This window comes from Microvirga splendida (assembly GCF_016427565.1).
Lineage (GTDB): Bacteria > Pseudomonadota > Alphaproteobacteria > Rhizobiales > Beijerinckiaceae > Microvirga > Microvirga splendida.
Genome location: NZ_JAELXT010000030.1, coordinates 1 through 53,566 on the forward strand (window position 1 = coordinate 1; position 53,566 = coordinate 53,566).

Consider the following 53,566-nt stretch of genomic DNA (forward strand, 5'->3'; position numbering starts at 1 on the left):
TCTTCTTGCCCATCTGCAGTCCTCCTTCGGCTCAAAAGCCATACTTCAGGGAGGATCACTTTTCAGGAGGCAGACCACATGGCTTTGACCCCCGACCAATGACCAATCTGCATGCTGGACGAAGGAAAGGCGGCACGCGTGAGAAGTCATCTCGACAGGGCAGCCAGATGCCGGAACATATATTGACGTGCTTCGTCATCCATCTCAGCCTTGAAGCTGTGCATCTCCTTCAGCGCGACAGCGACCTGAGCGGCCGGGCGGGCGCTGATCTCATCGAAGAGGTGTTTGAGGTTCGGGAAGTCCCCCCAGGCGTTCTCACCCAGGATGAACGGCACCATGCGCGCCCATCCCCACAGGGCCATGTCTACGATCGTGTAAGTCTCTCCCACCATGTAACGCCGCCCGGACAAATGCGCATTGATGATGCCGTAATGCCGCTGGGCTTCGTACAGATAACGACTGACGGCATAGTCCTTGGGCTCAGGCGCAAAATGCTTGAAATGCACCGCTTGGCCTGAGAACGGGCCGACGCCCGTTGCAATGAACATCAGCCAAGAGAGAAGCTCACCGCGCGCAACTGGTGTGCTGTCGGGCAGGAACTGTCCGACCTTCTCCGCAAGATAGAGCAGGATTGCATTCGAGTCGAAGACCCTTGCGCCGGTATCCTGGTCGATGATCACAGGCACCTTGCCATTTGGATTGATGGCCAGAAAGTCCGGCTGGTGCTGCTCACCCTTACGTGTATCCACGGGCTTGAGTTCATACGGGAGGCTCATTTCCTCCAGGCACAGAGCAACTTTCATTGGGTTCGGGGCAAGGTTGTAGTAGAACGTGATCAAAGGAGAGCTCCAGCCGAAGGGAATGACGTTGGGTAGTTTCTGACGGACGCCGCTGCGCCTGCCGTGCAATCGAAGCGCGACTCGTCAGGGGCCACCAAGCAAGCCTTAAAGAGGTGAGAGGATGTGGATCACTCGGTCTGCAACCATGTCAGCCGTCCGCTCAGTATAGGCCTGCATGTGTGGGGCAACTGCGTGCGCTTTAAGCGCTTCAGGGCTCGCCCATTTTTCGACCACAACAAAGGTGTCCGGCCCAAGTTCAGTTTGGGCAGGTCCAAATGCTGGAGAATCGACAACCGGAACGTACTCGATACAGCCCTCTTCGGCATGCACGGCCGGCATGTTCGCCCGGAACTCCCGAAGCACGGTGTCGCGCATACCAGGCTTTGCAGTGATATAGGCCAGAACGTGCAGCATGAATGATCTCCTCAAAGCCGATTTTTAGACATAGCTCCGCGACCCCGCAAGCTCGTCACCGTGAATGCAGGACCTATGACGCACGTGATAAGTCCATTTCTCAAGGTATTCTAATTTGTCCTAGGACCCAGGCGCCTCAGCCGCATCTCGAGTCACTGATGGGAGAGCGAACCAATACCGCCGAGGGGAGCCCACTGGGGCCACCGGGATTCGGGCCCCCAGCGCCACTGGGCATGTGGGGTTAAGCCGAGCTTGCTTCCCTGATCCGAAACATTGATGCCAATTGACAACTTATAAGCAGCGCTCTGGCCCGCCCAGTCGTCTCGCTGGTACCGAATTTCTCGTTTACAATGGGGGCAGCGTGACGCGAGAATTTTTCGGAAAGGCCGTGGGCTTTCTGCGAGATCGGGAAGAGCCGTTTGAGCCTCGGCATATGCGTCTGCATAGCCATGCATCGCTTGGACCACCTCGATTTCAAGAGGTCTGCGCTGGGGCCCTTCAGCCCTGTAGGCCAGCAGAACCCTTTTTCGGCAGGTGCGATGCCAGCACTGATCCTCACGAAGAACAAGTGGAATAATCCCATGCCGGCCATTTCCACGCCACTGAAGCTGCCCGTTCAGTGCACCGGCGACGAAGGCAGAGATGCTGAGCGACAGGCGGTCGACTTGCACGTGCGCGCCTGGTTGGCCGTCCTGATCATTCCAGGTTGTGGTTTTGAACGCCGGCAGATGCGGGTCAGGCCTAAGCCAATAATGATGCAAGGCCGCAGGCTCATGAGCGACCAGCCAGAGGGCGCGAATGCCCGAAGCCGCATAGCGCTCTTGCCGCTGGCGGTAGGCTTCCTCTCCCTGGAGCTGAACCTGAGCTTCGATGGCGACGGTCCAGGGTCTTCCAGGCCGGCGGCACAGGACATCGGCCCGCCAGTCCTGACCACCCGGTGTTGTTCCACATTGCTCTGGCAGAGCATCCCAACCCGCGGCTCGAGCTCCAATCAGGCTCTGTGCCTTGATGTAGAGATGAACGTTGCTTTCCTTTGCTCCCTCGGGAGTTTGCCCAGGAGGGTGAGCGAAGAAACGTGTTCCAAGACGCGATGTCTTGGGAATGGCCCGCCCTTTCCCGTGCGGCATCCATGCATCGCGATTGGGCGCTGATCGCAATCGTTCCCATGCATCATCGGTCATCAATGGAGCAATGAGCGGTTCGCCTGAGTGGGTATATGCAAGTAGCGGCATGGTCTGGGTTATCTTGCCTCAAGACGTATGTATGGTGTTGGGCTCCAATACCTCGAAGGTCCCATGACAAAGGAAATCTGGGCTGTCGATCAGCGGGCAGCTAGCCATTCCCGCAGTTTCGTCCAGCGCCTCTTCATCTGCCCACCTCTGACCGCAATTCCTACAGCTTTCTTCTGGCCCACAAGCACGACCAACTGCTTGCCGCGGGTGACGCCTGTATAGAGCAGGTTGCGGGCCAGCATCGTGAAATGCTGTGTCACCACTGGGATGATTACGGCGGGGTACTCCGACCCCTGGGACTTGTGGATGGTGGTGGCGTAGGCCGGCACCAGCGTATCGAGCTCACCAAAAGGGTACGACACTTCGCGGCCATCGAATGAGGCGATCAACGCCCCTTCCTCATCATCGAGCCGGACTACTGTCCCAAGATCACCATTGAACACCTCCCGGTCGTAGTCGTTTTGGGTTTCCATCACCCGGTCGCCGGGTGAGAAGCGCCAGCCGAACCGCTCCACCTTCGCAGGAGGATTGGGGTTAAGCACTTCCTGGAGCTGGATGTTGAGATTGCGGGCTCCAAGCACGCCCCGGTTCATGGGGCAGAGCACCTGTATGTCCTTCATGGGATCGAGCCCGAACCGGCGGGGCATGCGCTCCTTGATCATCTGAATGATCTTCGGCACGCCTTCCTCGGGGTCATTGATTTCCACAAAGTAGAAGTCGCTCTCCTCCCCAGCCTTTGGCGGCTCGGGCATCCGGCCCTTGTTGATGCGATGAGCATTCACCACAATCCGGCTTTCTGCCGCCTGCCGGAATACCTCGGTCAGGTGCGCAACGGGGATACGCTCCGAGCCGATGATATCGGCCAGCACCTGCCCCGAGCCGACCGACGGCAACTGATCCACGTCGCCCACCAGCAGCAGGCCTGTCTGAGCCGGGATGGCCTTGGTGAGGGCGTTCATCAGCGGCACATCCACCATGGAGGTCTCATCCACCACGAGAAGATCGCAATCGAGCGGGTTCTCCTCATTGCGTGAGAAGCCACCGTGCTTGGGATCGATCTCCAGGAGCCGGTGGATGGTCTTGGCTTCCAGCCCGGTCTGCTCTGTCATACGCTTGGCTGCTCGTCCCGTGGGAGCCGCCAACGCAACCCGAACGCCTTTGGCAACGAGCAGACGCAAGATCGAGTCGAGCAGAGTTGTCTTGCCGACACCAGGCCCTCCCGTCACTACGCAGACCTTGGAGGCAAGAACCAGCTTCAAAGCTTCCCGCTGTGAGGCCGCCAGAGTCTTACCTGTACGGTCTTCCACCCACGGAATGGCTTTGCCAAGATCGATCTCCGGCCAGGGTGCTGAACCGGACACTCGCTCAATCAACCGAGCGGCGATTGCCTGCTCGGCCAAATACAGCCCTTTGAGGAATAGGCAGGTCTCCTCCCCGATGGTGTCCGAGACGATCTCGCCTTTGGACAGCTCCTCGACGATGGCTGTGCGGATCAGGGCCTCATCGACTTCGAGTAGCTGCTCGGCTAGCCGGGTGAGAGCATCGACCGGTAATGCGCAATGGCCCTCGTCCGTTGCTGTTTGGAGCGCAAATGAGATGCCGGCCCGGATCCGCTGTGGTGCGGTCTTCTCCATACCGAGCTTGGCCGCGATCGCATCCGCTGTTCTGAAGCCGATCCCACGCACGTCCTTCGCAAGCCGGTATGGGTCCTCCGTCATGACCTGAATGGCCTCATAGCCGTAGGTCTTAAAGATGCGTACGGCTCGTGCCGTGCCGACCCCGTGGGCAAGCAAGAAGATCATGATCTCCCGCACGGCCTTTTGCTCAGCCCAACCCGCTACGATGCGGGAGGCCCTCATCGGCCCTATCCCAGGTACCTCCGTCAGACGTTCAGGGGTAGCCTCAATGATCTCGAAGGTGTCTACCCCGAACGCATCAACAATGCGCTTGGCCATAGCTGGCCCGATGCCGCGCATCTGTCCGGAGGCAAGATACTTCTCGATCCCCTCGGCGCCAGTCGGCGGGGTAGTCTTGAGCACCTCAGCCTTGAACTGCAAACCGTGGGTGCGATCGCTGATCCAGACGCCACTTGCAGTTATCCACTCCCCGGCAGAAACCGCAGGCGTATGGCCTACGACTGTCACAAGGTCACGCTTGCCACGTGTGTGGATCTTCAGGACCGCAAAGCCACTCTCAGCATTGTGGAAGGTCACACGCTCGACTGAACCCGCGAGAGTTTCGAGGACTGGCCTTTGATCGACTTGTGGTGGGCGAGTCATCTCGTTCATAGCGCCTGCCAAGGAAAGGTCCCTGGATTCTCCGACTGTATCGCTGGATGGCACCACTGACGAGGAGCTCTCCTGGTGCGGCCTCAAATGTTCTTGGTTTGTTTCAAGGCTTTTTTGCGGCAATTCGGGTGGGCACACCCTTGAGCAGAGCCAAACGTGGCTTCGATTGCGGTGGTAGCTAAGCAAACGCCAGACCTGAGCATTTACTGGGTTCTGCCCACTTTCCACATCCGAGATGGGCAGTTAACGATGGGCTGACGAGGCGGTACTCAGGGCTGGCTGCTGTTTGGCAGGTCGAGATGGGCAAGGGACCTGGTACTGGCAAGCAACCTTCAGCCGTCTCCGGCTCCGAACTCCTGCGCCGGATTGGGCAAGATATCCGCTCAATTTACCCGGACGTGATCAGACCGCCTCTTCCACAGCGTATTCAAGCAACTCTGGCGCTCATCGAAGAGGACCAGAGGCTTGATGAACAGTTGCCCCGTCCACTGCCGCATTGAGGAACGGTGGCGCTGTCCGCAAGGCCACTTGGCCCGTGGTCCCGCCCGACTCCAAGGCTCGATGAGCTTCAGCCATTTCCGCCAGTGCCAAGAATCGTAGTGTGAGTGCTTGCACGGTCCCTGCCTCTAACCAAGCCGTAAGGTTGCTTACAGTGATGTGCAGCAGGTCAGTACGCGCGAACAAAAATGTCAGGTTGAACGCTCAAACCTCTGCGCGGCCGCTGCGGCCATCTACTATGGTCGCCGGTTTAAGGCACCGATGATTGGTCCCATAGGCATGAGCGTATCCATCCTCCCCAATGACGGAACATAAAGGCTGGAGATGCTTCCATCTAAGAACAGAGCATTTGTACACCCTAGCTCGTCCCGGAACAAACGAGCGAAGGTGCTGAACGTAACCGGATCTTCCGAAATCGCAAACACGACCGTGTCTTGGCCCTTCACTCCAACGCCGTTGCGGATCTTGCGGGAGGTGCTTTGTTCCGAAAACTGAGGGTGAATTTGGCCGTTGATGACGAGCATTGGGCCCGACTGCGTCGCAAAATCCGGCCTGATCTTCCGCTTCAGATAGGTTCCTGTCTCAAGCACGCCTGCCTGACGGTCTTTGACATAAAAGATGCCGTTAGGTTTGAGGTGAAAGTTCCCGGGCCCGTTCCTTGTGTTAGCCGCCTTCAGTTCCTTTCCGTTCTCAACGTAAAGTCCCACAGGCGAACGATCCTCATGATACATGCCCGCATTCATTGCGAAAGCAAGGCGCGAACCCTCCGGTGTCCCTCTCAACCGATCAAACGAGCCAAGTACCTCCCCGTCCGGCCCGCGCCAGAACATCCTCACTTCGTATTTCCGGAGACTGACTGTGCAAACCACGAAGGTGCCATCATCATATTGGTGTGGCCGACACGGATTAGTATTGGGCTGAGCCGCTGCACGTCCGGGAAGCAGTGCAAGAGACATAAGGACTGTAAACAGGATGATGGCCGTCCGTGAGAAAGACCGGCTCCACATGAAGATGACGGATTTCATGTGTAGCTTAGGCCCCATCCGTGTCCGAGGTATCTCTCCCGCAGGTGGATGCGGAAGACCTCCGCAGCCAGTGGCTCGCCGGTCGCGCTGACGAGAAGCTCATCGGTGGTCATCAGGCTTCCCTTGGCATGAACATTGGCTCGCAGCCATGTCCGAAGCGGAGCAAAATCACCCTTCGACAGTCCCGGAAGGATATCCGCATCAGCGTGGCAGGCGGCCCGGAAGAGCTGGGCCGCAGCCATGGCACCGAGTGTATAGGTTGGGAAGTAACCCCACGCACCGCCAGGCCAGTGGATATCCTGCAAGCATCCCAGGCTGTCATTAGGAACTGTAAGACCTAGAAGCTTTGCGACCTCGTCATTGAACGCTGAGGGCAAGTCATGGATCTGAAGATCGCCGGCAATCAGCGCCTTCTCGAGTTTGTAGCGAACGAGGATGTGGGCCGGATAGGTGATCTCATCGGCATCGACGCGGATGAAGCCCGGCTCCACCTTGGTTAGGATCCGGTGGAGGTTCTCTGGGCTCCAGGCCGGCCCCTCACCTTGGAAGGCTTTTTGTACAAGGGGGGCGAGATAGGTGACGAACTCCCGGCTCCGGCAGGCCTGCGTCTCGATGAGCAGCGATTGGCTTTCGTGCATGCTCATGCCGCGCGCGAGCCCGACTGGCTGACGACGCCACTCCTTGGGGCGGCCCTGCTCATAAAGTGCGTGACCAGTTTCATGAAGCACGCCCATGAGTGCGCTCATGAAGTTGCCCTCGCTGTAGCGGGTGGTGATCCGGACGTCGCCTGTGGATCCGCCGCAGAACGGATGCAGACTTGCATCCAGCCGTCCCCGTTTGAAATCAAACCCCACCGCCTGCATCAGCTGCTTGCCGATGCGTCGTTGATCATCGACAGAGAAGGGGCCCTCGAGCGGCTGGACGGCAGGACGACCCTTCTGGCGCTCCTGGGCCTCCTGGATCAGGTCTGGTAGTTCGGCGCTGAGCTCGGAGAAGAGAGGGTCAATGGTGGCCTGGCGCAGACCAGGGTCGTAGCGGTCGAGGAGCGCATCGTAGGGGGATAGCCCGAATGCCTCCCCTTTGGCTTGGCCGATCTGCCGCTGGAATGAGAGGACCTGCGACAGGTGCGGGAGGAGCAGGGCGAAATTGCTGGTCTGCCGGGCTTCGCGCCAAACCAGTTCCGCTCGGGAAACGGCTCTGGAGTTGGCCTCGACGAGGTCGGCGGGAACCGCGGCAGCATGGAGATAGATGCGGCGCATCTCACGCACGTTGGCGCGCGGCCACTCGTCCAGATGGCCGCTGTCCTGATCCGCCTGATCGAGGAGGTCGCCTGTGTCAGGTGCGGTGAGGAGTTCATGGGCCATGCCCTTGAGCGTTGCAAGCTGGTCGGAGCGACTGTCGGCGGCGCCCTCCGGCATCAGGGTTTCGGCATCCCATTGCAGAATGCCGATTGCGTCCTCAATCGAGCTGATGCGCGCGAAACGTTCCTCCAGCGAGCGGTAGACCTGCATTTTGGTGTGAACTCCATCTTTGGCGCTGATCCTCCCGGCTTTGCGGTAGCTAAGTGACCCCGCAGTTAGCCGGAGAAGCACCGGGGCTGTTACCGAGTTGCAAGAAATGTTGTTCTGGAATGCCCTTAGCCCGGGTGCTTGTGGATCGGATCGACCCAATATACCTCCTCCGGCCGCTCGACCGGATCCACGTCGGTAATGTTCACGACGACGGCCTCGTTATCGCTGCGCACGAGAACGCATTCGAGAGGTTCGTCTGGACTGGCGTTGATCTCCTGATGGGGCACGAAGGGCGGCACATAGATGAAGTCTCCAGGGTTGGCCTCTGCGACGAACTCCAACCGCTCACCCCAGCGCATGCGAGCTTTGCCTCGTACGACATAGATCACGCTCTCCAACTCACCGTGGTGGTGCACTCCGGTCTTGGCATTGGGCTGAATCGACACCGTGCCGGCCCAGATCTTCTGTGCTCCCACTCGCGCATGATTGATCGCAGCCTGCCGAAACATACCCGGTGTCTGAGCGGTGTTCGGGTCCAGGCGGTCACCCTTGATCACTTGAACTCCGTGGTGCTTCCAGTGGTCGTGCTGATGATAGGAGTTATTTTGGTCCTCGTCCTTCATGGCGGCCTCCGAGACGATCGTTTCCATCCTTGTTCTGGACCAGACCCCACCGCAGCAGCAATGGGGTGGCTCGACGAGTGAACCCTGGACCCCCATTTAAATGGGATGGCCGCTCCAGTGTTCCCCTCCAGCCGCTCGTTGCGTGAGCGGGTTGGCGCGTTGCGTCATCTGCCATCTCTGTTCCGTCTGGTTTGGCAGGCCAGCCCTGCTCTTACGGTGGGAAGTCTCAGTCTGCGACTGGCCCGTTCAGTCCTGCCTGTTATGATACTTTATGTCGGAAAGCTCATCATCGATGAAGTGGTGGGCCAGACACAGCTTGCCTCACCAGGAGGAGGCCTTAGCAATTGGATCGAGAGCGGACGACTTGATTTTGTTGGTGGGCTACTGGTTTTGGAACTGGCGCTCGCAGTCCTTGCTGATCTCTTGGGGCGAGCCAGCTCCCTTGTCGACAGCCTCCTGTCCGAGCGCTACAGCAACTTCGCCAGTGTGCGTCTGATGGAGCACGCGGCGACGCTGGACCTCGAGCAGTTCGAGAGCAGTGATCAGCAGGACCGATTGGAGCGTGCTCGCCGTCAGGTTACGGGACGAACCACTCTCCTGACTCAGATACTCGGGCAGGCACAGGATGTGCTCACTGTCCTTTCTCTTGCTGCCGGCCTGCTTGCCTATGCACCGTGGCTTATAGTCCTGATTGTCCTTGCGCTCCTGCCGGCCTTTGTCGGTGAGGTGCATTTCAATGCGCAGGGCTATCGCCTCAACTACTTCCGCACCCCGGAACGACGTCAGCTCGATTATATCCGTTACCTGGGTTCGAGTGTCGAGACGGCAAAGGAGATTAAGCTCTTTGATCTCAACTCCTTTTTGGTCCATCGCTTTAGAAGCTTTGCTGATCACATGTACGCGGACAATCGGCGCCTCGCGATCCGCCGGGCCGCATGGGGTACGTTCTTTGCCGCACTCGCGTCCTGCGCCTATTATCTGGCCTACGCTCTGATCGTGTGGAGAACAGTTCGGGGCGAGTTCAGCATCGGTGACTTAACGTTTCTATCCGGCTCCTTTCTGCGGCTACGGGGGCTGCTTGAGGGTTTGCTTCTGGGGTTTTCGCAGATCGCCGGGCAGGCGCTGTACCTGGAGGATTTGTTCTCATTCTTCGATGTCCGTCCAAGCATCACGTCACCGCCCGTTCCTCGATCATTCCCGCACCCGCTGGAGTCGGGGATCGTTTTTGAGAATGTGGGCCTCCGCTATCCAGATTCAGATCGCTGGGCGGTCCGTCACCTGAACTTGACCCTGACAGCCGGCGAGGTTGTAGCGTTGGTTGGGGAGAACGGAGCCGGCAAGACTACGCTCGTAAAGCTCCTTGCCCGGCTCTATGATCCGACAGAGGGACGGATCCTTCTCGATGGAAATGACCTGCGTGAGTATGATCTGGCCGATCTGCGACGCCACATTGGTGTGATCTTCCAGGACTTCGTACGGTTTCACTTCACAGCCGGCGAGAACATCGGAGCAGGCCGCATCGAGGCCACCGATGATCGCAGCCGGATTCAACAGGCGGCCGAGCGCAGTCTGGCCGATCGCATCATTCAACGCTTGCCTCGGGGCTATGACCAGCCGCTTGGCAAGCGATTCCGTGATGGGACGGATCTCTCCGGCGGCGAATGGCAGAAGATCGCCATCGCCCGCGCCTACATGAGGGATGCCGAGGTGCTCATTCTAGACGAGCCAACTGCAGCTCTCGACGCACGCTCGGAATACGAGGTCTTCCAGCGGTTCCGTGACCTGAGTTTGGGAAAGACCGCCATTCTAATCTCGCACCGGTTCTCAACGGTGCGCATGGCCGATCGGATCCTAGTTCTCGAGAACGGGCAGGTTGTGGAGGCGGGCTCACACGAACAGCTTGTTGCATCCGGGGGGCGCTACGCCGAGTTGTTTGAGCTGCAGGCCTCCGGCTATCGGTGAGGGCACCCTGAAACCAGGGCATATGCCTTGTCGCGACAATAGGAGCAGATTGTCTACAGGCTCGCGGTCTCGGCTATCCACCCGCGGAGCCTGTCCTGTCGATAGACCCAACCTCATTTGGGTCAGGGACCCCTTCCCAGAAACTGTTGAACATGCGGCTTGGGTCATCCTGAAGCAGAGCTCGATGAATTAGCGCTTTCTCCCATCTGCCGCGATGCGCTAAGCTGGATGTCACATCTCTACCCAACAGGAGCCCGCATGAAGAAGGCGCGCAAGCTCTATGAAAGCTCAAGTGGTGACCGCTGGTACCTGATCCGAGACCCTTCAGGGGCGTTGTTCATCCGTCACGAAGCCAATGTGGCTTCCGGAGGACAGGTGGAGCATAAGGATATCGCAGCATTTCTGGGGCAGGGCGCAGGTCCTGAACAGCAGGAACTGCTGCGTCTGATCGGAACCCTTGTCGAGGAACACGACGCCCACGGGTGACCCAATTTAGGAAAGCGGCGGCCCTACAAGCTCAATGCCGAACTGCCGGCAGGCACGGGCAAGTGCCTCAGCCTGCTCGGGCGTGAGTGGACCAGACAGATCGGGCAGCCCCTGCCGGTCAGCAGGACGGCCAAGGGCGCGGATGAAGTTCTCGAATTCACCTCGGGTGATCGTGAGCATGCGAGCCTCAGCCGACTCGACTCGGTAGGTGTGAGGAATGCCCTTGGGAGTCAGTAGTGTCTCCCCAGCGCTAGCCTGGCGCTCTTGATCCCCGACCCGGTAGCGCACCTCACCTTCAAGCACGTGGAAGATCTCGTCCTCGTTATGGTGGACGTGCAGTGGCGGGGAGTCCCCTTGCGAGGCATGGTGCTCAAGAACTGAGATGCCGTCCGAACTGTCTTGCGACGAAATGCGGATAGTGACGCGGGCGTTGAGAAACCAGAGGTTTCGATGATCCATGGCAGCGCGGTTCATGCCTGTGCTCTCCCTGCAGCACCTTGAAAAGCCGAGCGTACCGGCGCTTTGACGAAGAACAAGGGAGATTCTGGCGATTAGGCTGCACGCTGCTTTCGGTACGAGTTCTTGACGGCAACCTTGCCATCCCGGAACGTGAACACATCGCAGCCCTGGACCTCCACAAGGGCACCGTCAATCCCAGTAGCCGTGAACACCCATTCGGAGACGCCCCTATCTCCTGCGATGAAGTGTCTGGGTTCGTTCCACCGAGCATCCGGGAAGGTGGAGAAGACCTCTTCAATTCCTCGGCGGACTTCGGCCTGACCTGTATAGATGGTCCCCTTCACGTCAGGACCACGGCTGGCCTCGAACACACAGTCCTCCGTCATCATTGACAGGATTACATCCGTGTCATGCCGGTTCCAAGCGGCCGCAAACTCGTCGAGGAGGGATAGGGAAACAGCGTCTGCCATCAGATCTCCTCTCCTGGCTGGTGAGGCGCACCGGATCAGTAGACGATGCTGCGGTCGCACTCCATGACCAGGCGCACCAGCATCGGAGGGCCAGCCTTCTCGTGGGGAACTCCGTGGAGATCCGCATCGCTGATGCCCCGCGCGGCGCAGGACCCAGCCGAGAGATAGAGCCGGCCACCTCCGGCGATCACCTTATCGAAATGCTCCCGAAGGGCACCCGTACCAAGCCCTACGAGGGTGGTGCGCGTTGGTTCGCGCATGAGTTGGACTGCATCGCCTGCCAGGAACACGTGAACCTGATGCTCCGCCTCGACCGCCGCTGCCGCGACGAAGAAGGCGAGGGCACTCTTGGTGGGGTTTTCAGGTCCGCAGGTGACATGGACGAGAAGGCTGGACATAAATGCCTCCGGTGAACGTAGAGAACAGGACTATGACCGTCATTAGGCTGTGCGCCAACCGGGGGGTCCTACTATTTGGGAGGAGGAAAGCAGGAGTCGCGAACCTGCCCTAGCCGCTCTGAACCTTTCTAAGAAAGCACCTGCTCAACCCAAGCTGGGACGGCCTCGCTGGCGGGTCCATACCGCCGGTCATCGAACTGTCTGGCATTGTCAGAGGGCTCCAGATTGATCTCACAGGTGCGGATGCCGTGCCCCCGTGCCTCCGACACGAACCCTGCTGCCGGATAGACGGAGCCTGAGGTGCCGATAGCAACGAACAGGTCTGCCTCAAGGAGGGCATCATAGATCCCGTCTATTTCCAGCGGCATCTCGCCGAACCAAACTACGTGAGGTCTCAATCCTCCCGAACGGCGGCAAGACGGGCAGGGGGCTTCGACGCTCAAATCCTCTTGCCATGGCATCGTCTCGCCGCAGGCTGTGCAACGGGCCTTGAGCAGTTCGCCGTGCATATGGAAGACCCGCTGCGATCCAGCCCGCTCGTGGAGATCGTCGATGTTCTGCGTACACAGAAACAGGCTGCCGCCGCGCTCTGCCAGACCGGATTCCAGGCGGGCCAGCGCCCGGTGAGCGGCATTGGGCTCTGCTGACAGGAGGTTCTGCCGGCGCATGTTATAGAAGGCATGCACCTCGTCCGGATTGTGAGCGAATGCCTCTGGTGTCGCGAGCTTCATCGGATCAAAGCGCGACCAGAGCCCATCTTTGTCCCGGAAAGTTCCCAAGCCACTCTCGGCGGAGATGCCAGCGCCAGTTAGGATAAAAATCTTAATAACCTCTCTAATCGGTGTCAACATGATTGAGGTCGATCATTGGACGCCTCAAGTTAGACACGGCGCCCAGCATCGGTCGTATGTGATGCTCGTAGCTTATATTCAGAAGACCGCGGTGTTAGCCTCCGCGAATGTCCGGGAAGTAGCAGGCTGGTTCACTTTCCACTATTTTCTGTTGACTTTCTTCTGCAGGGTTGAGACCCCAAGTCTCCGAATAGGCGCGTTTGACCTCGGTTTAGATCTTGAGCGCGCCCCACCGCCAAAGTGGCGCGTCATGTACTGCGAAGTTTGGCGTTAAGATCGTGACTATATGCCGCAATCGGGGCTTTTCAACTATTGGAGTTGTGTCGCCTTTCCGACAGATAAGTGATACGCACTCGGTTTTACTTTTTCTTTATTGAGCGAAAGCGCGCAGGGGGCAGGAATGGTTGTAAAAACGCTAACGCTTGTCCGCGACTGCTCAATGCAGGCAGGCTATCCGACCAGCAATGTTGTTCGAGCGATCCCGACGGCTCTGATTTCTGATAGTCCTCTCCTTCGCTCGGAACTCCAACACATCTTACAACGTTTGTCGGTCACGCCACCTTCCTGATTGAGACGCCGCAAGGGGTGCGGATTGCCACCGACTACAGCGACGGCACACGTCCATCCGTCACCCCTGACATGGCCACCATGAACAAGGCGTACTCGACTCACTTCAGCTATCGTCCGGATCCAGGGATCACACTTGTCCTTAGGGGCTGGAACCCGGCCGGAGGGCCAGCCTACCACGACCTGACCGCGCAGGATGTGCGCATCCGGAACGTCTCGACCAAGATTCGCAGCTATGGGGGAGCGACGGAGTACAACGGCAGTTCCATCTTCGTGTTTGAGACCGCCCAGTTGTGCATCGCCCATCTCGATCACCTGCACCACACCCTCTCGCCCGAGCATCTCAGGAAGCTCGGGCGCGTCGATGCTCTGCTGGTGCCGGTGGATGGCGGCTACACGCTGGAGACCTTTGACATGATGGAGGTGCTGCGGGCGATCAATGCCCCGCTGATGATCCCGATGCACTTCTTCGGGACATCAATCCTCAACCGCTTTCTCGCCTCTGGCCGGGAGCACTTCCCTGTGGAGTTCAGCGACAGCGCGCCCGTCACCCTCTCGCGCGCCGCACTGCCGAGGAGCCCGAAGATCTTAGTCCTGCCGGGGCACTGAGTGGTGGTCGAGCACGTTGACTTGGGCTCTTTGACTTTTAATCAGAGGGTCCTGGGTTCGAGTCCCAGCGCGCTCACCACTTCAAACCCTTAACCGGCAAGGGTTTCATGGCTTTCATGCTCCTGCAGTTCCCCGCCCTTATTTCCTCTGGGTAACGCTACGGGTAACAGCAGACAAAATTCGATCAGTCTGCGCTAGCCACACCTCGCTTTGCGCCGGACAGCAAAATGTCTGCAACTGCGTGATAAGCTGACATTCATACGGCCACGCTCTAAGGCCGTTCCTGACCCATAGTGGAACTTGGATACGGGTTCGGGCGGCCTGCCTCGAAACAATAGCTTACCCCGCAAGCAGCATCCTTTCCGAGCGTTAAATCAGTGACTTGGTCGGCTCCTCAGGGGAGATGGGGGTTCCTGGTTGGGAAGACCCTCAACGAACCTATTGAAGAAGGCGAGGCTGATCGCTCTGACTCGCAGAATCTCCCACAATGAACAGCCTAAGGGCGTAAAGAATGACTTGATCGTCTCGTCTGCTTTTGGCCTATGATGTCGCTACCCTTGGACGCCGCATCTGTTCATGCTTCGAACCTTTTTCATATGTCTTGCTGCATTGCTCGCTCACACAGTCCTCATCGGGTCTGCGGTCGCGGCTGAAAAGGTGCGCGTTCTCACGTCTTTCCCACCGCAGTTTCTCGAGCCATTCCAGAGAGCCTTCACAAAGCGCCATCCCGCGATTCTCATTGAGTTCGTGCAGCGCAAGACGACGACGGCGCTGGCAGACATCGTTGGCGACAGGCACAAAGCGGACATATTCTGGGCGTCGGCGCCGGATGCCTTCGAGATTCTGAAGAGGGCAGGCCGGCTGACGGGGCTGAAGCCGCGCCCTACCGGCGCTCCGGACCTTATCGCCGGCTATCCGGTAAACGATCCGGACCTGATGTATCTCGGCTTCGCCTTGTCGGGCTACGGGTTCGTGTACAATCCCGACTATCTCAAGGAGCGGGAACTGCCCGTGCCAAAGGGCTGGAGCGATCTCGCGGCGCCCATCTATGCCGGGCACATCGGCATCAGCTCCCCCTCTCGGTCGGGCACGATGCACCTCATGGTCGAGGCCATTCTCCAAGTCTACGGGTGGGACCGCGGGTGGGGCATCTGGTCTGAGATTGGCGGCAATCTCGCGACCGTCACGGCGCGAAGCTTTGGCGTTTCGGCGGGTGTTGCCCGAGGGCGTTTCGGGGTCGGGCCCTCAATCGACTTTCTAGCAAAGCCCGAAGGCATGCCCGAGGGGGCGACCACGCGCTTTGCCCTCCCCGAAGAGACGCTGTTCGTACCCGCCAGCATCGCAATCCTGACCGATGCGGCCAATCGAGAGGGCGCCGAACGCTTCATCGATTTCGTATTGTCGCCAGACGGGCAGGCTCTTCTGCTGGACCCTGCGGTCGCGCGGCTGCCGATCTCTCCCTCCGTCTATCCGACCGACGGGTCGAAGGGTGGCAACCCCTTCCAACATGACAGTTTGTTTGCCAGGGGGCTGTTCGATGCGGGGCTCTCGGCCGCCCGCTACGAGCTGGTCAACATCATCTTCGATGAGATGATCACTTTTCGCAGATCGGACCTGGGGCGCATGTGGCGATCCGTGCGCGCGATGGAAGCGGCCCTGTCGGAGCGCTCCGATACAGATCTGGCAAAGCTGGTGAGCGATGCGCGCGGCGCCCTGAAACGGCCGCCCCTGAATGGCACGGAGGCCATGGAGCTGGAGCGCTGGAAGGACCTCGTTCGGGTACGGCGTGGGCTTCCCACACCCGAGCCCCAGGCCCGGCTCGAAGCCCACATCAAAGCCCGGATCGATGAGAACATGCGACGGGCGGCGCAAGCGTTGACTGATGCAGCCGCAAGATTGGGCGCGGCCGAATGGGACGCTCAGGGCCCAGAGGCCTCAAGGCCATGATGATCCGGCGGATGCGCCTCGGGATCGGTGGACGCCTCATCATCGCCTTCCTCGGAGTAGGCGGGCTCGCGGTCGGCGCATGCATCGTGGGCTGGCTGTCCTATGCCCGCCTTAGCGAAGAGCTGAATTCCGTGGCGACAGCTCACCTTCCGGCTCTCGCGTTCTCCGCCCGCCTGGCGGAAGCAGGCGCGAACGTGATCGCCAGCACGCCCGATCTTGCGGTCGCGGAGCGCCGCGAAGCCTATGACAGAATTCGCAAGACGCTCGTCGAACGTGTGTCCGTGCTCCGCTCCGTCCTCAACGAGCGGAACGACGAGCATTCACTCTCGCCTGATCTTCTCGTCGTGACAAATGGCATTGAGGCTAACCTCAATGCCATCGACCGGGTGGCCGACCGGCGCTTTCCCCTGCATGAACGCGCGCGTGCGATCAGTGAGGAATTGCGATGGCTGCAGGCCGATCTGATTGAAGAGATCGAGCCGCTCATCGACGACGCTCGCTTCAACATGGAATCGGCTATCGGCAGGGTCGCACCTGGCGAGGCGGCCGAGGCCGGACGAAAGACTCTGTTGGAGGAGAGCCGCAAGAGCGAGTCCCTCTTGACCATCAATGCCTACGCCAACCTAATCGTGGGGCTGCTGGGCCGGCTTGGAACCGTGCCAACGGTCGAGGACCTTCGGGAGACGAGCAACTTCCTCGGCGAGATGACGGATCAGTTTGACCTGGAAACCAAGGCGCTCGCCAGCTGGACGGATACGATCACCATCGGCCAGATCGCGAGACGCCTCCTGGCCGTCTCCGATCCGGCATCCGGGCTCGCTGCCGTGAAGCGGGCGGAACTCGAAGCCATCGCTGATGGGCAGACGCTCCTTGCCGAGAACAGACGCCTTGTCACCCAACTCGGTATGCTTGTGTCTCAGGAGGTCAATCGTACGGAAGCGATAGCTCGAAGGGCGGCGGAGCGTTCCGCCGATGCCATCGCGATCGGGCGCAATCTCCTTCTGGCGATCGCCGTCACGTCATTGGCCATCACGATCGCGATCGGCTGGTTCTATGTCCGAAGGAACCTCGTTGTGCGTCTCCAGGGGCTGACTTTGGCGGCGACGACCATTGCGAGTGGCCCCACGATGCCGGTCCTGCCGCCTCCAACCGATGACGAACTCGGCGATCTTGCCAAGGCGCTTGCCGTCTTCAGGCAAACCCGGGACGACTTGGTCCAGGCCGCCAAGCTCGCTGCGCTCGGCCAGATGTCTGCAGGCATCAGCCATGAGCTCAATCAACCTCTCGCGGCAATCCGCTCGCACGCATACAACGGCGCCGTGCTGCTCCAGCGCGGGCGCCTGGAGGAAGCAGGGGCCAGCTTCGATCGGATCCAGGGACTGACGACCCGGATGGCGGAGCTGATCAAGCATCTCAAGCGCTTCGCGCGCCGCCCAGCCGCGGCTCTCGAAGCGGTCGATCTGCGCGCCGCCGTCGAGGGCGGCCTAAGCCTGTTCGAGCAGCGTATCGATGAGGAGAAGGTCGCGGTGCGGATGAACTTTCCGGATGCTTCCCTCAAGGTATTGGCCGAGGAGGTCAGGCTGGAGCAGGTGATCGTCAATCTGATTTCGAATGCGCTCGACGTGGTCGAAGGCCAGACGGACCGTCGCATCGACATTGCCGCCAAAGCCAGGGAAGGTCGTGTCCGCCTGGCGGTCACCGACAGCGGGCAGGGCATCGCAGAGCAGTACCGCAGCACCATCTTCGACCCGTTCTTCACCACCAAGCCTGCTGGTCTGGGGCTCGGCCTCGGACTGTCCATGTCGTACAACATCGTGAAGGATTTCGGAGGAGACTTGATCTTGGCGACGACAGGACCTACGGGAACGACCTTCGTGATCGATTTGGCGGCGAGCGAGGCATGAGTGCGGAGCTGAAGGTCGTTCTGGTGGACGACGACCAGGAAGTGCTCGACGCCTATCGGCAGACGCTGGAGCTCGATGACTTCAACGTCACTGCGGTTGGCTCTGCCAAAGCAGGCATCGACATCCTGTCGCCGGATCTCCCGGCCGTTGTCGTGAGCGATGTTCGGATGCCTGGGCTCGACGGCTTCGGCCTTCTCGACGCCGTCCGCGCAATCGACCCCGAGATCCCGGTGGTCCTCGTGACCGGCCACGGCGATGTGCCGATGGCCATTAAGGCGGTTCGAGCCGGCGCCTGGGATTTCATCGAGAAACCGGCTGATCCCGTGCGGCTCGTCGAGACGGTCAGGCGCGCATTTGCACACCGCAGCCTTATCCTCGAAAACCGCGCTCTCCGGGCAGGAACCGCGGATCAGGATTCCATCGTCAGCCGGCTCGTCGGGCACTCTACCGCCATCGAACGGCTACGGCGCATCCTTGGGACGCTCGCGGAGGCCGAGGCCGACGTGCTTCTTCTTGGCGAGACGGGCACAGGCAAGGAGGTCGCCGCCCGCGCTCTCCATGATTTTGGAATCCGGCGGAAGGGGCGGTTCGTAGCGGTCAATTGCGGCGCGATGCCGGAAACCATGATCGAGAGCGAACTCTTCGGTCACGAGCCTGGTGCCTTCACCGGAGCCCGCGAGCGGCGGATCGGCAAGATCGAGCATGCGAGCGGCGGCACTCTCTTTCTCGACGAGATCGAGTCCATGCCATTGACGGCGCAAATCCGGCTGCTGCGGGTGCTCCAGGAACGAACGATCGAGCGCCTTGGGTCGAATAAGGAGATCCCGGTCGACATCCGCGTTATAGCCGCCACCAAGGCGGATCTTACCGAACTGGCAGGCAAGGGCGCATTCCGCGAGGACTTGGTCTATCGATTGAACGTCGTCACGGTTCGCCTTCCACCGCTCCGCGAGCGGCGGGATGATGTGCCCGTGCTTTTCAGTCATTTCCTCCATCTCGCGGCTGCCCGGCAGGCGAGGGCGGCGCCATCGCTCGAATCGTCCTTCCTCAAGCGGCTCCAGCAACAGCAATGGCCTGGAAACGTGCGCGAGCTGCGGAACGCTGCCGAGCGATACCTCCTCGGTCTCGATGACGATGAGCAGCCCCAGGCGGGCCTGAGCCCTCCTGGTGCGCTGAGCCTCGAACAGCAGATGGAGATCGCCGAACGCCGCGTCATTGAGGAAACTCTCGTGCGCTTTGCCGGCCGCATCGGCACAACTGCAGAGGCACTCGGGATCACCCGCAAGACCCTTTATCTTAAAATGAAGAGGTACGATCTCGGTCAGACGGGTGAGATCGAAGCCTGATGTTACCCATCTGACCCATGGGGCTGGAGGGAGGTTACCATCCTTTCCCAAATCGGCTGCCCGTTCGGGAGTTGCGCCTGGAAATCCTTATTTAGAACAATGGTGATGTGATTTGGCCAAGTTTGGCACGATTGTTGCATAAGGCTGTACGGACGCCCTCGCGCGGACCCAAGTCAAGAGCCAAAAAGTTGGAGGAAACTGATGCTTCGCCATTCCGTCGCCACGGCGGCATTGATCGGCACTGCCCTGTTTACAGGGGCTGCCTTCGCCCAGTCCGGCAAGGTCACCGTCGTGACCTCGTTTTCCAAGGATGTGACCGATCCGTTCAAGCAGGCTTTCGAGAAGGCACACCCGGGTGTGACCCTGGACGTCCAGAATCGCAACACGAACGCGGGTGTGAAGTTCCTCGAGGAAACGAAAGCCAACAACCAGGTCGATATCTTCTGGGCATCTGCCCCGGACGCCTTCGAAGTTCTGAAGAGCAAGAGCCTGCTTCAGAAGCATAAGCCGAAGGCCGAGGGCATTCCGGACAAGATCGGCTCCTATCCGATCAACGACCCCGAGAATTTGTATTCCGGCTTCGCGGCATCCGGCTACGGCATCATGTGGAACGACCGCTACGCCAAAGCGAACAAGCTGCCTGAACCCAAGGATTGGCAGGATCTCGCCAAGCCCGTCTACTTCGATCACGTCGCCATGGCAGCGCCATCGCGCTCAGGTACGACGCACCTCACCATTGAGACGATTCTGCAGGGCGAGGGCTGGGAGCAGGGGTGGCGCACGCTCAAGGAAGTGTCCGGAAACTTCCGCCAGATCACGGAGCGTTCATTCGGCGTGCCGGAGGCGGTCAATTCGGGGCAGGTCGGCTTCGGCATCGTGATCGACTTCTTCGCCTTCTCGGCTCAGGCTTCTGGCTTCCCGGTGAAGTTCGTCTATCCGACTGTGACAACAATCGTTCCGGCGAATGTCGCTGTGGTTGCCAATGCTCCCAACAAGGCTGGGGCCGAGGCCTTCGTCGACTACCTCGTCTCTCCCGCCGGGCAGGAAGTTCTCCTCGAGCCAAGCATCCGCCGCCTGCCCGTGAACCCGGCAGTCTACGCCAAGGCTCCGGCGGATTATCCAAATCCCTTCAAGGACCCGTCCCTGGGGGCGCGGGTGAAGTTCGACGTGAACGTGTCGGAGAAGCGCACGAACGTCGTCGACGTCCTCTACGACCAAACCGTGACGTTCCAACTCGACGCGCTCAAGGCGGCCACCAAGGCCATCCACGACGCTGAGGCCGCAATCGCCAAGAAGGACAATGCGGACGCCAAGGCTCTGGTGAAGGAGGCTCGCGATCTTGTTGCCGTCATGCCAGTCACCGAGCAGCAGGCCTCATCGTCCGAGATCACCGGCGCCTTCACGGGCGGCAAGGAGAAGGGTGCCCGTCAGGCCGAGCTTGAGCAGCAATGGGCCGCGTTTGCCAAGGAGCGTTACCAGCAGGCACAGGCCAAGGCCGAGCAGGCCCTGAAGCTCGCACGCTAATCTTTCCAGCGGGCGGCTGGCGTAAGCGAGCCGCCCGCATAAGCCCTTTTCGGATTTTAGGAGAGCGTCCATGGCTGGCGCCACGACCGCCGGGCGAGCGCATGCGCCGTCCGTATCTTCCAGGTTCATGCGATTGTCGGCGACTCCGGGGCAGATCGCCCTCGCACTGGGGATTACCGTCTTCCTCGTTCTGTTCCTCATCGTGCCTGTCGGAACGGTGATCTATGTCGCCTTTACGGAGAAGGGAACGGGCGAGTTCACCCTTGTGAACTTTCTCGACTTCGCCCGAACGGATCTGTTCATCCGCTCATTCTGGAATTCGGTCTATGTGTCCGCGATGTCTGTGGTCGTCGCGTCGATCTTCGCTCTTCCACTCGCCTACATCACCACGCGGTTCGAATTCCGCGGCGCAATGCTGATCCAGACGCTGGGCTTTCTGCCGTTGATCATGCCGCCGTTCGTCGGCGCTGTCGCCATGCTGCTCCTGTTCGGCCGGAACGGAACGGTGAACCTGCTTCTCGATGAGTGGTTCGGTGTCAAGATTCCCTTCATGGAGGGGCTCAACGGGGTCATCTTCGTTCAGGCCGTGCATTACTTCCCGTTTATCCTCATCAATCTCTCGACGGCTCTGCGCAATATCGATCGGTCGATGGAAGAGGCAGCACAGAATCTCGGTAGCTCCGGGTTTCGGCTGTTCCACCGCATTGTATTCCCGCTTGCCATGCCGGGCTACATCGCCGGCGCTTCGCTCGTCTTCGTCAAGGTCTTCGACGATCTCGCGACACCGCTGCTCCTGAACGTCAAGGACATGCTGGCGCCGCAGGCCTACCTGCGTGTCACCTCCATCGGCATCGCTGATCCTATGGGATACGTGATCTCCGTCGTGCTGATCTGCATGTCGATCCTGGCCATGTGGATTTCCGCCCGCGCCATGCGCGGCAAGGACTATGCGACTGTTCAGCGGGGCGGCGGCGGCCTGGCGAAGCGGACGATGCGCCCTTGGGAGAGTGCGCTCGCCTATGCGACCGTTCTGCTTATCCTGCTGCTGGTGCTGGCACCTCATATCGGGCTTCTGCTGCTCTCCTTTGCGACCATATGGTCCTTCAGCCCTCTGCCGGACGCCTTCACCCTGGCGCATTACGGCCGCGTGTTCGGCGAGAGCTTCGTGTACATCAAGAACACGCTCCTCTATGCCTCCATTGCGGGCTTGATCGATGTGGTTCTCGGCATCGCTATCGCCTATCTGGTGTTGCGGACGAAACTCATCGGCCGCGAATGGCTCGACTGGGCCGCGACCGCCGCTCTGGCAATACCGGGTGTCGTGCTGGGCATCGGCTATCTGCGAACCTTCTATGGGGTGCAGCTTCCCGACGGCACGCCGCTCGCCACCCTGTGGATCACGATTGTGCTGGCGCTGGCGATCAGGCGTCTGCCTTATGCCCTGCGCGCCTGCTACGCCGCCCTGCAGCAGATTTCGGTCTCGCTTGAGGAGGCGGCGGAGAATCTCGGCGCCACAAAGATGCGCACGGTCCGGCGCGTGGTTCTGCCGCTCATGGCAGGCGGCATCCTGGCGGGCTTCGTCACGAGCTTTGCGACCGCCGCTGTAGAGCTCTCGGCGACACTGATGCTCGTCCAGTCGAATGCGGACGCGCCTCTCGCCTATGGGCTCTATGTCTTCATGCAGTCGGCAGCCGGGCGCGGTCCCGGTGCGGCGCTGGGCGTCATCGCCGTGCTGCTCGTCGCTCTGTGCACCTTCGCGTCCCACATGATCATCGAGAAAAGCCAGAAGGCAAAAGGGGCCAGCCGCTGATCGCGTCTGACCCGAGGAAACGACACCTATGAACCAGCCTTTTCCTATTTCAAAGCTTGGCACCAACGCCGTCGATGTCGACATCCGAAACGTCGATCTATCCTATGGCACCAACCATGTCCTCAAGGGCATCGACCTGCATATCCGGCCCGGCGAGTTCTTCGCCTTCCTCGGTCCGTCCGGATGCGGAAAGACCACTCTGCTGCGCCTGATCGCAGGGTTCAACCAAGCTGATGGCGGTGAGGTTCTGGTCGGCGGCCGGGATGTGTCGCGTCTGCCGCCCTGGAAACGCGATGTGGGTATGGTGTTCCAATCCTATGCCCTGTGGCCGCACATGACGGTGAGGCGCAACGTTGCGTTTGGCCTTGAGGAGCGAAAGGTCCCAAGGTCTGAGATCGACAGACGCGTCGCGGCCGCCCTGGAACTCGTCGGGCTCGCGCACCTCGCCGACCGGCGCCCGTCGCAGCTCTCAGGTGGCCAGCAGCAGCGTGTCGCGGTAGCCCGCACAATTGCCATCGAGCCAAAGGTTCTGCTTCTCGATGAGCCCTTGTCGAATCTGGACGCCAAGATGCGCGTTCAGGTGCGGAGGGAACTGCGCGATCTGCAGCAGCGGCTGGGTCTCACGACGATCTTCGTCACCCATGACCAGGAGGAGGCCAACACGATCTGCGACAGGATCGCCGTCATGAACGACGGAGTCGTGCAGCAGGTCGGCACGCCCATGGAGCTCTACGAAAAACCTGCCAATCTGTTCGTGGCGAACTTCCTCGGCACGGCGAACATCCTGCCGGGGCGCGTGGTGCATGAGGGAGGCGAGCGGTTCTTCGACATCGATGGCGGGGTTCGCCTGCCGATCCCGGCTCAGGTTGTCGTGCCGGAGGGAGCCAAGCTCGTCTTCCGACCGCAGCACGCGTCCCTGGCTGGACACGGTGCGGGAGATGTTCTGCTGCCGGGCATCATCGTGCACAGTGAGTTCCTTGGTTCCACGCTGCGCTATGTCGTGAGGATCGGTGCCGCGGAGGTCTCCATCGACACGCCTTTCCATTCGGGAGAGACGCTCCACCAGCCAGGCACCTCCGTGGAGATCAGCCTGTCCCTACGCTCAGCCCTCTGGCTCGCTGCCTGAGGCGCCCCATCGCACGGCATCGCCCTCGAGCGGAAGAAATGCTCTTCCTTCCGCCGTTGGCACTCCGTTCCCCAAGAGTTAGTACTGACCGCATGCCTTCCCTTAAAGCCATCATCTTCGACCTGGACGGAACCCTCGTCGACAGCGCACGCGACCTCCGGGACGCAGTGAACGTCCTTCTGTCGGAGGAGGAACTCCGACAGATCGATCTCGACGAAGTCAAGTCGATGATCGGCGACGGCGCTCCCAAGCTCGTGGAGCGTGCTGTCTCGGCGACGGGAGGGGATCTGTCGCGCCTTCCTACGCTCGTGGTCCGCTTCCTGCAGATCTACGAGGCCAATGCGTCTCGCCATACCGAGGCCTATCCAGGCGTCGTGGAGACGCTGTCCGGTCTGCGGGAGCTTAGGATTCCGCTGGCGGTCGTCACCAACAAGCCCTACGCGGCTACCATCGAGATCCTGGAGGCGCTGGGCCTGCGGGCCTATTTCGATGTCGTTGTCGGGGGCGACACGCTTCCCGAGCGCAAACCGCATCCGGCTCCGATCCATGCAGCGCTGAAGCGTCTAGGCGTGGCTCCTGAAGCAGCCCTCATGATCGGCGACAACTACCATGATGTGCAGGCCGCCCGGGCAGCCGGCGTGCGCGCCTTCGCGGTGACCTATGGCTACAGCCACAGGCCTCACGCGGAACTGGGCGCGGAGCGCCTGATCGACACCATGTCCGAGCTGCTGCCCATCGTGGTGAACGACGCTGCCACGTGAAACTCCGAAGAAGGCACGATTGAGCGGCAGAATTTTCATCTTGGAAATATGATCTATGAGACTCATCCTGATGCGTCACGGCGAGACCGTGTGGAACGCGGAGCGCCGTCTGCAGGGTCATGCAGACGCTCCCCTGTCGCCACGTGGCATCGAGCAGGCCCGGCGCGCGGCCAAGTTCTTCGCGGACGGTCCGGCCCCTGGTCGCGTCATGTCATCTGATCTGAGCCGGGCTCGCCATACGGCTGAGCTTCTCGGTTTTACCGATTTTGCAACCGACGAGCGCCTGCGCGAGATGGATCTCGGCGACTGGACCGGACGATGGATTGAGGAGATCGAAGCATCCGACCGGGGCGCCTACCGCGACTGGCGGCTTGGATCCTACACGCCGCCGGGCGGTGAAGGGTGGAAGCCGTTTCGCGAGCGCGTCGGCGCAGCGATCGATGACGCCGTCAACCGGTCCGACGGTGACGTGGTCATCGTCGCCCATGAGGGGGTGGTCCGAGCCGCCTGCGACGTGTTGGTAGGATTAACACCATCCAACCTGTCGCCCATTGCACCAGCGGCCATCACGATCTTCGATATTAATCGCGCGGCGCAATGGCCCGGCGCACGTCTTGTAGCATTCAATATAACTCCGTCGCCGGACGACTTGAGAACGTCAGGCCTGGATCATGCTCCTGTCTAGCGGACGGTTGTGGGCCAGATGCCGACCCTTGCCTCCTCCGCGTCCGGATATTTGGACGATCCCATCACCTAGTCTTCGTCAGTGGGTGCCTTGGCGTGGGCGCCACCTCGGAGTCATTGGGTGGACATCAATTGCCGCTAAACAGCAAGCCTCCCGGAGAATCGACCAATGTTCGGGTATGGCGCTTCCCAGATGTCGGCCGAACATCGATCTTGAATAGGAACACCGGACCGTTCCTGTCAGTGAACGAATTCCACTGCCTGACTCAGTGCAGGCTTTCTTTCGGCTAAGCCCAGCGCCGAGCTAACGCCGAGATCATGTCCGGGAAGTTCACGGCAACGGTGCTTACCCGAAGCAGGCAGGGTCAGGCGCTATGTGAGCTGTTCGTCCAGATGCGGCCCGGCCGGGGAGGGAGATGGGTTGCCGGGAGTTGTGACAGAGTTCCCAGTCGCCTGTCGGTGGGCAGGCCGCGGTTCATCTCTTCGAGGAAACGTTGGCTTTGGTCGGAGCTCATCAGCCATAATGGCGGTCAAGTTGAGCAAAGTGACGGCCTAACCCGAAATCCTGCGCGGCGACCCCTGCTTTGGATGGGGCTAATGTCAGTTCGACCGAGTTGCGACCGAGAACGCTGCTCTTGCTGCCCAGAAAGGGGTCCCAAGACGCCGCGGTCCCGGCCGGCGCCGAGCCTCCCGCACGGGAGGTGAACCATGAGAACCGGGATCTATGCGCGGGTCTCCACCCAGCGCCAAGCGCAGGCCGACAGCCTCGCTCAGCGGGTTGACCGCCTGCAGGCCCACGCCCTTGGGCAGGGCTGGAGTGTCGCCCCTGAGCACGTTTTCCGTGATGATGGCTATAGCGGCCTAAACTCACACGGCCCGGTCTGGAGCGGCTACGGGACCGCGCGGCGCTGCGCGAACTCGATCGGGTTCTGATCACGGCACCGGACCGGCTCGCGCGCAATTATGTGCATCAAGTTCTCCTGCTCGAGGAGATTACCGCCACAGGCTGTGAGGTCGAGTTCCTCGACCGGCCGATGAGCCAGGATCCGCACGATCAGCTCCTGCTGCAGATACGCGGCGCCGTGGCCGAGTATGAGCGCAGCTTGATTGCCGAGCGCATGCGCCGGGGCCGCTTGCGCAAGCTGCAGGCCGGGATCCTGCTGCCGTGGACGGCCCACCTTACGGTTATCGGGTTGACCCCGAGCGGCCGCGGGATCCGGCTGGAGTGCGGCTTGATCAGGCTGAAGCTGCCGTGGTGGCCGAGATGTATAGCTGGTACGCGGACGAGGCCCACAGTCTCTTCGGGCTGGCCAAGAAGCTGCAGCAGGATGCTGTACCGCCACCGCGGGTGCAAGGGCGCTGGAACGTGACGACCTTGCGGGCCATTTTGACCAACCCGGTCTACGCCGGACAGGTGTATGCTGGTCGCATTCAGGCCGCCCCCTACCGCGTACGCCCGCCGGAGGACTGGATTGCCGTAGCGCAAGTTCCGGCGATTGTCACACAGGAGCAGTTTGATCGCGTGCAGACCAAGATCGCCCAGAACCGGCAGTTTGCCCGTCGCAACAATACGGCCCACCGCTATTTGCTGCGCGCCCTTGTCAGCTGTGGGGTCTGTGGTTTGGCGTGTTTGGGCCGCGGCTTGCCATCCGGCTACTGCTATTATTGCTGCCGTGGCAAACAGTCGGCGCGGCAGTCCTATCGGGAAACCCGATGCCCCTCCCGCTTCATCCCGGCTCAGCAAATCGATGACATGGTCTGGACCGACTTGTGTGAGATGCTCACCCATCCGGAGGCGATCCGGTTTGGCCTGGAGCGGGCACATGGGGGACATTGGCTGCCCCAGGAGTTGCAGGCGCGCCGCGAGGTGCTCCGGCGCGGCCAAGCCCATCTTCAGCGGCAGATCGAGCATCTCACAGAGGCGTATCTGGCGGAGGTGTTAGGACTTGAAGAGTTCCGGCGTCGCCGGTGTGACTTGGACCAAGCCGAAGAGGCCCTCGCCGCCCAGGTGCGGCAACTGGAGGCCCAGGTGGATCGCCAGATCGAACTTGCCCGCTTGAGCCTGAGCATCGACGAGTTCTGCCGCCGAGTGCGGGCCGGGCTTGAGCAGGCATCCTGGGAGCAGAAGCGGCAATTGATCGAGTGGCTGGTGGTGCGCGTCATCGTCACTGATGGGGAGGCCGAGATCCGCTATGCCATTCCGACTAGCTCTGCCGGTGAAGCCACTCGGTTTTGTCATTTGCGTTCAGACTATCGAGCGGCTCTGGGCCAGGCTCAAAGAATGGCGCGCCGTTGCAACCCGCTGCGAGAAGACCGCTTCATCCTTCATGGGCGTGCTCTATCTGGTCGCAGCAATCGACTGGCTCAATCACTAACAGGCAGTAGTACCACTTGTCGGTCATTCCTTCTGATCAAGGAGGCGGGTCGGGGATAACCCAGGATGCCGCGAGAACTCATGAGCTGGGCTGTTCAAGAAGCTTAAATCTTAGTTGAACAAGAGATTGGGCAGGAAAGTGGACAACCCAGGGAAAATGCTGATGGCTGTGAGAGCAAGCAGCAGAGGAACGAAGAACGGCATCGTTCCCTTCAGAACCTGATGCACCGTGATCCTGGCGTTGAGGCCCTTAGGCCGAAGCCGTTGCGCTTGGCATTCCTCCTTCCCTCCGGCAACAACCGCTATCTGCGCATGCTCGGGGATTACATCTCGGCGGCCGACGAACAACTCCGGCCGTTCAATGTTGTCAGCCTGTGCCAGTTCGTCGAACATTTCGCCCCCCGAGCCTTGGCTCGTGCGCTGAAGGCGCTGAAGCACAAGGCCGACGGGCCGTGCTCAGTGCGCTTGAGCACCCGCTTGTGCGCGATGCCGTTGAGGATTTGGCGGTCCACGGCCTTCCGGTCCTGACGCTCATCTCTGACCTTTCGCATTCCCGCAGGGACGCCTATGTGGGCATCGACAACCGCGCGGCTGGCCGGACCGCCGGTCTGCTGATCGGGCGTATCCTCGGGGCCAGAAACGGCAAGGTCGCGCTGGTCGCGGGCAGCCGGAGCTACCGAGGACACGAGGAGCGGGAGACCGGATTCCGCCACCTGATCAAGGACATGGTGCCGGGGCTGTCGGTGATCGTTCTGCGGGAGGGGCATGACGACGCGAGCGAAAACTACCGCCAGACACCTCGGCTTCTCACGGGAAATTCCGATCTGGTCGGGATCTACAATGTCGGCGGAGCATCGGCCGGGCCTTACAGGACTCCCACAGGGAGAAGGATGTTGTATTCGTCGTTCATGGACTGACACCGGACACACGAGCGTTGCTGATCGACGGAACGATGGACGCGGCAATCACGCAGGACCACGCCGCAATGGTTCTCAACCGCGTACGGATCTTCAAGAACCTGAGAGAGGGGCGAGCGGCGCTCTCCGGGATAGAACCGCTTCGCATCAACCTGTTCCTGCGCGAGAACCTGCCGTAGCATTTTGCAACCGTTCCGCTGTTCAGACGCCCATTGCTGGCACGTGGGGGCCTTGCGGCTTGAGCAGCCCTAAACGGCAAAGCAGGCACTGATCGGGAGCGGAGAACTTTGGAACCGCTCGCCGATCAGCTCTCGTTTCCGCTGCATGAGCGCGTTACAAGATAGCTTCTACTTTCCCGTTCCTGCTCCGGAGGTCCCTTAGTGGATGCCAATAAGCGTTGGCTGAGCAAAAAATAACGTTTGGAGAAAGGTTTCTTTTTTGCCACATTCCACGAAAGCGAGTTCTAGAATGAATTGGGCTGGCGTAATGAAATTATCGCCGGACCTTGGAACGCTGCTCCCTTAGAGCGGGGAGCAAGGGAGGGAATGGTGGAAGTGGCACGGCGCGTCCTCGTTGCGGAGTTCATGCACGAGACAAACACGTTCAGCGTTCAGCTGACGGATGAACAGGCTTTCAAAAACTCCAGCTATTATTTGGGAGACGAAATCCCTAAGGCATTCAAGCGCACGCGTACGTCCATCGGCGCAGCTTTCGAAGCGGCTGACAAGTTCGCTTGGGATGTTGTGCATCCGGTCGTGGCAGGAGCGAATCCGTCGGGCCGCGTGACGGATAACTGTTTCGAGGCGGTGACGAAGCGCATTCTCGATGCTTGCGACGAGGTGAATGGGATTCTTCTCCATCTCCATGGGTCCATGTCGACCCAAAGCTATGATGATGGCGAGGGCGAGCTACTCGCACGCATCCGGGCACGGGTCGGCGACGATGTACCGCTTGTCGTGGTTCTCGACCTCCACGCTACCGTGACGCAGCAGATGGCCGACAACGCCAATGCCCTGATCTCCTACCGAACCTATCCGCATGTCGACCAATACGAGCGCACCTGGCAGGCAGCGGAGCTGCTCGAAAAAGCTATGGCCGGAGAGGTGTCGCCGAAGGTGGCGCTCGCTCGGCGCCCAATCCTGTACGCCCTGGACGGAGGGCGTACCACGTCGCCGCCGATGATGGAGCTCCTTCGCCGCGGAGACCAGATCGAGACTGCCGGAAAGGCGCTCGTCGTGAGCGTGCAAGCCGGTTTCTCTTCGGCTGATGTTCATGACATCGGCCCCTCCATCGCCGTCACCGGCAATGACCGAGCTGCTGCCCAGGCCATTGCAGAGAGGCTCATGGATTATGCCTGGGAACAGAGAACGTTCTCGTCCATCCACTTCACCCCACTTGACGAGGCTATCACCCAAGCAAAGGCCGGCGAAGAGAGGGCGACCAAACCCCTGGTCATTGCCGATTATTCCGACAATCCCGGCTCTGGAGCCTATGGAGATGCTACGCGGCTGCTCAAGGCAGTGCTCGATGCGGATCTCCAGAATGTCGGCTTCCATGCGATCTGCGACCCCGAAGCGGTGCTGCAGGCGCAGGCTGCCGGAGTTGGCAACAAAGTAACTCTTATGCTCGGAGGAAAGACCGATCCGACAATGGGAGGCGGGCCGCTCGAGATCACCGGCCATGTGGCAGCAATCACTGACGGTTCGTTCATTGCCTACGGCCCCATGGGCGGCGGCGCGCGGCGCAACTACGGCTTGAGCCTGCTGCTGCGTGTCGGCGGTGTGGAGATCGTCGTGATCAGTCACAACGGGCAGGCCACTGACCTCGGACAGTTCACGTCGCTTGGAGTTGATCCGACGCGGAAGTCGACCATCATCGTCAAGTCCATGCAGCATTTCCGCGCTGCATTCGAGCCGATTGCGCGCGAGGTGCTCGAGGTCGACACGGGCGCCCTATCGACACGCAACTTCAAGGAGCGCCCCTACAAGAAGGTCAGGCGGCCGATCTGGCCTCTGGATGCCATCTGATTTCATCGATTGATCACGTGGAGCTTCGCATCGCTTGACGGGCTGCGTCGGCCCGTCGTCCGTCGCAGGAAACATTTGGGGATAGGGAATGAACATTGCTGCAAGTGAGTCGCTTGCTTCCGGCTCGACAGAGCGAGGCACGGCCCGGCCCATCGCCGATCTCGTCCTGAGGAACGGCCCGATCTGGTGCGGCCGGGAGGAAGGCATCGTCGAGGCAGTGGCGATCTGGCAGGATCGCATTTTGGCGACGGGACGCGAGGCCGACATCGCGCCCCTCATCGGCCCTTCCACCCGCATCATCGATCTTAACGGTCGGTTGGCGACCCCCGGGCTCAATGACTCTCATCTGCACCTGATCTCCCTCGGGATGATGATGGATTGGGTCGACGCCAAACCCTCATCCGCACCGACTCTCGATGCTCTGCTCGCCGCAATCGGAGACCGGGCCGCGAAGGCGAAGCCGGGTGAGTGGATTCTGGCGCGCGGCTACGACCAGACGAAACTCGACGTGAAGCGGCATCCCTACCGGGATGAGATCGACCGTGCCGCCCCGAACAACCCCGTGATGCTGATCCGCGCTTGCGGGCATGTCTCCATCTGCAACTCCCGCGCCCTTGAACTGGCCGGCATTGACGAGGCTTCGCCGACGCCGCCCGGCGGCCTCATCGAGAAACGCGACGGGCGATTGACCGGCCTTCTGGCGGAAAACGCCCGCGCTCCTGTCTGGGCCGTTATCCCGCCGCCAAGTGAGGATGATCTCGTCAACGCGATCGAGCGCGGCGGCCATCATCTCCTCTCATATGGCATTACCAGCTGCATGGATGCTGCAGTCGGACAGCGCGGCGGCTTCAGTGAGATCGCTGCCTATCATCGGGCCAAGCGAGAAGGCCGGTTGCCGGTGCGGACCTGGCTCGCCCTGCTGGGCGATCCCGACAAATCTATTGTCCCGCAATGCTACGCAGCGGGCCTCGTTTCCGGAACGGGCGACGACATGCTGATGATCGGGGGCGTCAAGTACTTCCTCGATGGTTCTGCCGGCGGCCGCACGGCATGGATGTCCGAGCCCTATCTCGGAGATGACATCACGACCGGCGTGCAGATGATGCCGGACGATGAGTTGAACGAACTCGTCATGGATGCCCATACCAAAGGGTATCAGCTGATCTGCCATGCCATCGGAGATGCAGCCATCGAACAACTGATCACAGCCTATGAGCGCGCTCTTGCGGCGAAGCCAGATAAAGACCGGCGGCACCGGATCGAGCATTGCGGCTTCTCGACCGCCGCGCAGCACGAGCGCATGCTCAAGGCCGGGATCTATCCCTGCCCGCAGCAAGTGTTCATCTACGATTTCGGAGATGCCTACGTATCGGTGCTCGGGGAGATGAGAGGGCTCAAGAGCTACCCTTTCAAGACGTGGATCGATCTTGGGTTCAAGCCTGCCACGGGCAGTGATGCGCCGGTGTGCGAGCCCAACCCATTCCCGAACTTCTACGCCATGCTGACCCGCAAGACGTGGAAGGGCACGGTAATGGATGCGGAGGAGCGTGTGTCAATCGAGGAAGCCCTCCAGGCTTATACCGAGTTCGGCGCTTTCTCGCAGAAAATGGAAAACGTGAAAGGACGCATCATTCCAGGACAACTCGCGGATATAGCTGTTTTCTCGCGTGATCTTCTGAACGCCTCGCCAGAGGATATTCTTGACAACACCCGGTGTGACCTTACGATCCGGGGAGGTTCGATCGTTCACGATCGTCTTGGCGTCACTTAGAACCATAAAAGGGAACCCGCCTCGACACGTAACTGCATCGAGAAATGTTCGTATTCACACGGGCCGGCACCCTGCCGGCGCGTCCGCGAGTACTACAACCTGGAGGATTAGCCTTGTTCAAAAAGTTCGCGATCACCACTGCGCTCGCTCTCACAATGAGCGCAGGCGCCTATGCGGAGACACCGCGTCAGGGCGGTACGATCCGCTTCACCGCCCCCTACGGATCGAGCTTTGCGAACCTCGATATCCACACATCGAACCGTGCTCAGGATGAGATTTGGGCGAAGGCCATTCACCGCTCTCTCTACAACTGGGATGCGAACGCCAATAAACCCGTTCTCGAATTGGCGAAGGATGTCACGGTTTCCGGTGACGGCCTCGTGCATACGTTCAAGCTGCGCGACGATGCCTATTTTCATAACGGCCGCAAGATGACGGCGGATGATGTCATCTGGTCCTACACGCGCCTGATGGATGGCTCGAAGGCCTATCCCGGCGCGCGATATGTGCGACTGATCAAGGGGGCTGTCGATGTCGAAAAGGGTCAGGCGAAGGAAATTTCCGGCCTCAAGAAGATCGACGACCACACCATCGAAATGACCCTGACAGAGAGGGTCGACCCCGGTTTCAGTTTCTATCCGGCGATGACTTCGATCTATCCGGCGGACGAGGCCACGAAGGACAGCTTCGCCACGAAGCCTATCGGCCTCGGCCCCTACAAATTCGTAGAGTACGTTCCCGGATCTCGTCTCGTAGCCGAGCGCTGGGAGAAATTCTACAAGCCCGGAAAGCCTCATGCCGACCGGGTCACGGTCTCGATCATGGGTGAAGCCTCCGCTCGCGACGTCGCCTTCCGCAACCAGGAGATCGACACGTCCATCCTCGGCCCGACGCAATATGTCGCCTACAAGGCCGATCCGGAGCTGTCGAAGGGACTTCTCGAAGTCCCCGAGGTTTATACCCGTGTCATGGGCATGAACCCGAGCTTCAAGCCTTTCGCGGACAAGCGCGTGCGTCAGGCCATTAACTACGCCATAGACGCGGATCTCATCATCAAGCGTCTCGTCAAGGACAAGGCCTATCGCGCGACCAGCTGGCTTCCGATTTCGTCGCCCGCCTACGACAAAGACATGAAGCCCTATCCGTACGACCCCGAGAAGGCGAAGAAGCTCCTCGCCGAGGCGGGCTATCCGGACGGGTTCGAGTTCGAGTGGACGGCGACCTCCAACGAAAGCTGGGGTATCCCGATCGTCGAGGCCGTGATCCCAATGCTCGAGAAGGTCGGCATCAAGGTTAAGATCAAGCCTGTCGAAGGAACCGTGCTATCCGAGGTCGCCCGTAGCGGCAATTATCAAGCCTTCATCTGGTCGAACACTTCGGGGCCGGATCCGCTGACCTCTCTCAAGTGCTTCCACTCCGCGACGCCGCAATCGGCCTGCAACTACACGCAGTTCAAGAACGCAGGGTTCGACAAGCTTCTGGATGAGGCGGCCGCGACCGACGATCAGGCCAAGAAGATCGACAACCTGAAGAAGGCGAATGCCATTCTCCGCGAGGAGGTGCCGATGTGGTGGTTCAACTACAACAAGGCCGTCATGGCGTACCAGCCTTGGGTCAAGGGCTTGCAGCCGAACGCGACCGAGCTGGCGATCCAGAACTACGAGGACATGTGGGTCGACGCGTCGTCGCCCGCCGCCAAGTAAGCTGGGATTGAGCAAGCGCTCACCTCTTGAACTGCAGATCCTGACGTCCTGAGATTGCCTCAGGACGTCAGGTGGAGTTTTGAATGCTTTCCTTCATCGTGCGGCGTCTGCTGCAGACATTGCCGATAATCATGGCAGTGGCGGCCCTCATCTTCGTGATGTTCAGCGTCATTCCAGGAACGTTCGCATCGAGCATGAGCGATGATGGGCGCAGCGTGCTGGATGCCGAAGTCATGGCCCGCATGAACAAGGAGTTCGGGCTGGAAGACCCGGTTTATGTCCGCTTCGGCAAATATGCCGCCCAGCTCGCGTCACTCGATCTCGGGACCTCGTTCCGGACGCGCCAGCCGGTCGCCAGCGTGATCGCCGAGCGGCTCTGGCCGACAGCGCAGCTCGCATTTGCGTCCATGCTGTTTGCCATTGTCGTGGGGGTGCCGCTTGGCTTCATCGCAGCCATGAGGCCAGGAAGCTGGGTCGATACGGTTTCCATGGTCGGCGCGGTGTCGGGCCTGTCGCTGCCGAAGTTCTGGCTCGGTCTGATGCTGATGTACCTGTTCGCGCTTGTGCTCGGCTGGCTTCCGAGCTTCGGCTATGGCGGCGGGAACCCACGCTATCTCATTCTGCCGTCCATCGCCCTCGGCGTTGCGCCTTTGGCGCTGCTGGCGCGCACGACCCGGGCTGCCGTGCTCGATATCATGCATGCGGATTTCGTCCGCACCGCCCGCTCGAAGGGCATGAGTGAGAGCAAGGTCGTTCGTTGGCATCTCACGCGCAATGCCCTTGTCATCATCCTCACGACAATCGGCCTCCAGTTCGGCACGGTCATCGGCCAGGCCGTGGTGATCGAGAAGCTGTTCTCATGGCCGGGACTTGGATCGCTCCTTGTCGATAGCGTGACGTTGCGCGACATTCCCGTGGTCCAGGGGACGATCCTGGTGATCGTGCTCCTGTTCCTTCTTATCAACATCCTTGTCGATGCGCTGTGCGCGATCATCGATCCGCGTATCAAGTATACCTGAGGCACCGACATGAAGTTCAGAGCAAACCTCGTGATCGGGGGCGTATTGTTCAGCGGCGTGATCATCGCCGGCATCTTCGCGCCCTGGCTGGCGCATACGGATCCGGTGATGGACGCCAATCTCATGTACGCGGAGGAGCCGCCCGGCGGAGAATTCTGGTTTGGAACAGACGCTCAGGGACGAGACATCTACAGTCGTGTCCTCTACGGAGCCCGGATTTCGCTTACCGTGGGCATCGTTTCGCAGCTCATCAACACCGTCATCGGGGTGTGCCTTGGCCTATCGGCTGGTTATTGGGGGGGCTGGTGGGACGATGTCGTCAACGGCTTGACCAACATGATGCTGGCGATCCCGTCGCTGATCTTCGCCCTCGCCATCATGGCGATCCTGAATCCGGGGCTGACCAGCCTGCTGATTGCCCTTGGCCTCACCAATTGGTCGTTCACCTGCCGGCTTGCGCGAGCCTCGGCACTTTCTTTGAAGAGCCAGGGCTACGTCCAGGCTGCGAAGGTGCTAGGCTACGGGGATATCCGCATCATGCTGACGCAGCTCCTCCCCAACATGCTGGGGCCGATCATCGTCATCGGGACTCTGGGCATGGGCGGCGCAGTGCTCGCCGAAGCTGCGTTGTCGTTCCTCGGTCTTGGCATCCGGCCGCCTTACCCGAGCTGGGGCAGCATGTTGTCGGATGCGCGCGACCAGATCACGACTGCACCTTGGATCTCCATCTTCCCTGGATTGGCGATCTTCATGACGGTCTTGGGCCTTAACCTGCTCGGCGATGGGTTGCGCGACATTCTCGACCCGCAGGCACGGACACGGCGCGCATGACGGCGCAGCCCCTTCTCGAGGTCGAGAACCTCAGGATCGATCTTGCTGTCGGCGGCAAGCGGTTCCCCGCTGTGCAGGACATCTCCTTCACCATCGATCGAGGCGAGACGATGGGTCTCGTCGGCGAATCCGGCTGTGGCAAGAGCATCACGTCCCTGGCTCTCATCGGCTTGCTGCGGGATCCGCTCATGATCGGCGGTGGGACGATCAGGTTCGACGGCCGCGAAATTCAAAACCTTTCGGCCTCCGAGATGCGCAAGCTGCGAGGCAATCGTATCTCGATGATCTTCCAGGAGCCGATGACGGCTCTCAATCCGCTCTCACCCGTCGGCCGGCAGATCGCTGAGATGTTCGTGCTGCACAAGGGGACAAGCTGGAAGGAGGCGGAGCGTCTTGCAGTCGAGGCGCTCGCGAGCGTTCGCGTTCCGGCTCCGGAGCGCCGGATCAAGGACTATCCGCACCAGCTCTCGGGCGGCATGCGCCAGCGCGTCATGATTGCGATTGCGCTTGCCTGCAGCCCGGACCTTCTGCTGGCCGACGAGCCTACGACGGCGCTCGACGTGACGGTGCAGGCCGAGATCCTCGACCTTATCCGCGAGCTTTCCGCGGCCAAGGGAACCGCCGTTCTGATGATCAGCCACGATCTCGGCCTCATCGCCAACATGTGCCGGCGTGTAGGCGTCATGTATGCGGGCAAGCTCGTAGAGGAGCGCACCGCCGAGGATGTGTTCCGCTCGCCAAGTCATCCCTATACGAGCGGCCTTGTGGCCTCCCTGCCGCTGCTCGGCGCCCGCGCACGTCATGGTCGTCAACGACTGAAGGAAATTTCCGGCGTTGTTCCGCCCGTGTCGGCATTTCCGACGGGATGTCGCTTCAATCCCCGCTGCTACGCCGCCACCGAGCGCTGCAGGGCCGAGGATCCGGCCGCGACTGCGCTTGGCAATGACGGCTTCGTACGGTGTCACTATCATGAATAATCCCTCTGAAGACACGATCTTGAAGGTCGAGGATCTCGCGGTCCATTTTCCTGTCGGCGGCGGCCTCTTTGGCGGTCCGCGCCGGCACCTGCATGCAGTGGACGGTGTCGATCTCGAACTGAAGAGGGGCGAGTGCCTCGGTCTCGTCGGCGAGTCGGGGTGCGGGAAGTCGACCCTGGCGCTCACGATCCTCGGCTTGCAGGCGCCAACCCGCGGTCGGATCGTGCTCGATGGGCACGAGGTCTCCGGGGAGGGGATGGACCGAAAGGCGCGGGCGCGCATCGCCCAGATGGTCTTTCAGGACCCGTATTCCTCCCTCAACCCGCGGCAGACGGTTCGCAAGACTCTGGAGGCGCCGCTCCGTCTCCATGGCAATACGGCGACAGGCGAGATCGAGGGGCGCATCGGCGAGATGCTCGCGCGTGTAGGCCTGAGGCCCGATCACGCCGACAGATACCCGCACGAGTTCTCGGGCGGACAGCGACAGAGGATCGGCATCGCGCGGGCGCTCATTCTGGATCCGAAGATCATCATTCTGGACGAGCCCGTGTCGGCTCTAGACGTGTCTATTCGGGCGCAGATCATCAACCTGTTGCTTGAGCTCAAGGAAACGCTTGGCCTTTCCTATATCATGATCAGCCATGATCTCGGGGTCGTCGAGCACATGAGCGATCGGGTCGCTGTCATGTATCTCGGCCGCATCGTTGAGACGGGAGATTGGGAGACGATCTTCACGAATCCCCGCCACCCCTATACCCGCGCTCTCATTTCCGCGATCCCGGATCCTTTCAAACGCAGCCGGGGTGAAAAGATCACAGGCGAGATCCCGAACCCGCTCAACATGCCAACCGGATGTGGCTTCCATCCGCGCTGCCCCGAGGCGCGAGACATCTGCCGCATGCCACCGGTGCCGCAGCTGGAGGAAATCGGGGGCGCTCATTTCGTCCGGTGCCGCCGGGTCCATGAATTGGCCGTACGAAACGAGGCGCTGGTCTCGTCCGTGTAGCCAGCAATGTGCTCACCTCATATCAGCTTCTGAAAGCTTCTCGGAAAGTCCTCTGCGATGACCAGCGTACCGAAGATCCTCGTTCGTGTCCCGCGGGCGGGCGGGCCCTCTCATATCGGCAAGCTGATCGTAGGTGATTGGTCGGTGCCGTGCACAATCGGGGCTGGAGGGCTGGTGCAGACATCCTATAAGCGCGAGGGAGACAAGCGGACGCCCATTGGCGTCTTTCCACTGCGCTATGGCTTGTTCGACCCTGTTGCCGCTCCGAATTTCCCGCGCGATCTCGCCTTCCCGTTTGTTCCCCTCTCCGATGCCATGATCTGGGAGGAGGAGGGGCCTGACTATAACCGGCTTGTCTTCTCCGAAGATGATGAGCGCGCAGACGAGAGACTGACGAGACGCCGCCAAGAGGGTCTCTTCGAGGTTATCGTTCCGATTGGCTTCAACGATGCTGTCGCAGAGAGGGGCCGCGGCAGCGCCATCTTCATTCATGCCGCCCGTACAGACATGAGCGGCACCGCCGGCTGCATCGGGATCCCACGGGAGCACATGCTTGAATTTTCCCGGCGTCTGCAACCAGGTATGCTCATCGATATCGATTATGAGGAATCTGCAGATCGAGTGCGGCTTGATCCGGAAACTCCCCTCGAAACTATCCGTTTCACCGGCCTCGTTCCAGGTCCAAAATTAATCGTGGTTGGCGCTGTTCACGGCAACGAGACCTGCGGACCGCAGGCCATTCTCCGGGCCATCGGCGATTGCCATATGGGCCGCCTTTCAGTGCGCCGGGGCGAGGTGACCTTTCTGCCGGTCGCAAACATGAAGGCCTATCGCCAGAATACCCGGGAGGGTGATCGGAACCTGAACCGGGACCTGCGCGAGAAGACGATCCCCGAGGACTATGAGGATCGGGTGGGCAACCGCATCTGCTCGCTTTTGAGGGAGCACGATGTTCTGCTCGATATTCACTCGTTTCGGGGAGAAGGCGAACCGTTCGTTTTCGCCGGACCTCCCAACAATACAGGACCTATGGAGCCATTCCGCCATGCGACACCGGAAGGAGAGTTCGCGGCGAGGCTCGGTACCTCCATAGTCATTCACGGCTGGCTCGATATCTATGCACGCTTCCTGAAGGAGCGGGAAAGGCTTGGTCTGACAAGCCGGACGATCTCGGAGGGGGTCGGCACCACGGAGTACATGCGTTTCTCGGGCGGTTATGGAGTGACCCTGGAATGCGGCTCGCATGACGACCCCCGCGCGGTGGAAATCGGCTACTCGGCAATCGTCCGCGCCCTGGCTCATCTCAGGATGATCGATTCTTCATCGCCAAGCGTCACGGTCGAGACCGTCATCCGGGTTGCGGATGTCCTTGTCTGCGAGGCCAAGGGCGATTGCCTCGAAGGCACTTGGAAGACAGGCGACAGGGTTGCCGCTGGGCAGATCATCGCGCGCCGAGCTAGTGGAGAGGTGCTGAATGCGCCGACCGACGGGTTCATCATCTTCCCTAACCACACGGCAAGTTCCGGTGACGGGCTCTGCTATTTCGGCGTGGCCAGCGACCGAGCTCGACGTGCAGACATAAGGTGACCGGTCTTGGCATCGCCTGTCGCGGCAAACCGACGCAAGATGATGCCTTCAATGACAACTTCAACTAACCCGTCTTCTGAGAATGTCTCCTGGTGGCACGAGGCAGACGAAGGCCGAACTTCAGTAATGATAGAGTAAGCTGGCCTTCAGAAGGCTCTATCCAACGGCTCAGTTTGACCCCAATGTATGGACCGACCGTGCGTCGCAAGAGGCTTTGGAGATGGCGAGGTTGGTCTTGCGCTAATGTATCCGGCCCTTCATGGAGCAGTGCTCCTGGCCATCATGGATATCCGCGCCCACTGGTTCTCATTAGCGGATCGGCCCTTTCGGCCATTAGGGTCACCAGAGCACCAATGCGACGGCGCGACCGTTCTCCATCTCGTCTTCCTCTCGCAGACCTCGGCGAGCTCCAGGCGGCTGATGCCGGGCAGGGGCGATGCTGCCCTCAACCCATCACAGCCGCGGTTCGTGGTTCATAGGTGCGGTTCTGGCTCAGCACGCTCCAGGCGATCACACGCGGTAGCTACCGCGCCTGCGCCGTATCGAAGGGCAGGTACGGGGCTTGCAGCAGATGATCCAGGACGGGCGCTACTGCGGTGACGTGGCGGATCAGGTCAATGCGGTCATCGCCGCGTTGCGGCGGGTGCAGACCGATATGCTGAACGATCACGTGAAGGCCTGCATCGAGGCGAGCCTGTCCCGAGATCTCCCCGACAGAGAGCGCCAGCGTCTGGTGGACGAGATCACTCGCCTGATGGGCGACCTCGGCCGGCGCTCGTGAGACGAGGCGGTCAGCCTTCAGGATGAGGAGCGGCTTCGTTCCTGCTGGTAAGTGCGCTCGCGCTCAGGCCACGTGCTCTTGATGAAGGCCAGGATGGCCTCGATCTCCCGGTCCGACAGCGAACCACCGAATGCCGGCATGGCGCTCCGGTGGTTCGGCACGACCGCGTCCATGCCGAACTTGGTGATCCGGAACAGCTCCTCGTCCGAATGGTGCCAGGTGTGGCCGCTCGCGTCGTGCGGAGGCGCCGGCATCAGCCCGTCCGGTTTGGGGCTCTGCCAGTCGGACTCGCCCTGGAGAGCCGCGCCGTGGCAGGAGGCGCAATAGGCGCCGTAGAGCTGTCGACCCAGGACAATCCTGTCAGAACTCCCGTCGTCCCACAGGAGCGCCGTGCCGATCAGAAGGGCACAGGCTGAGGGCACCAAGACAAAAGCGGTGTTTCGAGTGGCATGCATCATGCTCATGGCCGGATCCGGTCAGGTTCCGGCACAATCTCCCAACGTACGATCTTCAACCGGTGAGGAGCGGAGCGATCGGCCCCGCTCCTCACATGCTTTCGTCAGATCACCGTGTCCGGTTCATCTGCTCCTGCATCTGCCGCATCACGGCCGTCATCTCGGCCATCTGCCTCTGCATCTGCTCCATGTTGGACGCCATCTGAGCGTTGCGCTGCATCATGGGGCAGCCGCCCTGCATCATGCCGCTCATCATTCCACCCTGTTGCCCGGGAGCCTGACCACTGGGGTTTGCTTGGCCGGTGCCGGGTTGCATCGTCCCCATGCCCTGCATCGGAGCGGCTGGCGCGGGACCCGGCGTTGAAGGGGCTGGCGCCGTCGCCTGAGCCAGGGCGGCCGTCCCGGCCAGCGCCAGAAGCCCGGTCAGGGCCAGTGGGGGAAAGGTTCTCATCGGATGTCTCCCATTTGCTGTCGTTGCTGTCGTGGAGCCCCCATCGTGATGTTGTAGTCCCGCCGCCCTGTTCCTGCGGCTTGCCTCGGGTTCATCGGCGCAGGTATTTCACCAACGCCGCGACCCCGGGGACGAGCAGGATGACGACCAGGAGCCAGACCAGGCCCATTCCCGCCATCATCCATCCCATGCCATCCATCATGCCCATGATCTGATGCTCGCTCACGAGTTCGACGCGCCGAAACTGCTCCAGGTCCGGCCCTGGTCCGTGCTGGTCAGCACCCGACCCTTGCCGGTCGAGGCGAACAGCCGATCCGGGTTCGTCGAGTCAACGGCGAGATGCAGGAAGTAGCCGCCGCCGAAATCATTACCTAGTTCAGTGAAGTTGAGCGGCTCCTCCGCCGAGCGCACCAGCCCGCGCCCGATGACGAAGGCGTAGAGCGTGCCGTCGGGCGTGACCTCCACGAGGCTCACGGGTGCGCCCCCGAGCTGCGGCTTCCAGGTCTTGCCGGCATCCTTGCTGACGAGCAGGCCCTCCTCCGTCGCGGCATAGAGCGTGTCCGCATTCTTCGCCGAGGCGGCGAGATCGATCAGCTTGTCGGGCGTGGGGCCGACCATCTTCCAGGTCTTGCCCGCGTCACGGCTGATCTGAAGCCCCTTGTGGGAGCCGTAGATCGTGTTCGGGTCGGCGGGGCTGACCGTCATCTGGTGGAAGTCCACCGGACCGTTTACGCCGGGTGACACCTGCGTCCAGGTTCTCCCCTGGTCGGTCGTGGTGATGAAGCCGAGATTGCCCCCCTGCGCCGGGTGCCCGCTGGCATAAAGCGTCTTCGGGTCGCTCGGATGTGGGTTGAAGCCCATGAAGTCCTGGACCTCGGAAACCCGCTCCGCCTTGCCGTCGGCGCCGGCACGGAACAGCCCGTGATGGGTGGCGATGAGCAGTTTGGATGGGTCCTGGCGATCCACGGCGAGACCGTGGATGTGCGTGTGGGCCGGAAGCTTGGAAACCTCCAGGGTCTCAGTTGCCTCCGAGCGGACGCTGTATCCGATGGTGGCGAGCGTGAGCGCAGCGGCTGCGGTAAGCGCGAGCTTGTTGGTGGTGATCTTCTTCATGTCTGAATCCTTGGGATCAGGGGGCGAGCCCACGGGCTTGGCCCGGGCGTTCATTGTTGAATTTCGCGCTGAGCGGGCGTGGTTGAGCAGGACAGCCCAGACATGTCTTTCGTGCACAGGCCGAGGACGCACATCGCCAGGCAGGGTGCAGCGGAGAGCAGCAGCGGGGCGATGCCCGCAGCAACAAGCCAGGGCCAGCCGAGCGCAAGGCTGCCCGTCAAGGGGACGATGGCGGCCACCAGCATCAGGCGGCGCCGGCTCCTCAGCAGGGATGGAACCCGGGATGCGGCCAAGCGCATCGAGGGCACGACGGAAGATGACGTCTGCATCTCGTTCTCCTCAAGTCATGGTCGGGATCGCGGACGCGCGCAGGCGCACATCCGCCGTGGCCGCGCATGGCGCGGCTTCAGCCGATCAGGATGGTTCGAGGAGGAGGAGGCTCGGGAAGGCGCGTGAGCCCGGAGCCGTCCAAGTCGGGGCTCGATGCGAGTCGCTCTGTCACGGCCACGGGCGTTCCTGCGGCGGCATGGGCAAGGATCATGGCCGATCCGGCGCAGAATGCTTTCGCGCAGGGCATGGGCGTGGCTGCATCGCCTTCGCAGTGGTCGCAATCGGCAGCCTCGGAGTCCATAGCTACTGAGGCGGTCATCTCGTGCATGTCATGAGCCACCATCTCATTCGGTACAGGCACCATCGTTCCCAGCACAAAGGCCAGGATAACAAGAAATGCACAGAGGGACCGGAGCAGCGGCATCATTCAGACCTAGTGATAGAATGGCCTATGGACAACTCACATGATCGTGTTGTTCTTTGCGGATCCCGCCCCGGAGGCCAGAGCGGGGGCTCACTGCACGCCCATCACCCGATCCTTGCCATCCGGAGGCGCAGTGAGTTGGCAATGACGCTCACCGACGACAGCGCCATGGCGGTGGCGGCGAGCACCGGCGAGAGCAACATCCCGAAGAACGGGTACAGCACCCCGGCCGCGACCGGCACGCCCGCGGCGTTGTAGATGAACGCGAAGAACAGGTTCTGTCGGATGTTGCGCATGGTTGCCTGGGAGAGCCGTCGCGCCCGCACGATCCCCGTCAGGTCGCCCTTGAGCAGCGTCACGCCCGCACTCTCGATGGCGACGTCGGTCCCTGAGCCCATGGCGATGCCTACGTCTGCCGCCGCAAGCGCCGGTGCGTCGTTGACCCCGTCACCAGCCATCGCGACCACGCGGCCTTCCCGGCGCAGGCGCTCGACCACGGCGCTCTTCTGGTCGGGCAGGACCTCCGCCTCGACTTCGTCGATGCCGAGCCGGCGCGCCACGGCTTCCGCCGTCGTGCGGTTGTCGCCTGTCAACATCACGACCCGGATGTTTTCCGCGCGCAGTCTCCTCAAGGCCTCCGGCGTGGTGGCCTTGACCGGATCGGCGATGGCGAGGATTCCGACCGGGCGTCCGTCAATGCCGACGAAGATCGCGGTTGCGCCTTCCCGGCGAAGTTCGTCCGCCTTGCCGGCGATGGCCTCGACGGGGATGCCCTGCTCGGCCAGGAACCTGGCGTTCCCGAGCGCCAAGCGTCGGCCCTCGACCATGCCGAGGGCGCCCTTGCCGACGGGCGAGTCGAAATCCGACACCTCGGCAAGGGGGATACTGCGCTCCATGGCGGCCGCCACGATGGCGGTGGCGAGCGGATGCTCGCTGGCCCGCTCGACACTGGCGGCAAGCCGCAGCAGCTCGGCCTCCGAAAGATCACCGATGGGCACGATAGCGGTGACGCTCGGCTTCCCCTCGGTCAGGGTTCCGGTCTTGTCGACGACAAGGGTGTCGACCTTCTCCATCCGCTCCAGCGCCTCGGCGTTCTTGATCAGCACGCCGCCCTGGGCGCCGCGTCCGACGGCGACCATGATCGACATCGGCGTTGCGAGCCCGAGTGCACAGGGACAGGCGATGATCACCACCGCAACCGCGGCGATGACGGCATAGGACAGGCGAGGCTCCGGTCCCCAGATCGCCCAGGCCGCGAAGGCCAGGAGGGCGATGACGATCACGATGGGCACGAACCAGCCCGAGACCTGGTCGGCCAGACGCTGGATCGGGGCGCGGCTGCGCTGGGCCTCCGACACCATCTGGACGATGCGCGAGAGCATGGTGTCGCGCCCGACCTTCTCGGCCCGCATGATGAAGCTGCCGGTCTGGTTGAGGGTGCCGGCGATCACCTTCGAGCCGGGTTCCTTCGTTACGGGCATCGACTCGCCCGTGACCATCGACTCGTCGACCGAGCAGCGCCCCTCCAGGACCTCGCCGTCCACGGGCACCTTCTCGCCCGGGCGCACCCGCAGGCGGTCGTCGACGGCAATGGTGTCGAGGCCAACTTCCTCGTCCGTGCCGTCCTCGCGCACCCGACGGGCGGTCTTGGGCGCGAGGTCGAGCAAGGCCCTGATGGCGCCCGAGGTCTGCTCCCGTGCCCGCAGTTCGAGCACCTGCCCGAGGAGGACGAGCACGGTGATCACCGCCGAGGCCTCGAAGTAGGCTGGGATGGCGCCGTCCGGACCGCGCAGCAGGGCCGGGAACACGCCCGGCGCGAGGGTTGCCACCATGCTGTAGGTCCAGGCCGCCCCGACGCCGAGGGCGATCAGGGTGAACATGTTGAGGCTACGGTTGACGAGCGACTGCCAGCCGCGGACGAAGAACGGCCAGCCCGCCCACAGCACGACGGGCGTGGCCAGGGTCATCTGGATCCAGTTCGAGGTCTGCTGGGCGATGTAATGCGAGATCCCAAGGAGATGCCCACCCATCTCGAGCACGAAGACCGGGATGGTGAGAACGAGGCCGATCCAGAACCGCCGCGTCATGTCGGTGAGTTCGGGATTTGGGCCAGAGTCCGTGGTCACCAGGACGGGCTCGAGTGCCATGCCGCAGATCGGGCAGGAGCCGGGGCCGACCTGCCGGACCTCCGGATGCATGGGGCAGGTGTAGACCGTTCCCTCCGGCACTGGCTCATCGGTCTTCTTGACCTCCTCCGCCGAGAGGTATCGGGCGGGATCGGTCTCGAACTTCGACCGGCATCCGGCCGAGCAGAAGTAGTACGGCTTCCCGCCATGCTTGGTGCGGTGCGGGGTAACGTGCGGATCGACCATCATCCCGCAGACGGCATCCCTTACCTTCCCGGCATTCGCCGCAGGCTCATGATGCTGGTGTCCCGTGTGGGCGCCATGACCGTGATGGGCATGGCCTTGGTGCCCGTGTCCCTTGGTGGCGTGGTCGTCGTTCATGGCATTCCCCACTGGCGTTCACGTTCGATGCGGGCAGTCTGCGGCTTCCCACGATGGCAAGGTCAACGCCTGGTGGGCTGCCCGACCGTCACATCCGCTACCGTCCTTTCTGGATTCTGACGACGCTGATCTGGCCGTTCACGCGGTCGGCCTGGAACCGGATCCTGTCGCCGGCCTTCACGCCCTTGAGCAGCGCCGGATCCTGCGACCGGAAAACCATCGTCATCGCGTCCATGTTCAGGTTCGGGATCGGTCCGTGGTCGATGGTCACCTTGCCCTGGGCTGCGTCGACCTTCTCCACCGTGCCGGTGACCATGGGGAGGTTTGCCGCCGTTGGCTGAGCCGGAGTCGATTGCGCTCCGCCGGTCCCGAACCTCACGACCGAAATCTGTCCGTTCACGCGGTCGGCCTGGAACTGCACCTTGTCCCCGGCCTTCACGCCCTGGAGCAGGGCAGGATCCTGAACCCGGAACACCATGGTCATGGCGTCCATGTCGAGGTTCGGGATCGGACCATGGTCGATGGTGACCTTTCCGGCGCCCGCATCGACTTTCTCGATCGTGCCGGACACGGTCGGGAGGTTCGCTGCGGCAGGTTGGGCAGCGGCTTGCCCCGGGGCGGCGGCTTGGGCCTGCGGGGCCGGGATGGAAGCCCCCTTCTGGTCGAGCGGTCCCGAGCCATGCGGAGGCTGGTCCAGCTTGGCGCGATAGTCCGCCTGACGGTTACGGACCTGCCACTCCTTCAGCTCGCTGATCTGCTTCTGCTGCTCGTCGAGGATCTTCTGCGCAACCTGGCGGAGCTGCTCGTCCGCGCCGTGCTCGAGCTGCGTGCGGGCGAGGAAGATTAGGTCCTCGTGGTGGGCGATGAGCAGGGCCGCGAAATCCTTGTCAGGATCGCCGGCGAGCTTCATGTCCTTGAAGCGGTCGTCCATGACCTCGCGGACGCGCTCGTAGGCCGCCGGCGCTCCCTTGGCGGGTTGCGCCTGCGCGATCCCGTTCGGGCCGCCCGCTCCGACGGCCAGCAGGGCCCCGACGGCGGTGAGGGTGAGGGTCAAGCGTTTCATGATGAGTGCCTCTCATTCAGGAGGATCGCCCCGCGGAGCCATGCCGCGGGGCGGTGCGGGCCTTACGAGCCCTTCTTGATCGAGGTGACGGAGATCTGGCCGTTCACCCGGTCGGCGGTGAACTGCACCTTGTCGCCGGCCTTCAGGCCCTTGAGCAGGTTCGGGTCCTGGGCGCGGAACACCATGGTCATGGCCTCCATGTTTAGGTTCTGGATCGGGCCGTGGTCGATCGTGATCTTGCCCTGGGTGGTGTCGACCTTCTCGACGGTACCGGTGACCGTCGGCAGGTTCTGCGCGAGGGCGGCGCCGGAGAGGCTCAGCGCGGCAATCAGGCTGATGGCGATACGCTTCATGGGAAACTCCTTCTTGGATCTTGATGGCGAGGGGATCGGGTCCGTCACTTGACGACGACGGTGCCCTTCATGCCGGACTCGTAGTGGCCCGGGATCAGGCAGGCGAACTCGAAGGTGCCGGCCTTGGTGAAGCGCCAGACGATCTCGTTTGAGGCGCTGGGTGCGAGCCGCTTCCCGTTCGGGTCGTCGTGCTCCATGTCCGGGTTCTTCTCCATCTGGATCTTGTGCTTGGCGTTGTTCGCGGCCGAGTCGAGCATGAACTCATGTTCGACCTGCCCGGCGTTCCTGAGAACGAACCTCACCTGCTCGCCGCGCCTGATCTCGACCTTGCTCGGCTCGAACAGCATCTTCGCGTCATCGGTTTCCTTCATGGTGACCTCGATGGTGCGCGCGACGGGTTTGTTCGGGTCGCCCGGCTCGCCAGCCGCGAACGTCCTGTGGCTGTGGCCGGGCTCGGCCGGGGCGGCCAACGCCGGTCCGGTCGAAAGCGCCAGTGCGGCGGCGCCCACGAGGGCGGAAATGCGTGTGTTCATCGATTGCTCCTTCGGCATCGGTTCCTGTCGGGGTCAGTGGTTGTCGTGGCCGCCGGCGGTGCGGACGGGTCTCTTGCGTCGGTCGATGGCGCGGAACTCCGTCGCCTTGACGCCGCTGTCGGGCGGGGTCGCCCTGGCGGGCTCGGCGAGTTGCTCGCCGGTCCACTCGTAGGCGACGGTCCCCTCCGGGTGCTTGTACCAGCCCGGGTCCCTGTAATCGTCGGCCGCCAGCCCGGGGCGCACCTTCACGACCGAGAACATGCCACCCATCTCGACGGGCCCGAACTGGGCGAACCCCGTCATCATCGGCAGCGTGTTGTCGGGCAGCGGCATCTCCATCGAGCCCATTTCGCCCATGCCGGCCGAGCCCATCGGCATGTAGCCCGGCGCCACCTTCTTGATGGCGGCGGCGGTCCTCTTCATGTTCACGCCGATGTAGGTCTTCACGTCATGGCCCATGGCGTTCATGGTGTGGTGCGACTTGTGGCAGTGGATCGCCCAGTCTCCGGGGGCGTCCGCGACGAACTCGAACGCGCGCATCTGCCCGACCGCGACGTCCACCGATACCTCCGGCCAGGCCGCCCCCTCCGGCACCCAGCCGCCGTCGGTGCCGGTGACCTTGAAGTCGTAGCCGTGCATGTGGATCGGGTGGTTCGTCATTGTGAGATTGCCGAACCGGACGCGGACCTTGTCGCCCTGGCGCACCACGAGCGGGTCGATGCCGGGGAACACGCGCGAGTTCCAGCACCAGAGATTGAAGTCGAGCATCGTGTTGACCTTCGGCACGTAAGACCCGGCCTCGATGTCGAACGCGTTGAGCAGGAAGACGAAGTCGCGGTCGACCCGGCGCTCGGCCGGGTCGCGCGGGTGCACGACGAAGAAGCCCATCATGCCCATCGCCATCTGGACCATCTCGTCCGAGTGCGGGTGGTACATGAAGGTACCGGATTTCTGGCAGATGAACTCGTACACGAAGGTCTTGCCCGGCGGGATGTGCGGCTGGGTCAGTCCCCCGACGCCGTCCATGCCGTTGGGCAGGAGCTGTCCGTGCCAGTGCACCGCCGTGTTCTCCGGCAGTTTGTTGGTCACGAAGATGCGCACCTTGTCGCCCTCGACCGCCTCGATGGTCGGTCCCGGGGATTGGCCGTTGTAGCCCCACAAGTGCGCCTTCATGCCGGGCGCGAGTTCGCGCACGACAGGTTCGGCGACGAGGTGGAACTCCTTCCAGTCGCCGTTCTGGCGCCACGGTAGGGTCCAGCCGTTGAGGGTCACGACGGGCTGGTAGTCCGGTCCGCTCTTGGGGTAGAGCGGCGGCTGCATGGTGCCCTCGGTCATGGTCGGCGCCTCGGGCAGGCTAGCGGCCTGCGTGCGTCCGCTGACCATGGAGGCGCCGGCGAGAGCCAAGCCCCCGGCGCCGAGGAAGTTCCTGCGCGATAGGTCCGTCATCGTGGTCTCTCCGTTGTTGTCAGTGCGCGGCCGCGCCGCCGCCCCCGGCGGCAGCCACGGCCTCTCCGCCACCGCTTTCCGCACCACCACCGGCCCCGCCGCCGATGAGGGCGGCCTTGAGGTCCGTGGCGGCGACCCAGAAGTCGCGGCGGGCGTTGATGGCGTCGACGTTGCTGAGGATGCGGGCACGGGCGTCGAGGATGAGCTGGCTCACGTCGACGAGCATGCCGCTGTACTGGAGCAGGGCCTCGTCCTGGATGGTCTTCTGGAGGGGCAGGACGCGTCCCTGGTAGTGGCGGGCGAGGTCGTAGTTGCCGCGATAGCGGGCGTACGCCTCACGCGCCTCTGAGCGGACATTGACGGCCCGCTCGGCCAGGCGGTTCGCGGCCGCCATGTAGGCCTCCTGCGCGCCGCGCGTCGCCGTGGCCCCGAAGTCGAAGATCGGGATGGTGAACTCCACCTCGAGGCCGCGACGGTTGATCTTCTCCTTCTCGACCTCGACCTCGCCGTGGTCGACCGAGACGGACTTGGCCCGCTCGTAGCTCGAGATGCCGGCGAGCTCAACGTCGGTGACGTAGCGGGTGGCGCTGGTCAGGCCGTACTGCCCCGCAACGGCGTTCAGGTCATGGCGCAGCGCCTGGAGGTCGACGCGGCTCTCCAACGCACGGCGCTCGATGTCCTTGGCGGTCGCGATGCGGGCCGGGAGCGGCGGCAGGGAGTTCGGCAGGCGGAAGTCGACGTCGCGTCCCCAGACGCCGAGCTGCCGGATCAGGCGTTCGCGCTCGACCTTCTGCTCGATCCGGGCACGGGCGAGCTGGGCCCCGAGTTCCTGGTAGAAGGCGTGCTCGCGGGCCTGCTCGAGCTTGTTGATGGCGCCGCTCTCGCCGAGCTGCTTGGTGAGTTCCGAGGCCGTCTCGGCGGTCGCCAGCGCCTGCTGCATGAAGGCGACCTGCTGGTTGGCGGCGATCGTGCGGTAGTACTGCCGCCGGGTCTCTGCGGCGAGCCGCAGGACGGCCTCGGCGGTCCGGAACTGGGCCGCGCGGAAGCGCTGCTCTGCGACGGCCGCCCGAGCCGGCAGGGTGGCGAGCTCGAACAGTCCGATCAGGATCTGGCGCTCGATCTCCAGTTCCAGGCTGCCGCCGAGACGGGACAGGGCCACCGTTGGGTTCGGCGGCAGGGTCGCCTGGACGTACTCGGCTTCCGAGACGCCGAGATCGTTGAAGGCGGCTTGCAGGCCCCGGTTCTTGAGCAGAGCGATCTGGACGGCGCTGTCGGCGGTCAGGGGGCGTCTGAGGAGGGCGTGAGCGTGCTGTTGCGTCGCGAGGGCATCGGCCTCGCTGGCAACCTTCACGACGTCCTTGTTCAACTCGGCGTACGCGACCGTCTGCGCGGTCGAGAGCCCACCGTCGGCCGAGAATGAGACGCAGCCGCCCAGCATCAGGGCGGAGGCGACGCCTCCGAGCAGCCGCAGCCGGCGCGCAGGTTCCGCATGGTCATTGTCAGTCATTGTTGTGGTGTCCTTGCGCATGGATCATCGGCCGCGTCGGGCGGCATCGTCGCTATCGCCGCGCTCCGGATTGGCTCCGGGCGCGACGCGTCGGTTGAGCTCCCGCCAGTCGAGAGGATCAACGACGTCGTACGCGCGCACGCCTGCCGTGACGGCGGAGTAGGTCGGCGGACGGGTGCCCACGGCGGGATCCGCAGCCGCGACGAGGTAGGAGGGATGTTGGGTCGGCACGCAGGCAGCCAGGCCGAGGCCGAGCGCCGCCATTGGGATCAGTTTCAGCATGGGATCCGTCTCCGGACGGACCTCCACGGCAGGATCGACGCGGTGATGACAGCGGGACGGGCGGCGCATCCGCCCGTCGTCACGGGTCCGGCGTTCTGATCATTCGCTCGGGAGGGTGACCGTCTTGAGTTTCACGTCGGGCAGGGCTGGCCTTGGCAGCCGCCATGCCGCTGCGTGCGGGCGATGATCGCCCGCTCCTGGGTCAGGCGGTTCGTGGCGGCCTGTCGAGTCCGCCCGGGATGACGCCTTCGACCTGTTGGTCGCCGACCACGGCAAGAACGGCCGCGGAGGCGCAGGGCATGTGAAGCACGGGAGCGGTAAGCGCCTGGACGGCGTGGCAGGCACCCATGGTGCAGCAGTCCGTCCCGCCACTGCCGTGATCCCCCGAGGCGGGGTCGCCACAGTCATTGCGGGCCGAGGCATGGTAATGGGCCGACGCAGGCTCCACGTCGGCTACGCCCCCGTGCGAGTGCGTTGCATGGTCATGCCCGAGGATGGTCGCCGCCGATGCGGGATGCTCACCCGAGGCAGCCGCATGCGGCGTGGAAATCACGAGGATTCCCGCGGTGACCGCAAGCAGAACAGCGATGATGAGGCCCATCAGCCGCAAGGGAAGTCTCCCGTCCGTCAGAATCGTATGTGTGTCACGAACCGACTGCTTCGACAAGGCGGTCATGGAGGGCGTGCGACCTTCCGGACCGCCTTGTCCGTGCCGCGTCAGGCCGCCTCGGAGGGCGTGTATCCGGCCTCGGCGACGACGGCCTTCACCGCCGCCAGGTCGGCCGTGCCGCGGATCGACACAAGCTTCGAGGCCGGGTCCGCGTCGACCTGCGTTCCGGGCAGGCTGGACTCGACCGCATTCTTGATCGTGCCGGCACAGTGTCCGCAGGTCATGTCCTCGACGCGCAGGGTCAGGCTGCCGGCCTTGGGCATCGGCGTCTGTCCGGTGTTCCCGGACTGGTGGGTTGAGCATCCGCACATGTCTTGTCGCTCCTTTGCGATGGTGAGGATTCGGATGCTGCGGGTTCCAACAGTGGCAAGGTCAAGGGCAGTCTCGCACTCGCCGGCGTTCTACCCGCGTAATATACCCGCTACCTTATTTATTGCGGAACAGGAGATCATGTCCCACACCACTAAGGACAAGGCGAAGCTGCTGGCGCGGGTGCGCCGGATCCGGGGCCATGTTGAGGCGGTCGAGCGCGCCCTGGAGGCGGAGATCGGCTGCGCCGACGTGCTGATGCTGGTCTCCTCGGTGCGCGGGGCGGTCAACGGCCTGACGGCCGAGTTGATGGAGGAGCACATCCGCTATCATGTGGTCGACCCCGCCCGGGAGTCGGACGCCGACCGCGCCTGCGGCGCCCAGGAACTGATCGACGTGGTCCGCACCTACCTGAAATGAGACGCGGCTCCCCCACGGACGAACCTGAGAGGTGACCCGATGCATGGCCCTTCCCTGCAATCCTTGCAGCACGCGCATGTCTTCCTGGGCGACAACCACGAGCGGAACGAGCGCCGGACTTGGTTCGTGATCGCCCTGACCGCCACCATGATGGTAGTCGAGATCGTCGCCGGCACGCTCTACGGCTCAATTGCGCTCGTCGCCGACGGCTGGCACATGTCCACGCATGCCGCCGCCATGCTGATCAGCGCGCTGGCGTACCTTTACGCCCGCCGGCACGCCCGTGACCCTCGCTTCACCTTCGGCACGGGTAAGCTGGGCGACCTCGCCGGCTCCGCGAGTGCCATCCTCCTCGCCCTCATTGCCCTGCTGATCGGGTGGGAGAGCCTGCTGCGTCTGGCCAACCCCGTTCCCATCGACTTCGGCCAGGCGACCGCCGTCGCGATCATCGGCCTCGTGGTGAACCTCGCCAGCGCCTGGGTTCTGAAGGACGACCACCATCACCACGGGCACCATCATGGCCACCAGCACCATGACCGTGATGCGCACCATGGCCATCACCATCACGGTCACTCCCATGCCTCAGGGCGCGACAACAACCTGCGTGCTGCCTACCTGCATGTCCTGGCGGATGCCCTGACCTCGGTGCTGGCCATCGTGGCCCTGCTGGCGGGCCGCACCTATGGCTAGCTCTGGCTCGACCCGCTGATCGGCATCGTCGGCGCCCTGGTGATCGCCCGCTGGTCCTGGGGCCTCATCCTCGACGCCGGAGCCATCCTCCTGGACGTCGTTCCGGAGGGCGAGGACCTGCCGGACGAGATCCGCGAGGCACTGGAAGGCGAGGGTGACCGGATCACCGACCTGCATGTCTGGCAGGTCGGCCCGGGACACCACGCGGCGATCGTATCGCTGGCTACGCCAGCTCCCAAGGCACCTTCGACCTACAAGGAGCGGCTGTCCCATCTCCACGAGTTGTCGCATGTGACCGTCGAGGTCCAGCCGCTTCCGGCATGATCCGGGCGGCACCCCTGAGGGCAGTCCATGAGGCTGCTGCCGGAATGGGCAGGATACGGGAATCCCTGGGTGGACAGTCTGTCCACAGCTTGGCAAGGACTGGCTATCCTGCCTTTCCCTATTGCCTTGGACCTGAATGACCTCATTGCCTCTCAACCCCGATGACGAAGCCCTCCATCGCCTTGTGGAGGCCCTCACGGAGAGCGGACAGGCCGTCTCCATCTTCGATGCCGAGGACAATCTCCGGTACGCCAACAAGACCTACCGGGGCATGTTCCTTGGGGACTAAGTACAGCGTCGGAACTCATGTGGGATGTGCACCGATGATAGTGCGCACTCTGTCCGGGCTGTGGTTGCAGCGG

Annotated in this window: 51 protein-coding genes, 1 tRNA gene and 7 pseudogenes; 29 read left to right on the forward strand and 30 right to left on the reverse strand. The window is 62.1% G+C overall.

Annotated elements, in window-relative coordinates:
• Positions 1 to 146: 146 nt before the first annotated feature.
• The 8 genes from JAO75_RS20110 to JAO75_RS20145 form a co-directional block, all read right to left on the reverse strand.
• Positions 147 to 839, reverse strand: a complete 693-nt coding sequence (locus JAO75_RS20110) for a glutathione S-transferase family protein (RefSeq protein ID WP_199050932.1) — start codon at positions 837 to 839, stop codon at positions 147 to 149.
• A 105-nt stretch (positions 840 to 944) separates the two neighbouring features.
• The gene (locus tag JAO75_RS20115) at positions 945 to 1,253 is read right to left on the reverse strand and encodes a putative quinol monooxygenase (protein ID WP_199050933.1); all 309 of its coding nucleotides are present in this window, start codon (positions 1,251 to 1,253) and stop codon (positions 945 to 947) included.
• A 152-nt stretch (positions 1,254 to 1,405) separates the two neighbouring features.
• Positions 1,406 to 2,485 (reverse strand): competence protein CoiA family protein, encoded by a 1,080-nt coding sequence (locus tag JAO75_RS20120; RefSeq protein ID WP_210340342.1) that lies wholly within the window; start codon positions 2,483 to 2,485, stop codon positions 1,406 to 1,408.
• 89 nt (positions 2,486 to 2,574) lie between these two features.
• Positions 2,575 to 4,773 (reverse strand): SF1B family DNA helicase RecD2, encoded by a 2,199-nt coding sequence (gene recD2 / locus JAO75_RS20125; RefSeq protein ID WP_199050935.1) that lies wholly within the window; start codon positions 4,771 to 4,773, stop codon positions 2,575 to 2,577.
• Between the two features lie 444 nt (positions 4,774 to 5,217).
• The gene (locus tag JAO75_RS25510; protein WP_199050936.1) at positions 5,218 to 5,457 is read right to left on the reverse strand and encodes a zinc-binding dehydrogenase; all 240 of its coding nucleotides are present in this window, start codon (positions 5,455 to 5,457) and stop codon (positions 5,218 to 5,220) included.
• Between the two features lie 50 nt (positions 5,458 to 5,507).
• Positions 5,508 to 6,296 carry a phosphodiester glycosidase family protein gene (locus JAO75_RS20135; RefSeq protein WP_199050937.1) on the reverse strand — a complete coding sequence of 263 codons (789 nt, stop codon included), beginning with the start codon at positions 6,294 to 6,296 and terminating at the stop codon, positions 5,508 to 5,510.
• Entirely contained in the window at positions 6,293 to 7,807 is a 1,515-nt protein-coding gene (locus JAO75_RS20140; RefSeq protein ID WP_199050938.1) for a carboxypeptidase M32, read from the reverse strand. Before JAO75_RS20140 ends, JAO75_RS20135 begins: the two co-directional genes overlap by 4 nt.
• Before the next feature lie 125 nt (positions 7,808 to 7,932).
• Entirely contained in the window at positions 7,933 to 8,430 is a 498-nt protein-coding gene (locus tag JAO75_RS20145) for a cupin domain-containing protein (RefSeq protein ID WP_199050939.1), read from the reverse strand.
• A gap of 105 nt (positions 8,431 to 8,535) precedes the next feature.
• Between JAO75_RS20145 and JAO75_RS20150 the strand changes: the two genes are divergently transcribed.
• Both JAO75_RS20150 and JAO75_RS20155 read left to right on the forward strand, forming a co-directional pair.
• Positions 8,536 to 10,392: an ABC transporter ATP-binding protein gene (locus JAO75_RS20150; RefSeq protein WP_199050940.1), complete on the forward strand. Its 1,857-nt coding sequence runs from the start codon at positions 8,536 to 8,538 to the stop codon at positions 10,390 to 10,392.
• A 258-nt stretch (positions 10,393 to 10,650) separates the two neighbouring features.
• Positions 10,651 to 10,878, forward strand: a complete 228-nt coding sequence (locus tag JAO75_RS20155) for a hypothetical protein (protein WP_199050941.1) — start codon at positions 10,651 to 10,653, stop codon at positions 10,876 to 10,878.
• Positions 10,879 to 10,884: 6 nt separating this feature from the next.
• On the opposite strand, the gene JAO75_RS20160 is transcribed toward JAO75_RS20155, so the two are convergent.
• The 4 genes from JAO75_RS20160 to JAO75_RS20175 all read right to left on the reverse strand — a co-directional run bounded on the left by JAO75_RS20160 (position 10,885) and on the right by JAO75_RS20175 (position 13,056).
• On the reverse strand, positions 10,885 to 11,352 hold the full coding sequence (locus JAO75_RS20160; protein ID WP_199050942.1) for a cupin domain-containing protein: 468 nt from the start codon (positions 11,350 to 11,352) through the stop codon (positions 10,885 to 10,887).
• Between the two features lie 77 nt (positions 11,353 to 11,429).
• Positions 11,430 to 11,807 (reverse strand): nuclear transport factor 2 family protein, encoded by a 378-nt coding sequence (locus JAO75_RS20165; RefSeq protein ID WP_199050943.1) that lies wholly within the window; start codon positions 11,805 to 11,807, stop codon positions 11,430 to 11,432.
• A 35-nt stretch (positions 11,808 to 11,842) separates the two neighbouring features.
• Positions 11,843 to 12,205, reverse strand: a complete 363-nt coding sequence (locus JAO75_RS20170; RefSeq protein WP_199050944.1) for a DsrE family protein — start codon at positions 12,203 to 12,205, stop codon at positions 11,843 to 11,845.
• Between the two features lie 128 nt (positions 12,206 to 12,333).
• A complete protein-coding gene (locus JAO75_RS20175; RefSeq protein WP_199050945.1) occupies positions 12,334 to 13,056 on the reverse strand; it encodes an NAD-dependent deacylase in 723 nt (240 codons plus the stop codon).
• Positions 13,057 to 13,608: 552 nt separating this feature from the next.
• Between JAO75_RS20175 and JAO75_RS20180 the strand changes: the two are divergent.
• From JAO75_RS20180 to JAO75_RS20240, 13 genes and pseudogenes are all read left to right on the forward strand, one after another.
• A pseudogene (locus tag JAO75_RS20180) lies at positions 13,609 to 14,232 on the forward strand (MBL fold metallo-hydrolase); the annotation flags it as partial.
• A 9-nt stretch (positions 14,233 to 14,241) separates the two neighbouring features.
• Positions 14,242 to 14,311, forward strand: a tRNA-Ser gene (locus JAO75_RS20185).
• A 497-nt stretch (positions 14,312 to 14,808) separates the two neighbouring features.
• On the forward strand, positions 14,809 to 16,179 hold the full coding sequence (locus JAO75_RS20190; RefSeq protein WP_199050946.1) for an ABC transporter substrate-binding protein: 1,371 nt from the start codon (positions 14,809 to 14,811) through the stop codon (positions 16,177 to 16,179).
• A complete protein-coding gene (locus tag JAO75_RS20195) occupies positions 16,143 to 18,083 on the forward strand; it encodes an ATP-binding protein (protein WP_246742620.1) in 1,941 nt (646 codons plus the stop codon). The genes JAO75_RS20190 and JAO75_RS20195 overlap by 37 nt, the downstream gene beginning before the upstream one ends.
• Entirely contained in the window at positions 18,080 to 19,429 is a 1,350-nt protein-coding gene (locus JAO75_RS20200) for a sigma-54-dependent transcriptional regulator (RefSeq protein WP_199050947.1), read from the forward strand. Before JAO75_RS20195 ends, JAO75_RS20200 begins: the two co-directional genes overlap by 4 nt.
• A gap of 201 nt (positions 19,430 to 19,630) precedes the next feature.
• Entirely contained in the window at positions 19,631 to 20,953 is a 1,323-nt protein-coding gene (locus JAO75_RS20205; protein ID WP_199050948.1) for an ABC transporter substrate-binding protein, read from the forward strand.
• Between the two features lie 127 nt (positions 20,954 to 21,080).
• Positions 21,081 to 22,763: an ABC transporter permease gene (locus tag JAO75_RS20210; RefSeq protein ID WP_246742626.1), complete on the forward strand. Its 1,683-nt coding sequence runs from the start codon at positions 21,081 to 21,083 to the stop codon at positions 22,761 to 22,763.
• 28 nt (positions 22,764 to 22,791) lie between these two features.
• Entirely contained in the window at positions 22,792 to 23,889 is a 1,098-nt protein-coding gene (locus JAO75_RS20215; protein ID WP_199050950.1) for an ABC transporter ATP-binding protein, read from the forward strand.
• A gap of 92 nt (positions 23,890 to 23,981) precedes the next feature.
• Positions 23,982 to 24,650: a phosphoglycolate phosphatase gene (gene gph / locus JAO75_RS20220; protein ID WP_199050951.1), complete on the forward strand. Its 669-nt coding sequence runs from the start codon at positions 23,982 to 23,984 to the stop codon at positions 24,648 to 24,650.
• Between the two features lie 55 nt (positions 24,651 to 24,705).
• Complete coding sequence (locus JAO75_RS20225; protein ID WP_199050952.1) at positions 24,706 to 25,335, forward strand: histidine phosphatase family protein; 630 nt, start codon at positions 24,706 to 24,708, stop codon at positions 25,333 to 25,335.
• A gap of 707 nt (positions 25,336 to 26,042) precedes the next feature.
• A pseudogene (locus tag JAO75_RS20235) lies at positions 26,043 to 26,704 on the forward strand (recombinase family protein).
• A pseudogene (locus tag JAO75_RS24975) lies at positions 26,599 to 27,045 on the forward strand (recombinase family protein); the annotation flags it as partial. The pseudogenes JAO75_RS20235 and JAO75_RS24975, both read left to right, overlap by 106 nt.
• A gap of 541 nt (positions 27,046 to 27,586) precedes the next feature.
• Positions 27,587 to 27,709: pseudogene (locus JAO75_RS20240) on the forward strand (transposase); the annotation flags it as partial.
• 110 nt (positions 27,710 to 27,819) lie between these two features.
• Here JAO75_RS20240 and JAO75_RS20245 read toward each other — a convergent pair.
• The gene (locus JAO75_RS20245) at positions 27,820 to 28,101 is read right to left on the reverse strand and encodes a hypothetical protein (protein WP_199050954.1); all 282 of its coding nucleotides are present in this window, start codon (positions 28,099 to 28,101) and stop codon (positions 27,820 to 27,822) included.
• Between the two features lie 59 nt (positions 28,102 to 28,160).
• Between JAO75_RS20245 and JAO75_RS20250 the strand changes: the two genes are divergently transcribed.
• The 11 genes from JAO75_RS20250 to JAO75_RS20300 all read left to right on the forward strand — a co-directional run bounded on the left by JAO75_RS20250 (position 28,161) and on the right by JAO75_RS20300 (position 40,327).
• Complete coding sequence (locus JAO75_RS20250) at positions 28,161 to 28,625, forward strand: substrate-binding domain-containing protein (protein ID WP_343234664.1); 465 nt, start codon at positions 28,161 to 28,163, stop codon at positions 28,623 to 28,625.
• A 35-nt stretch (positions 28,626 to 28,660) separates the two neighbouring features.
• Positions 28,661 to 28,804, forward strand: a complete 144-nt coding sequence (locus JAO75_RS20255; protein WP_199050956.1) for a hypothetical protein — start codon at positions 28,661 to 28,663, stop codon at positions 28,802 to 28,804.
• 366 nt (positions 28,805 to 29,170) lie between these two features.
• Positions 29,171 to 30,652, forward strand: a complete 1,482-nt coding sequence (locus JAO75_RS20260; RefSeq protein WP_199050957.1) for a M81 family metallopeptidase — start codon at positions 29,171 to 29,173, stop codon at positions 30,650 to 30,652.
• An 88-nt stretch (positions 30,653 to 30,740) separates the two neighbouring features.
• Positions 30,741 to 32,423, forward strand: a complete 1,683-nt coding sequence (locus JAO75_RS20265) for an amidohydrolase (RefSeq protein ID WP_199050958.1) — start codon at positions 30,741 to 30,743, stop codon at positions 32,421 to 32,423.
• A 155-nt stretch (positions 32,424 to 32,578) separates the two neighbouring features.
• Positions 32,579 to 34,126 carry an ABC transporter substrate-binding protein gene (locus JAO75_RS20270; protein ID WP_246742629.1) on the forward strand — a complete coding sequence of 516 codons (1,548 nt, stop codon included), beginning with the start codon at positions 32,579 to 32,581 and terminating at the stop codon, positions 34,124 to 34,126.
• An 83-nt stretch (positions 34,127 to 34,209) separates the two neighbouring features.
• Positions 34,210 to 35,145, forward strand: coding sequence for an ABC transporter permease (locus tag JAO75_RS20275; protein WP_199050960.1), 936 nt, complete (start codon positions 34,210 to 34,212; stop codon positions 35,143 to 35,145).
• 9 nt (positions 35,146 to 35,154) lie between these two features.
• The gene (locus JAO75_RS20280; protein ID WP_199050961.1) at positions 35,155 to 35,976 is read left to right on the forward strand and encodes an ABC transporter permease; all 822 of its coding nucleotides are present in this window, start codon (positions 35,155 to 35,157) and stop codon (positions 35,974 to 35,976) included.
• Positions 35,973 to 36,953, forward strand: a complete 981-nt coding sequence (locus JAO75_RS20285; protein WP_199050962.1) for an ABC transporter ATP-binding protein — start codon at positions 35,973 to 35,975, stop codon at positions 36,951 to 36,953. The genes JAO75_RS20280 and JAO75_RS20285 overlap by 4 nt, the downstream gene beginning before the upstream one ends.
• The gene (locus JAO75_RS20290; RefSeq protein WP_199050963.1) at positions 36,946 to 37,959 is read left to right on the forward strand and encodes an ABC transporter ATP-binding protein; all 1,014 of its coding nucleotides are present in this window, start codon (positions 36,946 to 36,948) and stop codon (positions 37,957 to 37,959) included. The genes JAO75_RS20285 and JAO75_RS20290 overlap by 8 nt, the downstream gene beginning before the upstream one ends.
• A 57-nt stretch (positions 37,960 to 38,016) precedes the next feature.
• Entirely contained in the window at positions 38,017 to 39,546 is a 1,530-nt protein-coding gene (locus JAO75_RS20295) for a L,D-transpeptidase family protein (protein ID WP_199050964.1), read from the forward strand.
• 532 nt (positions 39,547 to 40,078) lie between these two features.
• Entirely contained in the window at positions 40,079 to 40,327 is a 249-nt protein-coding gene (locus JAO75_RS20300) for a metal-sensitive transcriptional regulator (protein ID WP_246742630.1), read from the forward strand.
• 17 nt (positions 40,328 to 40,344) lie between these two features.
• On the opposite strand, the gene JAO75_RS20305 is transcribed toward JAO75_RS20300, so the two are convergent.
• From JAO75_RS20305 to JAO75_RS20370, 17 genes and pseudogenes are all read right to left on the reverse strand, one after another.
• On the reverse strand, positions 40,345 to 40,791 hold the full coding sequence (locus tag JAO75_RS20305; protein ID WP_246742621.1) for a c-type cytochrome: 447 nt from the start codon (positions 40,789 to 40,791) through the stop codon (positions 40,345 to 40,347).
• A 100-nt stretch (positions 40,792 to 40,891) separates the two neighbouring features.
• Positions 40,892 to 41,233 (reverse strand): hypothetical protein, encoded by a 342-nt coding sequence (locus JAO75_RS20310; protein ID WP_199050965.1) that lies wholly within the window; start codon positions 41,231 to 41,233, stop codon positions 40,892 to 40,894.
• 91 nt (positions 41,234 to 41,324) lie between these two features.
• The gene (locus JAO75_RS25240) at positions 41,325 to 41,459 is read right to left on the reverse strand and encodes a hypothetical protein (protein ID WP_281433537.1); all 135 of its coding nucleotides are present in this window, start codon (positions 41,457 to 41,459) and stop codon (positions 41,325 to 41,327) included.
• The gene (locus tag JAO75_RS20315; protein ID WP_199050966.1) at positions 41,456 to 42,346 is read right to left on the reverse strand and encodes a F510_1955 family glycosylhydrolase; all 891 of its coding nucleotides are present in this window, start codon (positions 42,344 to 42,346) and stop codon (positions 41,456 to 41,458) included. Before JAO75_RS20315 ends, JAO75_RS25240 begins: the two co-directional genes overlap by 4 nt.
• A gap of 50 nt (positions 42,347 to 42,396) precedes the next feature.
• Positions 42,397 to 42,675, reverse strand: a complete 279-nt coding sequence (locus JAO75_RS20320; RefSeq protein ID WP_199050982.1) for a hypothetical protein — start codon at positions 42,673 to 42,675, stop codon at positions 42,397 to 42,399.
• Between the two features lie 77 nt (positions 42,676 to 42,752).
• The gene (locus JAO75_RS20325; RefSeq protein WP_199050967.1) at positions 42,753 to 42,995 is read right to left on the reverse strand and encodes a hypothetical protein; all 243 of its coding nucleotides are present in this window, start codon (positions 42,993 to 42,995) and stop codon (positions 42,753 to 42,755) included.
• A 209-nt stretch (positions 42,996 to 43,204) separates the two neighbouring features.
• Entirely contained in the window at positions 43,205 to 45,607 is a 2,403-nt protein-coding gene (locus tag JAO75_RS20330) for a heavy metal translocating P-type ATPase (RefSeq protein ID WP_199050968.1), read from the reverse strand.
• 97 nt (positions 45,608 to 45,704) lie between these two features.
• A complete protein-coding gene (locus tag JAO75_RS25515) occupies positions 45,705 to 45,923 on the reverse strand; it encodes a copper-binding protein (RefSeq protein ID WP_425523209.1) in 219 nt (72 codons plus the stop codon).
• Positions 45,924 to 45,986: 63 nt separating this feature from the next.
• A pseudogene (locus JAO75_RS25520) lies at positions 45,987 to 46,253 on the reverse strand (copper-binding protein); the annotation flags it as partial.
• Between the two features lie 99 nt (positions 46,254 to 46,352).
• A pseudogene (locus JAO75_RS25525) lies at positions 46,353 to 46,670 on the reverse strand (DUF305 domain-containing protein); the annotation flags it as partial.
• A gap of 62 nt (positions 46,671 to 46,732) precedes the next feature.
• A complete protein-coding gene (locus tag JAO75_RS20340; RefSeq protein WP_199050969.1) occupies positions 46,733 to 47,023 on the reverse strand; it encodes a copper-binding protein in 291 nt (96 codons plus the stop codon).
• A gap of 44 nt (positions 47,024 to 47,067) precedes the next feature.
• Complete coding sequence (locus JAO75_RS20345; protein ID WP_199050970.1) at positions 47,068 to 47,556, reverse strand: cupredoxin domain-containing protein; 489 nt, start codon at positions 47,554 to 47,556, stop codon at positions 47,068 to 47,070.
• A gap of 33 nt (positions 47,557 to 47,589) precedes the next feature.
• Positions 47,590 to 49,002, reverse strand: a complete 1,413-nt coding sequence (locus JAO75_RS20350) for a multicopper oxidase family protein (protein WP_199050971.1) — start codon at positions 49,000 to 49,002, stop codon at positions 47,590 to 47,592.
• 19 nt (positions 49,003 to 49,021) lie between these two features.
• On the reverse strand, positions 49,022 to 50,509 hold the full coding sequence (locus JAO75_RS20355) for a TolC family protein (RefSeq protein WP_246742623.1): 1,488 nt from the start codon (positions 50,507 to 50,509) through the stop codon (positions 49,022 to 49,024).
• 24 nt (positions 50,510 to 50,533) lie between these two features.
• Positions 50,534 to 50,860 (reverse strand): hypothetical protein, encoded by a 327-nt coding sequence (locus tag JAO75_RS20360; protein ID WP_246742624.1) that lies wholly within the window; start codon positions 50,858 to 50,860, stop codon positions 50,534 to 50,536.
• A 133-nt stretch (positions 50,861 to 50,993) separates the two neighbouring features.
• Positions 50,994 to 51,467, reverse strand: a complete 474-nt coding sequence (locus tag JAO75_RS20365; protein WP_199050973.1) for a hypothetical protein — start codon at positions 51,465 to 51,467, stop codon at positions 50,994 to 50,996.
• A gap of 41 nt (positions 51,468 to 51,508) precedes the next feature.
• Complete coding sequence (locus tag JAO75_RS20370; protein WP_246742625.1) at positions 51,509 to 51,772, reverse strand: heavy-metal-associated domain-containing protein; 264 nt, start codon at positions 51,770 to 51,772, stop codon at positions 51,509 to 51,511.
• 139 nt (positions 51,773 to 51,911) lie between these two features.
• Between JAO75_RS20370 and JAO75_RS20375 the strand changes: the two genes are divergently transcribed.
• The 3 genes and pseudogenes from JAO75_RS20375 to JAO75_RS20385 all read left to right on the forward strand — a co-directional run bounded on the left by JAO75_RS20375 (position 51,912) and on the right by JAO75_RS20385 (position 53,493).
• Positions 51,912 to 52,190 (forward strand): metal/formaldehyde-sensitive transcriptional repressor, encoded by a 279-nt coding sequence (locus tag JAO75_RS20375; protein ID WP_199050974.1) that lies wholly within the window; start codon positions 51,912 to 51,914, stop codon positions 52,188 to 52,190.
• 39 nt (positions 52,191 to 52,229) lie between these two features.
• Positions 52,230 to 53,204, forward strand: a pseudogene (dmeF, locus tag JAO75_RS20380) (CDF family Co(II)/Ni(II) efflux transporter DmeF).
• A 136-nt stretch (positions 53,205 to 53,340) separates the two neighbouring features.
• Positions 53,341 to 53,493, forward strand: a complete 153-nt coding sequence (locus tag JAO75_RS20385; protein WP_199050975.1) for a hypothetical protein — start codon at positions 53,341 to 53,343, stop codon at positions 53,491 to 53,493.
• Positions 53,494 to 53,566 lie beyond the last annotated feature (73 nt).

What these genes read in the sequence shown, in the direction of transcription:
- JAO75_RS20165 (WP_199050943.1), bottom strand. Translation starts at nt 11,807, where the DNA reads ATGGCAGACGCTGTTTCCCTATCCCTCCTCGACGAGTTTGCGGCCGCT.
- JAO75_RS20285 (WP_199050962.1), top strand. Translation starts at nt 35,973, where the DNA reads ATGACGGCGCAGCCCCTTCTCGAGGTCGAGAACCTCAGGATCGATCTT.
- JAO75_RS20275 (WP_199050960.1), top strand. Translation starts at nt 34,210, where the DNA reads ATGCTTTCCTTCATCGTGCGGCGTCTGCTGCAGACATTGCCGATAATC.
- JAO75_RS20120 (WP_210340342.1), bottom strand. Translation starts at nt 2,485, where the DNA reads ATGCCGCTACTTGCATATACCCACTCAGGCGAACCGCTCATTGCTCCA.
- JAO75_RS20290 (WP_199050963.1), top strand. Translation starts at nt 36,946, where the DNA reads ATGAATAATCCCTCTGAAGACACGATCTTGAAGGTCGAGGATCTCGCG.
- JAO75_RS20255 (WP_199050956.1), top strand. Translation starts at nt 28,661, where the DNA reads ATGGACGCGGCAATCACGCAGGACCACGCCGCAATGGTTCTCAACCGC.
- gph (WP_199050951.1), top strand. Translation starts at nt 23,982, where the DNA reads ATGCCTTCCCTTAAAGCCATCATCTTCGACCTGGACGGAACCCTCGTC.
- JAO75_RS20340 (WP_199050969.1), bottom strand. Translation starts at nt 47,023, where the DNA reads ATGAAGCGTATCGCCATCAGCCTGATTGCCGCGCTGAGCCTCTCCGGC.
- JAO75_RS20360 (WP_246742624.1), bottom strand. Translation starts at nt 50,860, where the DNA reads ATGCGCCGCCCGTCCCGCTGTCATCACCGCGTCGATCCTGCCGTGGAG.
- JAO75_RS20325 (WP_199050967.1), bottom strand. Translation starts at nt 42,995, where the DNA reads ATGACCGCCTCAGTAGCTATGGACTCCGAGGCTGCCGATTGCGACCAC.
- JAO75_RS20305 (WP_246742621.1), bottom strand. Translation starts at nt 40,791, where the DNA reads ATGAGCATGATGCATGCCACTCGAAACACCGCTTTTGTCTTGGTGCCC.
- JAO75_RS20135 (WP_199050937.1), bottom strand. Translation starts at nt 6,296, where the DNA reads ATGAAATCCGTCATCTTCATGTGGAGCCGGTCTTTCTCACGGACGGCC.
- JAO75_RS20170 (WP_199050944.1), bottom strand. Translation starts at nt 12,205, where the DNA reads ATGTCCAGCCTTCTCGTCCATGTCACCTGCGGACCTGAAAACCCCACC.
- JAO75_RS20190 (WP_199050946.1), top strand. Translation starts at nt 14,809, where the DNA reads ATGCTTCGAACCTTTTTCATATGTCTTGCTGCATTGCTCGCTCACACA.
- JAO75_RS20200 (WP_199050947.1), top strand. Translation starts at nt 18,080, where the DNA reads ATGAGTGCGGAGCTGAAGGTCGTTCTGGTGGACGACGACCAGGAAGTG.
- JAO75_RS20280 (WP_199050961.1), top strand. Translation starts at nt 35,155, where the DNA reads ATGAAGTTCAGAGCAAACCTCGTGATCGGGGGCGTATTGTTCAGCGGC.
- JAO75_RS20345 (WP_199050970.1), bottom strand. Translation starts at nt 47,556, where the DNA reads ATGAACACACGCATTTCCGCCCTCGTGGGCGCCGCCGCACTGGCGCTT.
- JAO75_RS20350 (WP_199050971.1), bottom strand. Translation starts at nt 49,002, where the DNA reads ATGACGGACCTATCGCGCAGGAACTTCCTCGGCGCCGGGGGCTTGGCT.
- JAO75_RS20115 (WP_199050933.1), bottom strand. Translation starts at nt 1,253, where the DNA reads ATGCTGCACGTTCTGGCCTATATCACTGCAAAGCCTGGTATGCGCGAC.
- JAO75_RS20385 (WP_199050975.1), top strand. Translation starts at nt 53,341, where the DNA reads ATGACCTCATTGCCTCTCAACCCCGATGACGAAGCCCTCCATCGCCTT.
- JAO75_RS20330 (WP_199050968.1), bottom strand. Translation starts at nt 45,607, where the DNA reads ATGAACGACGACCACGCCACCAAGGGACACGGGCACCAAGGCCATGCC.
- JAO75_RS20245 (WP_199050954.1), bottom strand. Translation starts at nt 28,101, where the DNA reads ATGTTCGACGAACTGGCACAGGCTGACAACATTGAACGGCCGGAGTTG.
- recD2 (WP_199050935.1), bottom strand. Translation starts at nt 4,773, where the DNA reads ATGAACGAGATGACTCGCCCACCACAAGTCGATCAAAGGCCAGTCCTC.
- JAO75_RS20155 (WP_199050941.1), top strand. Translation starts at nt 10,651, where the DNA reads ATGAAGAAGGCGCGCAAGCTCTATGAAAGCTCAAGTGGTGACCGCTGG.
- JAO75_RS20260 (WP_199050957.1), top strand. Translation starts at nt 29,171, where the DNA reads ATGGTGGAAGTGGCACGGCGCGTCCTCGTTGCGGAGTTCATGCACGAG.
- JAO75_RS20370 (WP_246742625.1), bottom strand. Translation starts at nt 51,772, where the DNA reads ATGTGCGGATGCTCAACCCACCAGTCCGGGAACACCGGACAGACGCCG.
- JAO75_RS20265 (WP_199050958.1), top strand. Translation starts at nt 30,741, where the DNA reads ATGAACATTGCTGCAAGTGAGTCGCTTGCTTCCGGCTCGACAGAGCGA.
- JAO75_RS20225 (WP_199050952.1), top strand. Translation starts at nt 24,706, where the DNA reads ATGAGACTCATCCTGATGCGTCACGGCGAGACCGTGTGGAACGCGGAG.
- JAO75_RS20365 (WP_199050973.1), bottom strand. Translation starts at nt 51,467, where the DNA reads ATGACCGCCTTGTCGAAGCAGTCGGTTCGTGACACACATACGATTCTG.
- JAO75_RS20145 (WP_199050939.1), bottom strand. Translation starts at nt 8,430, where the DNA reads ATGAAGGACGAGGACCAAAATAACTCCTATCATCAGCACGACCACTGG.
- JAO75_RS20195 (WP_246742620.1), top strand. Translation starts at nt 16,143, where the DNA reads ATGGGACGCTCAGGGCCCAGAGGCCTCAAGGCCATGATGATCCGGCGG.
- JAO75_RS20205 (WP_199050948.1), top strand. Translation starts at nt 19,631, where the DNA reads ATGCTTCGCCATTCCGTCGCCACGGCGGCATTGATCGGCACTGCCCTG.
- JAO75_RS20355 (WP_246742623.1), bottom strand. Translation starts at nt 50,509, where the DNA reads ATGACTGACAATGACCATGCGGAACCTGCGCGCCGGCTGCGGCTGCTC.
- JAO75_RS20315 (WP_199050966.1), bottom strand. Translation starts at nt 42,346, where the DNA reads ATGAAGAAGATCACCACCAACAAGCTCGCGCTTACCGCAGCCGCTGCG.
- JAO75_RS20310 (WP_199050965.1), bottom strand. Translation starts at nt 41,233, where the DNA reads ATGAGAACCTTTCCCCCACTGGCCCTGACCGGGCTTCTGGCGCTGGCC.
- JAO75_RS20175 (WP_199050945.1), bottom strand. Translation starts at nt 13,056, where the DNA reads ATGTTGACACCGATTAGAGAGGTTATTAAGATTTTTATCCTAACTGGC.
- JAO75_RS20150 (WP_199050940.1), top strand. Translation starts at nt 8,536, where the DNA reads ATGGCCGCTCCAGTGTTCCCCTCCAGCCGCTCGTTGCGTGAGCGGGTT.
- JAO75_RS20270 (WP_246742629.1), top strand. Translation starts at nt 32,579, where the DNA reads ATGAGCGCAGGCGCCTATGCGGAGACACCGCGTCAGGGCGGTACGATC.
- JAO75_RS20160 (WP_199050942.1), bottom strand. Translation starts at nt 11,352, where the DNA reads ATGAACCGCGCTGCCATGGATCATCGAAACCTCTGGTTTCTCAACGCC.
- JAO75_RS20210 (WP_246742626.1), top strand. Translation starts at nt 21,081, where the DNA reads ATGCGATTGTCGGCGACTCCGGGGCAGATCGCCCTCGCACTGGGGATT.
- JAO75_RS25515 (WP_425523209.1), bottom strand. Translation starts at nt 45,923, where the DNA reads ATGGTCACCGGCACGGTGGAGAAGGTCGACGCAGCCCAGGGCAAGGTG.
- JAO75_RS20320 (WP_199050982.1), bottom strand. Translation starts at nt 42,675, where the DNA reads ATGCAGACGTCATCTTCCGTCGTGCCCTCGATGCGCTTGGCCGCATCC.
- JAO75_RS20140 (WP_199050938.1), bottom strand. Translation starts at nt 7,807, where the DNA reads ATGCAGGTCTACCGCTCGCTGGAGGAACGTTTCGCGCGCATCAGCTCG.
- JAO75_RS20295 (WP_199050964.1), top strand. Translation starts at nt 38,017, where the DNA reads ATGACCAGCGTACCGAAGATCCTCGTTCGTGTCCCGCGGGCGGGCGGG.
- JAO75_RS20215 (WP_199050950.1), top strand. Translation starts at nt 22,792, where the DNA reads ATGAACCAGCCTTTTCCTATTTCAAAGCTTGGCACCAACGCCGTCGAT.
- JAO75_RS20375 (WP_199050974.1), top strand. Translation starts at nt 51,912, where the DNA reads ATGTCCCACACCACTAAGGACAAGGCGAAGCTGCTGGCGCGGGTGCGC.